Origin of the sequence: Thermus composti, assembly GCF_014647535.1 — a bacterium.
In the GTDB taxonomy this organism is placed as follows: Bacteria; Deinococcota; Deinococci; order Deinococcales; family Thermaceae; genus Thermus; species Thermus composti.
The window spans coordinates 53,880-95,605 of sequence record NZ_BMPJ01000005.1 but is presented as its reverse complement, the minus strand read 5'-3'; the positions used below and the strand labels follow the sequence as shown (position 1 = coordinate 95,605).

47 protein-coding genes and 1 pseudogene (1 of these 48 only partly in view) are annotated in these 41,726 nt (G+C 67.6%); 26 read left to right on the top strand and 22 right to left on the bottom strand.

The features are described 5' to 3' along the window. From IEX93_RS03235 to IEX93_RS03175, 13 genes and pseudogenes are all read left to right on the top strand, one after another. Positions 1 to 330 (top strand): annotated as a pseudogene (locus IEX93_RS03235) (vWA domain-containing protein); the annotation flags it as partial. Between the two features lie 7 nt (positions 331 to 337). Then, the gene (locus IEX93_RS03230; protein ID WP_188846395.1) at positions 338 to 763 is read left to right on the top strand and encodes a DUF1999 family protein; all 426 of its coding nucleotides are present in this window, start codon (positions 338 to 340) and stop codon (positions 761 to 763) included. Between the two features lie 7 nt (positions 764 to 770). Continuing rightward, positions 771 to 980, top strand: coding sequence for a heavy-metal-associated domain-containing protein (locus tag IEX93_RS03225; RefSeq protein ID WP_188846393.1), 210 nt, complete (start codon positions 771 to 773; stop codon positions 978 to 980). A gap of 82 nt (positions 981 to 1,062) precedes the next feature. Beyond that, the gene (locus IEX93_RS03220; RefSeq protein WP_188846391.1) at positions 1,063 to 2,220 is read left to right on the top strand and encodes an acyl-CoA dehydrogenase family protein; all 1,158 of its coding nucleotides are present in this window, start codon (positions 1,063 to 1,065) and stop codon (positions 2,218 to 2,220) included. Beyond that, positions 2,220 to 3,122, top strand: a complete 903-nt coding sequence (gene holA / locus IEX93_RS03215) for a DNA polymerase III subunit delta (protein WP_188846389.1) — start codon at positions 2,220 to 2,222, stop codon at positions 3,120 to 3,122. Before IEX93_RS03220 ends, holA begins: the two co-directional genes overlap by 1 nt. Positions 3,123 to 3,131: 9 nt before the next feature. Continuing rightward, on the top strand, positions 3,132 to 4,526 hold the full coding sequence (locus IEX93_RS03210; RefSeq protein WP_188846387.1) for a TldD/PmbA family protein: 1,395 nt from the start codon (positions 3,132 to 3,134) through the stop codon (positions 4,524 to 4,526). Beyond that, entirely contained in the window at positions 4,523 to 5,836 is a 1,314-nt protein-coding gene (locus IEX93_RS03205) for a TldD/PmbA family protein (protein ID WP_188846385.1), read from the top strand. The genes IEX93_RS03210 and IEX93_RS03205 overlap by 4 nt, the downstream gene beginning before the upstream one ends. Continuing rightward, on the top strand, positions 5,833 to 6,768 hold the full coding sequence (locus IEX93_RS03200; RefSeq protein WP_188846383.1) for a 2-hydroxyacid dehydrogenase: 936 nt from the start codon (positions 5,833 to 5,835) through the stop codon (positions 6,766 to 6,768). Before IEX93_RS03205 ends, IEX93_RS03200 begins: the two co-directional genes overlap by 4 nt. Positions 6,769 to 6,773: 5 nt before the next feature. Beyond that, positions 6,774 to 7,520 carry a sulfite exporter TauE/SafE family protein gene (locus IEX93_RS03195; RefSeq protein ID WP_188846381.1) on the top strand — a complete coding sequence of 249 codons (747 nt, stop codon included), beginning with the start codon at positions 6,774 to 6,776 and terminating at the stop codon, positions 7,518 to 7,520. Positions 7,521 to 7,584: 64 nt separating this feature from the next. Continuing rightward, positions 7,585 to 7,914, top strand: a complete 330-nt coding sequence (locus IEX93_RS03190) for an SPW repeat protein (protein ID WP_188846380.1) — start codon at positions 7,585 to 7,587, stop codon at positions 7,912 to 7,914. 193 nt (positions 7,915 to 8,107) lie between these two features. Further along, positions 8,108 to 8,653 (top strand): bifunctional pyr operon transcriptional regulator/uracil phosphoribosyltransferase PyrR, encoded by a 546-nt coding sequence (pyrR, locus tag IEX93_RS03185; protein ID WP_188846378.1) that lies wholly within the window; start codon positions 8,108 to 8,110, stop codon positions 8,651 to 8,653. After that, positions 8,650 to 9,558 (top strand): aspartate carbamoyltransferase catalytic subunit, encoded by a 909-nt coding sequence (locus IEX93_RS03180; protein ID WP_188846376.1) that lies wholly within the window; start codon positions 8,650 to 8,652, stop codon positions 9,556 to 9,558. The genes pyrR and IEX93_RS03180 overlap by 4 nt, the downstream gene beginning before the upstream one ends. Beyond that, on the top strand, positions 9,555 to 10,835 hold the full coding sequence (locus IEX93_RS03175) for a dihydroorotase (protein WP_188846374.1): 1,281 nt from the start codon (positions 9,555 to 9,557) through the stop codon (positions 10,833 to 10,835). Before IEX93_RS03180 ends, IEX93_RS03175 begins: the two co-directional genes overlap by 4 nt. A gap of 116 nt (positions 10,836 to 10,951) precedes the next feature. Here the strand turns inward: IEX93_RS03175 and IEX93_RS03170 are convergent, their stop codons facing one another. After that, a complete protein-coding gene (locus IEX93_RS03170; RefSeq protein ID WP_188846371.1) occupies positions 10,952 to 11,986 on the bottom strand; it encodes a quinone-dependent dihydroorotate dehydrogenase in 1,035 nt (344 codons plus the stop codon). A gap of 24 nt (positions 11,987 to 12,010) precedes the next feature. Here IEX93_RS03170 and IEX93_RS11435 point away from each other — a divergent pair, with 24 nt between their 5' ends. The 3 genes from IEX93_RS11435 (at position 12,011) to lon (ending at position 14,974) form a co-directional block, all read left to right on the top strand. Then, on the top strand, positions 12,011 to 12,190 hold the full coding sequence (locus IEX93_RS11435) for a hypothetical protein (RefSeq protein ID WP_229906085.1): 180 nt from the start codon (positions 12,011 to 12,013) through the stop codon (positions 12,188 to 12,190). Continuing rightward, positions 12,181 to 12,528 (top strand): hypothetical protein, encoded by a 348-nt coding sequence (locus tag IEX93_RS03165; RefSeq protein ID WP_229906084.1) that lies wholly within the window; start codon positions 12,181 to 12,183, stop codon positions 12,526 to 12,528. Before IEX93_RS11435 ends, IEX93_RS03165 begins: the two co-directional genes overlap by 10 nt. Before the next feature lie 61 nt (positions 12,529 to 12,589). Further along, positions 12,590 to 14,974, top strand: a complete 2,385-nt coding sequence (gene lon / locus IEX93_RS03160) for an endopeptidase La (RefSeq protein WP_188846367.1) — start codon at positions 12,590 to 12,592, stop codon at positions 14,972 to 14,974. On the opposite strand, the gene IEX93_RS03155 is transcribed toward lon, so the two are convergent. Genes IEX93_RS03155 through IEX93_RS03115 form a run of 9 tightly spaced genes read right to left on the bottom strand, consistent with a single transcriptional unit; the run spans position 14,971 to position 22,029 of the window. Continuing rightward, positions 14,971 to 15,528, bottom strand: a complete 558-nt coding sequence (locus IEX93_RS03155; protein WP_188846365.1) for a molybdenum cofactor guanylyltransferase — start codon at positions 15,526 to 15,528, stop codon at positions 14,971 to 14,973. The genes lon and IEX93_RS03155 overlap by 4 nt on opposite strands. A gap of 8 nt (positions 15,529 to 15,536) precedes the next feature. Beyond that, positions 15,537 to 16,409, bottom strand: a complete 873-nt coding sequence (locus IEX93_RS03150) for an FAD-dependent oxidoreductase (RefSeq protein ID WP_188846363.1) — start codon at positions 16,407 to 16,409, stop codon at positions 15,537 to 15,539. A gap of 3 nt (positions 16,410 to 16,412) precedes the next feature. Then, positions 16,413 to 16,745, bottom strand: coding sequence for a hypothetical protein (locus IEX93_RS03145; protein ID WP_188846361.1), 333 nt, complete (start codon positions 16,743 to 16,745; stop codon positions 16,413 to 16,415). A gap of 12 nt (positions 16,746 to 16,757) precedes the next feature. Next, positions 16,758 to 18,080, bottom strand: coding sequence for a tRNA (N6-isopentenyl adenosine(37)-C2)-methylthiotransferase MiaB (gene miaB, locus IEX93_RS03140; RefSeq protein WP_188846359.1), 1,323 nt, complete (start codon positions 18,078 to 18,080; stop codon positions 16,758 to 16,760). A 54-nt stretch (positions 18,081 to 18,134) separates the two neighbouring features. Further along, positions 18,135 to 18,536 carry a SaoD/DsrE family protein gene (locus tag IEX93_RS03135; protein ID WP_188846358.1) on the bottom strand — a complete coding sequence of 134 codons (402 nt, stop codon included), beginning with the start codon at positions 18,534 to 18,536 and terminating at the stop codon, positions 18,135 to 18,137. Next, entirely contained in the window at positions 18,536 to 19,285 is a 750-nt protein-coding gene (locus tag IEX93_RS03130) for an ABC transporter permease (RefSeq protein ID WP_188846357.1), read from the bottom strand. The genes IEX93_RS03135 and IEX93_RS03130 overlap by 1 nt, the downstream gene beginning before the upstream one ends. Then, a complete protein-coding gene (locus IEX93_RS03125) occupies positions 19,270 to 20,016 on the bottom strand; it encodes an ABC transporter ATP-binding protein (protein ID WP_188846356.1) in 747 nt (248 codons plus the stop codon). Before IEX93_RS03125 ends, IEX93_RS03130 begins: the two co-directional genes overlap by 16 nt. Continuing rightward, positions 20,009 to 20,998, bottom strand: coding sequence for an ABC transporter substrate-binding protein (locus IEX93_RS03120; protein WP_188846355.1), 990 nt, complete (start codon positions 20,996 to 20,998; stop codon positions 20,009 to 20,011). Before IEX93_RS03120 ends, IEX93_RS03125 begins: the two co-directional genes overlap by 8 nt. A 32-nt stretch (positions 20,999 to 21,030) precedes the next feature. Then, positions 21,031 to 22,029, bottom strand: coding sequence for a YpdA family putative bacillithiol disulfide reductase (locus IEX93_RS03115; protein ID WP_188846354.1), 999 nt, complete (start codon positions 22,027 to 22,029; stop codon positions 21,031 to 21,033). A 31-nt stretch (positions 22,030 to 22,060) separates the two neighbouring features. Here IEX93_RS03115 and IEX93_RS03110 point away from each other — a divergent pair, with 31 nt between their 5' ends. The 3 genes from IEX93_RS03110 to IEX93_RS03100 all read left to right on the top strand — a co-directional run bounded on the left by IEX93_RS03110 (position 22,061) and on the right by IEX93_RS03100 (position 24,915). Beyond that, entirely contained in the window at positions 22,061 to 22,804 is a 744-nt protein-coding gene (locus IEX93_RS03110; RefSeq protein WP_188846353.1) for a TerC family protein, read from the top strand. 20 nt (positions 22,805 to 22,824) lie between these two features. Further along, a complete protein-coding gene (gene fumC / locus IEX93_RS03105) occupies positions 22,825 to 24,225 on the top strand; it encodes a class II fumarate hydratase (RefSeq protein ID WP_188846352.1) in 1,401 nt (466 codons plus the stop codon). 75 nt (positions 24,226 to 24,300) lie between these two features. Next, positions 24,301 to 24,915, top strand: coding sequence for a superoxide dismutase (locus IEX93_RS03100; protein ID WP_188846351.1), 615 nt, complete (start codon positions 24,301 to 24,303; stop codon positions 24,913 to 24,915). Positions 24,916 to 24,927: 12 nt separating this feature from the next. On the opposite strand, the gene mqnB is transcribed toward IEX93_RS03100, so the two are convergent. The 6 genes from mqnB to infC all read right to left on the bottom strand — a co-directional run bounded on the left by mqnB (position 24,928) and on the right by infC (position 28,917). Beyond that, complete coding sequence (gene mqnB / locus IEX93_RS03095) at positions 24,928 to 25,581, bottom strand: futalosine hydrolase (RefSeq protein ID WP_188846350.1); 654 nt, start codon at positions 25,579 to 25,581, stop codon at positions 24,928 to 24,930. Continuing rightward, positions 25,581 to 27,242, bottom strand: a complete 1,662-nt coding sequence (locus tag IEX93_RS03090; protein WP_188846349.1) for a glycerol-3-phosphate acyltransferase — start codon at positions 27,240 to 27,242, stop codon at positions 25,581 to 25,583. Before IEX93_RS03090 ends, mqnB begins: the two co-directional genes overlap by 1 nt. After that, positions 27,239 to 27,703, bottom strand: coding sequence for a COG2426 family protein (locus IEX93_RS03085; RefSeq protein ID WP_188846348.1), 465 nt, complete (start codon positions 27,701 to 27,703; stop codon positions 27,239 to 27,241). The genes IEX93_RS03090 and IEX93_RS03085 overlap by 4 nt, the downstream gene beginning before the upstream one ends. A gap of 46 nt (positions 27,704 to 27,749) precedes the next feature. Further along, positions 27,750 to 28,112, bottom strand: coding sequence for a 50S ribosomal protein L20 (rplT, locus tag IEX93_RS03080; protein WP_188846347.1), 363 nt, complete (start codon positions 28,110 to 28,112; stop codon positions 27,750 to 27,752). Between the two features lie 11 nt (positions 28,113 to 28,123). Beyond that, positions 28,124 to 28,321 carry a 50S ribosomal protein L35 gene (gene rpmI, locus IEX93_RS03075; RefSeq protein WP_188846346.1) on the bottom strand — a complete coding sequence of 66 codons (198 nt, stop codon included), beginning with the start codon at positions 28,319 to 28,321 and terminating at the stop codon, positions 28,124 to 28,126. 80 nt (positions 28,322 to 28,401) lie between these two features. Then, on the bottom strand, positions 28,402 to 28,917 hold the full coding sequence (infC, locus tag IEX93_RS03070) for a translation initiation factor IF-3 (RefSeq protein ID WP_188846405.1): 516 nt from the start codon (positions 28,915 to 28,917) through the stop codon (positions 28,402 to 28,404). A gap of 94 nt (positions 28,918 to 29,011) precedes the next feature. Here infC and IEX93_RS03065 point away from each other — a divergent pair, with 94 nt between their 5' ends. Together IEX93_RS03065 and IEX93_RS03060 are read left to right on the top strand one after the other, a co-directional pair. Further along, positions 29,012 to 29,773: an enoyl-CoA hydratase/isomerase family protein gene (locus tag IEX93_RS03065; RefSeq protein ID WP_188846345.1), complete on the top strand. Its 762-nt coding sequence runs from the start codon at positions 29,012 to 29,014 to the stop codon at positions 29,771 to 29,773. Between the two features lie 10 nt (positions 29,774 to 29,783). Then, on the top strand, positions 29,784 to 31,430 hold the full coding sequence (locus IEX93_RS03060; protein WP_188846344.1) for a glutamine--tRNA ligase/YqeY domain fusion protein: 1,647 nt from the start codon (positions 29,784 to 29,786) through the stop codon (positions 31,428 to 31,430). Here the strand turns inward: IEX93_RS03060 and IEX93_RS03055 are convergent. Then, entirely contained in the window at positions 31,427 to 31,852 is a 426-nt protein-coding gene (locus IEX93_RS03055) for a hypothetical protein (protein WP_188846343.1), read from the bottom strand. The two genes, IEX93_RS03060 and IEX93_RS03055, sit on opposite strands and share 4 nt — an antisense overlap. After that, positions 31,845 to 32,156: a DUF3234 domain-containing protein gene (locus IEX93_RS03050; protein WP_188846342.1), complete on the bottom strand. Its 312-nt coding sequence runs from the start codon at positions 32,154 to 32,156 to the stop codon at positions 31,845 to 31,847. The genes IEX93_RS03055 and IEX93_RS03050 overlap by 8 nt, the downstream gene beginning before the upstream one ends. Before the next feature lie 17 nt (positions 32,157 to 32,173). Between IEX93_RS03050 and IEX93_RS03045 the strand changes: the two genes are divergently transcribed. Next, complete coding sequence (locus IEX93_RS03045; RefSeq protein ID WP_188846341.1) at positions 32,174 to 32,881, top strand: TlyA family RNA methyltransferase; 708 nt, start codon at positions 32,174 to 32,176, stop codon at positions 32,879 to 32,881. Here the strand turns inward: IEX93_RS03045 and IEX93_RS03040 are convergent. The 3 genes from IEX93_RS03040 to IEX93_RS03030 all read right to left on the bottom strand — a co-directional run bounded on the left by IEX93_RS03040 (position 32,868) and on the right by IEX93_RS03030 (position 35,792). Further along, a complete protein-coding gene (locus tag IEX93_RS03040; protein ID WP_188846340.1) occupies positions 32,868 to 33,863 on the bottom strand; it encodes an aspartate-semialdehyde dehydrogenase in 996 nt (331 codons plus the stop codon). The two genes, IEX93_RS03045 and IEX93_RS03040, sit on opposite strands and share 14 nt — an antisense overlap. Next, entirely contained in the window at positions 33,860 to 34,096 is a 237-nt protein-coding gene (locus IEX93_RS03035) for a hypothetical protein (protein WP_188846331.1), read from the bottom strand. Before IEX93_RS03035 ends, IEX93_RS03040 begins: the two co-directional genes overlap by 4 nt. Positions 34,097 to 34,271: 175 nt before the next feature. Next, positions 34,272 to 35,792, bottom strand: a complete 1,521-nt coding sequence (locus IEX93_RS03030) for a glycine--tRNA ligase (RefSeq protein WP_188846329.1) — start codon at positions 35,790 to 35,792, stop codon at positions 34,272 to 34,274. Between the two features lie 125 nt (positions 35,793 to 35,917). Here IEX93_RS03030 and IEX93_RS03025 point away from each other — a divergent pair, with 125 nt between their 5' ends. From IEX93_RS03025 to IEX93_RS03015, 3 genes are read left to right on the top strand one after another with little or no spacing between them, the layout of a single operon-like run. After that, positions 35,918 to 38,122: an ATP-dependent Clp protease ATP-binding subunit gene (locus IEX93_RS03025; protein ID WP_188846327.1), complete on the top strand. Its 2,205-nt coding sequence runs from the start codon at positions 35,918 to 35,920 to the stop codon at positions 38,120 to 38,122. Further along, entirely contained in the window at positions 38,123 to 39,370 is a 1,248-nt protein-coding gene (gene radA, locus IEX93_RS03020; RefSeq protein ID WP_188846325.1) for a DNA repair protein RadA, read from the top strand. Beyond that, the gene (locus IEX93_RS03015) at positions 39,367 to 40,374 is read left to right on the top strand and encodes a PIN/TRAM domain-containing protein (RefSeq protein ID WP_188846323.1); all 1,008 of its coding nucleotides are present in this window, start codon (positions 39,367 to 39,369) and stop codon (positions 40,372 to 40,374) included. Before radA ends, IEX93_RS03015 begins: the two co-directional genes overlap by 4 nt. Here IEX93_RS03015 and IEX93_RS03010 read toward each other — a convergent pair. Continuing rightward, positions 40,368 to 41,405 carry a bis-aminopropyl spermidine synthase family protein gene (locus IEX93_RS03010; protein WP_229906083.1) on the bottom strand — a complete coding sequence of 346 codons (1,038 nt, stop codon included), beginning with the start codon at positions 41,403 to 41,405 and terminating at the stop codon, positions 40,368 to 40,370. The genes IEX93_RS03015 and IEX93_RS03010 overlap by 7 nt on opposite strands. 37 nt (positions 41,406 to 41,442) lie before the next feature. Between IEX93_RS03010 and sucC the strand changes: the two genes are divergently transcribed. After that, positions 41,443 to 41,726, top strand: partial view of an ADP-forming succinate--CoA ligase subunit beta gene (gene sucC / locus IEX93_RS03005; protein WP_188846321.1) — the 5' end (the start) only. Its footprint extends 892 nt past the window's final position; only the first 284 of its 1,176 coding nucleotides appear in the window; it begins with the start codon at positions 41,443 to 41,445; its stop codon lies off the right edge, out of view.

Genomic DNA, 41,726 nt, shown 5'->3' with positions numbered 1-41,726 from the left:
CTCCCCCCGCCCCCACCCCCCCAGGGCCCCTGGCAGGCCCTGGCGGAGGGGGAAGGGGGGGTGGGGCTCCTTTTCGCCGCGGAAGGGGGGCTTTACCTGCCGCCCTTGGAAGCCATCCAGGATAAGCCCTTCTTTCCCCTCCTGGTCTACAACTTCCTCAAGCCCTACCGGGAGGTGCGCTCTGGCCTTCTGGCCCCGGAGGAGACCCTCCTCCCCACCCCCGAAAGGAGCTTCCTCCCCAAGGCCCAAGGGGGGGCGGGGCGCTTCCTCGCCCTTCTTGCGGCCTTGGTCCTCCTCCTCGAGGCCCTCCGCTTCCGCTTCCGGGCATAATGGGGCCATGCGCTTCCGCCCCTTCACCGAGGAAGACCTGGACCGGCTCAACCAGCTAGCGGGGAAAAGGCCCGTAAGCCTCGGCGCCCTCCGCTTCTTCGCCCGCACGGGCCACTCCTTCCTGGCGGAGGAGGGGGAGGAGCCCATGGGCTTCGCCCTAGCCCAGGCAGTGTGGCAGGGGGAGGCCACCACGGTCCTCATCACCCGGATAGAGGGGAAGGAGCCGAGGGTCTTGGAGGGCCTCCTGGCCGCCGTGGTGAAAAGCGCCTACGACGCCGGGGTCTACGAGGTGGCCCTCCACCTGGACCCAGAGCGCAAGGACCTGGAGGAGGCCCTAAGGGCCCAGGGCTTCGCCATCGGGCCCCTGGTCCTGGCGGTGCGGGTCCTGGGAAGCCGGGGCCTAAGGGGCGAGACCCGGGGCGTCCTAGAATAGGAAGGATATGAACCGCGTCCTTATCGGGATCCGGGGGGAGCCCACCCCTGAGGGGATGGAGCGGGTGGTGCGGGCCCTAAAGGCCCTGGAAGGCGTGCGGGAGGCCCAGGCCACGGGGCCCGCCCAGGTCCTGGTGGAGTACGACCCCCAAAGCCTCACGGTCATGGACCTGATCCGCACCGTCCGGGAGCAGGGCTTCCTGGCGGGAATGCTCTAAGGGCCCCTAAAGAGGGAATGCCCATGGCCTAAGGCGGGCCCCCATGTGGCAAGCCCAAGGGGTGGGCGCTTAGACTTAGGGCATGCTGGACTTCTACGCCCTGGAGGACCTCCTCACCCTCGAGGAGAAGGAGATTCAGAAGGCGGCCCGCCGCTTCCTGGAGAAGGAAGCCCTGCCCTATATCCGCGACTGGTGGGAGGAAGGGGTCTTCCCCACCCACCTCATCCCCAGATTCGCCGAGCTGGGCTTCCTAGGCCCCACCCTACCCCCCGAGTACGGGGGGGCGGGGGTTTCCAGCGCCGCCTACGGCCTCATCTGCTACGAGCTGGAGCGGGTGGACTCGGGGCTAAGGAGCTTCGTGAGCGTGCAAAGCTCCCTGGTGATGTACCCCATCTACACTTACGGGAGCGAGGCGCAAAAGCGGGAGTTCCTCCCTAAGCTTGCCCGGGGGGAGATGGTGGGGGCTTTCGGCCTCACCGAGCCCGACGGGGGCTCGGACCCCTACGGCAACATGAAGACCCGGGCGCGGCGCGATGGGGACACCTGGGTCCTGAACGGCACCAAGATGTGGATCACCAACGGCAACCTGGCCCACCTCGCCCTCATCTGGGCCAAGGACGAGGAGGGCCGGGTCCTGGGCTTCCTTGTCCCCACGGACACCAAGGGCTTCCAGGCCCGGGAGGTGAAGCGCAAGATGTCCCTCCGGGCCTCGGTGACCAGCGAGCTCGTCCTGGAGGACGTGCGGGTGCCCGAGTCCCTGCGCCTCCCCAAGGCGGAGGGCCTCAAGGCCCCCCTCTCCTGCCTCACCCAGGCCCGCTTCGGCATCGCCTGGGGGGTCTTAGGAGCTTTGGAAGCGGTCTACGAGGAGGCGGTGGCCTTCGCCAAGAACCGCACCACCTTCGGGGAGCCCATCGCTAAGAAGCAGCTGGTCCAGGCCAAGCTGGCGGACATGCTCGCCTGGCACACGGAAGGGCTCCTCCTCGCCTGGCGGCTTGCCCGGCTTAAGGACGAGGGGAAGCTCACCCCCGCCCAGGTCTCCCTGGCCAAGCGGCAGAACGTGGAAAAGGCCCTCAAGGCCGCCCGCATGGCCCGGGAGATCCTTGGGGGAAGCGGCATCACCCTGGAGTACCACGCCATCCGGCACATGCTCAACCTGGAGACCGTCTACACCTACGAGGGCACCCACGAGGTCCACACCCTGGTCCTGGGGCGGGAGGCCACGGGGCTTAACGCCTTCTGATGGTCATCGCCTTCACCGGCGACCCCTTTTTGGCCCGGGAGGCCCTTCTGCAGGAGGCGAGGCTTCGGGGCCTTGCCCGCTTCACCGAGCCCACCCCCGAGGCCCTGGCCCAGGCCCTCGCCCCGGGGCTTTTCGGGGGCGGGGGGGCGATGCTGGACCTGAGGGAGGTGGGGGAAGGAGAATGGAAAGCCCTAAAGCCCCTCCTGGAGGGCGTGCCCGAGGGGATCCCCGTCCTCCTCTTAGACCCCAAGCCAAGCCCTTCCCGGGCCGCCTTCTACCGGAACCGGGAAAGGCGGGACTTCCCCACCCCCAAGGGGAAGGACCTCCTGCGCCACATAGAAAACCGGGCCAAGCGCTTGGGGCTTAAGCTCCCCGCAGGGGTGGTCCAGTACCTGGCAAGCCTCCAGGCGGACCTCGAGGCCCTGGAAAGGGAGCTGGAAAAGCTTACCCTCCTCTCCCCTCCCCTCACCTTGGAGAAGGTGGAAAAGGTGGTGGCCCTAAGGCCCCCGGTCACGGGGTTTGACCTGGTGCGGGCCGCCCTCGAGGGCCACTCCAAGGAGGCCCTGAGGCGCCTTCGGGCCCTCAAGGAGGAGGGGGAAGAGCCTTTGAGGGTCCTTGGGGCCTTCTCCTGGCAGATCGCCCTTCTCGCCCGGGCGTGGATGCTCCTTCGGGAAAACCCTAGGCCCAAGGAGGAGGACCTCGCCCGCCTCGAGGCCCACCCCTTCGCCGCCCGGCGGGCTTTGGAGATGGCCAAAGGCCTATCCCGGGAAGCCCTCAAAGGGGCCTTGGACCTCCTGGTGGAGGCGGAGGCCAGGGCCAAGGGGGGAAAAGACCCCTGGCTCGCCTTGGAGGTCCTGGCCCTTTCCTTGGGGCGGTTGACCGGCGGGTCAGAAGCCGGGTAAACTCCTCCCATGCTCCCACCTGAAGCGGTGGAAACCGTGCTGCGAAGGGCCCTTAGGGGCGGGGCGGACTTCGCCGAGGTCTACGCCGAGCGCTCCCTAAGGCGCAGGATGAAGGTGCGCTCGGGCCAGCTGGAGGAGGCCCTTTCCGGCCTGGACCTAGGGGTGGGGATAAGGCTTTTCTTCGGAACCCAGGTGGTCTACGCCTACACCAACGACCTCTCCCGCCAAGGCCTCGAGGAAGCCCTGGAGACCCTCCTTAGGGCCAAGGGAGCCTTGGGCCAGGTGGACGAAAAAGGACAAGGGGGCCTGGACTTCCGCAAGGCGAGGCCCCAAGGCCTCCACGCCCCCAAGGTGCCCCTTTCCGCCAAGGACAAGCGCTACCGGCTGGAAAGGCTTTTGGAGGCGGAGGCCGGGGCCCGGATCGCCCCCGAGATCCGCCAGGTGGAGGCAAGCCTTTTAGAGTGGGAGCAGGAGGTCCTCGTGGCCAACACCGAAGGGACCTGGGCCGAGGAGAAGAGGGTGCGCACCCGACTCCACGTGCTGGCGGTGGCCCAGGAGGGCGCCGAGGTCCAGACCGGGGTAAGCGCCCCCGGGAAGAGCGTGGGCCTGGAGCTCTTTGACCTCTACCCCCCCAAGGCCATCGGGGAGAAGGCCGCCCGCCAGGCCCTCACCAACCTCAAGGCCAGGCCCGCCCCCGCGGGCACCTTTCCCGTGGTGGTGGGCAATGGCTTCGGCGGGGTCCTCTTCCACGAGGCGGTGGGCCACCTCCTGGAGACCACCAGCGTGGCCAAGAAGGCGAGCGTCCTCGCCGACAAGCTCGGGGAGGTGGTGGCAAACCCCGCCGTCACCTACATTGACGACGGCACCCTGCCCCACGCCTGGGGCTCCAGCGAGTGGGACGACGAGGGCCGCCCCACGGAGCGGACCGTTCTCATAGAAAAGGGCATCCTCAAGAGCTACATGGTGGACCGGCTGGGCCACCTCCTCACCGGCTACCCCCTAACGGGCTCGGGCCGCCGCCAGGACTACACCTTCGCCCCCACCTCCCGCATGCGCAACACCTTCCTGGCCCCAGGGGAGGCGGAGGTGGAGGACCTCTTCGCCGGGATAGACTTCGGCCTTTACGCCAAGGAGATGGGGGGCGGGCAGGTGAAGCCGGGAAGCGGGGAGTACAACTTCGCCGTGCAGGAGGCCTACATCATCCGCAACGGCCGCATAGAGGAGCCCGTGCGGGGGGCGATGCTGGTGGGCAAGGGCCCCGAGACCCTCATGCGGGTGGTGGCCGTGGCCCAGGACCTGGAAAACGCCCCGGGGATGTGCGGAAGCCTCTCGGGGGCCGTCCCCGTGGAGGTGGGCCAGCCCCACGTCCTGGTCTCGGAGATCGTGGTGGGAGGTCGGGCATGACCCTGGAGGAAGCGAAGCGCTACCTGCTCCGGCGGGCCAAGGAGCTGGGCCTCGAGGCCGAGGTCCTCTTCCGGGAGGAAAGGGAGCTCTCCCTAAGGGCCCGGGGGGGAACCCTGGAGGAGATCAAGGAGGCAAGGCAAGGGGGCCTCGGCCTCCGGGTGGTGGCCGAGGGAAGGGTGGGCTACGCCTACACCGAGGAGCTCTCCCCTGAGGCCCTGGACTGGGCCCTGGAGGAGGCCCGGGAAAACGCCCTCCTTTCGGGCAAAAGGGGGTTTCTGCCCCCGGGCAAGCCCTTAGGAAGCCACGACCTCCTGGGCGAGGGGCTTTCCGCCCCCCTCGAGGCCAAGAAGGAGGCCGCCTTGGCCCTGGAGCGCGCCCTGCGGGAAGACCCCCGGGTGCGGAGCGTCCTCTTCGGGGGGTACATGGAGCGGGAGGTGCGCCTGGGCTTAGGGAGCACCGAGGGGGCAGAGGGCGCCTACCGGACGGGGATCGCTGCCCTTTCGGGAAGCTTCGTCATGGCCCAAGGGGATGGCCGCAAGCAGGGGTGGGACCTTAGGCCCACAAAGGAGTTCCACGCCCTGGACCCGGGCCGCACCGCCCTCGAGTTCCGGGAAAGGACGGCCAGGCTCTTGGAGGCCAGGCCCCTGAAAACGGGCCGCTACCGGGCCTACCTGGAGCCCAGGGCCATGGCCCAGCTCCTCGCCGTCTTGGCCCAGGCCCTCTCGGGGAAAAACGCCCTGGAGGGAAAAAGCCGCCTCTTAGGGAGGCTTGGGGAGAGGATCGCAAGCCCCCTGGTGACCCTCGTGGACGACCCCACCCTCCCCCAGGGCCTCGCCTCCCGCCCCTTTGACGCCGAGGGCACCCCGGCCCGGCCCGTGGCGGTGGTAGCGGAAGGGATCTTCCAAACCTTCCTCCACAACGCCGAGACCGCCCAAGCCCTGGGCCAGGCCAACACCGGCCACGCCTACCGGAACTACGCCTCCCCCATGGGCGTGGCCCCCAGCAACCTCTACCTGAAGCCCCTGGGCAACCTGAGCCTGGAGGAAGGCGTCTTGATCACCGAGTTCATGGGCCTCCACGCCGGGGCCAATCCCGTGAGCCTGGACTTCTCCTTACAGGCCCTGGGGCTTTGGGTGGAGGAGGGGGAGGCCCGGCACGCCGTGGAGAACTTCGCCGTGAGCGGGAACCTCCTGGACCTCCTCCAGGCCATAGAGGGCCTGGGCAAGGAACTGGCCTGGGAGCCCATGGGCCCAAGCGCCTTCGGGAGCCCCCTGGTGGCCGTGGCCGAGCTCTCCTTCGCCGGGGCATGAAGGTCCTCGTCACCCGCACCCTGCCGGGCAAGGCCCTGGACCGCCTGAGGGCGAGGGGCCTCCAGGTAGAGGTCCACGAGGGGCTTTTCCTCCCCAGGGAGGAGCTTCTAAAGCGGGTGGAAGGGGCGGTGGGCCTCATCCCCACGGTGGAGGACCGCATAGACGCCCAGGTCATGGACCGGGCCGGAAGCCTCAAGGTCATCGCCTGCTACAGCGTGGGGGTGGACCACGTGGACCTGAAGGCGGCCAGGGAAAGGGGCATCCGGGTCACGAACACCCCGGACGTCCTCACCGAGGCCACCGCCGACCTCACCTTAGCCCTCCTCCTCGCCGTGGCGAGGCGGGTGGTGGAAGGGGTGGACTACGCCCGGGACGGGCTTTGGCGGGCCTGGCACCCTGAGCTCCTTTTGGGCCTGGACCTCCAGGGCCTCACCCTGGGCCTCGTGGGCATGGGGCGGATCGGCCAGGCGGTGGCCAAGCGGGCCGAGGCCTTCGGCTTAAGGATCGTCTACCATAGCCGCACGAGGAAACCCCTCCCCTACCCCTTCCTCCCCCTGGAGGAACTCCTCGCCACCGCCGACATCGTCTCCCTCCACACCCCCCTCACCCCGGAAACCCACAGGCTCCTCAACCGGGAAAGGCTCTTCGCCATGAAGCGGGGGGCCATCCTCCTCAACACCGCCCGGGGGGCCCTGGTGGACACCGAAGCCCTGGTGGAAGCCCTAAAGGGCCACCTCTTCGGGGCAGGCCTAGACGTGACCGACCCCGAGCCCCTCCCTCCAGGCCACCCCCTCTACCGCCTGCGAAACGCCGTCATCACCCCCCATATCGGCTCGGCGGGGCGGCGCACCCGGGAACGCATGGCGGAGGTGGCGGTGGAAAACCTCCTCGCCGTCCTGGAGGGGCGGGAGCCACCAAACCCGGTAGTATAGGCGTCATGGGCCTTCTCATCGGCTTCCTCGGCGGGGTCTTCGGCGGCCTCGTGGGCCTTGGCGGCGGCACGGTGATGATCCCCTTGATGGTGGGGCTTCTCAAGCTTCCCCAGCACAAAGCCCACGGCACAAGCCTCGTGGCGGTCTTCTTCACGGGGCTCGTGGGGGCCTTGACCTACGGGCTCCAGGGTTCCTTGGACCTGAAGGCGGCGTTTTTTTTGGCCCTCACCGCCATCCTCACCGCCCGCCTGGGCGCCCGCTTCGCCCACGGCCTCTCCGAGAGAAACCTCAAACGGTCCTTCGGCTGGTTCCTCATCGCCGTGAGCTTCCTCCTTCTCTTAAGGCCCTACCTGGCCCCCGTGGGCCTGGTGCGGGGTGAGGTCCTCCAGGACCTCGCCCTCCTCCTCGCCGGGGCCTTCACCGGCTTCCTCTCGGGGATGATGGGGGTGGGCGGGGGGACGATCATGGTTCCCGCCATGGTCCTCCTCCTGGGGATGCCCCAGCACACCGCCCAGGGGACGAGCCTCCTCGCCATGGTCCCGGCAAGCCTGGTGGGGGCCTACACCCACCTGCGCTTAGGCAACGTGGACCAAAACCTGGCCCCCGGCCTGGTGCCTGGGGTCCTGGCGGGCACCTTCCTCGGGGGGGAACTCGCCCACTTCCTCCCGGAGGGCACCTTGCGGCTCGGCTTCGCCGCCGTGCTCCTTTGGACGGGGTGGCGGTACGTCCGTCCCTCTCCCGGGAAAAAGTAACCTTTTACACTCTTCGCCAGGCTCAAGCGCTTTCACAATAAAAAGCGAAAGGAGGTGAGCAACCATGACGCGCTGGCAGGACTGGGCCAACCTCGTCCTGGGCGTTTGGCTCATCCTCTCCCCGTGGCTTTTGGGCTATAGCGGCACCCCGGCCGCCCTGTGGAACGCCGTCCTCATCGGGATAGTGGTGGGTTTCATGGCCCTTTTGCACCTAAGGGGCGGCCCCATGTGGGAGGAGTGGCTAAACGTCCTCCTGGGCGTCTGGCTCATCCTCTCCCCCTGGATCCTGGGCTTTAGCGGGATGGCCAACGCCACCTGGAACGCGGTGATCGTGGGCCTCCTGGTGGGCGCCTTGGCCCTGAGCGTCACCCGGGAGAAGCCCAAGGCGGCCTAACCCGTCCCCGGTACCCGCCCAAGGCACCTCCTGGGCGGGTGCTTGCGCTTCTTTAGGCCCCGGTGTAAGGTGGGGGTGGCCTTTAAACCGGTCCTGCGAGGCCGGAAAGGGGGATAGATGCGAGAAACAAGGGAGGCCCGAAAGGAAGGAAAAAGCGGAGGCTTTAGCCTCCGCTTTTTTTTGGGGGTGAGGTATGCGCTTTAAGGCGGAGCTTTTGAACGCCGAGGAGATGCGGCGGGCCCTTTACCGCATCGCCCACGAGATCGTGGAGGCCAACAAGGGGACGGAGGGCCTCCTCCTAGTGGGAATCCACACCCGGGGGATTCCCCTCGCCCAAAGGATCGCCCGCTTCATCGGGGAGTTTGAGGGGAAGGAGGTGCCCGTGGGGGCCCTGGACATCACCCTCTACCGGGACGACCTCACCGAGGTGGGCCTCAGGCCCCAGGTGCGGGAGACCCGGATCCCCTTTGACATCACCGGGAAGGCCATCGTCCTGGTGGACGACGTCCTCTACACGGGCCGCACCGCCCGGGCCGCCCTGGACGCCCTCATGGACCTGGGAAGGCCGAGGCGCATCTACCTGGCGGTCCTGGTGGACCGGGGGCACCGGGAGCTTCCCATCCGGGCGGACTTCGTGGGCAAGAACGTCCCCACCGCCAAAAGCGAGGTGGTGAAGGTGAAGGTGGCGGAGGTGGACGGGGAGGACCGGGTGGAGCTTTGGGAAAGGGAGGGGGCATGAGGCACCTCCTGGACTTCCAAGGGTGGACGCGGCAAGAGGTGGAAAGCCTCCTGGACACGGCCAAGGTGATGCGGGAGGTTCTAAAGCGCCCCATCAAGAAGGTCCCCGCCCTCCAGGGCTTCACCGTGGCCACGGTCTTCTTTGAACCTTCCACGAGGACGCGGATCTCCTTTGAGCTGGCGGCCCGGCGCATGTCCGCGGACGTGGTCTCCTTCGCCGCCCAGACCAGTAGCCTCCAGAAGGGGGAAAGCTACAAGGACACCCTCCTCACCCTCGAGGCCATGGGGGTGGACGCTTACGTGATCCGGGCCGACAGCGCCGGCGTGCCCCACCAGGCCACCCGCTGGGTCAAAGGCGCCGTCATCAACGGGGGGGATGGCCGCCGCGCCCACCCCACCCAGGCCCTCCTGGACGCCTACACCCTCCTGGAGGCCTTGGGAAGCCTCGAGGGCAAGAAGATCGCCATCGTGGGGGACATCCTCCACTCCCGGGTGGCCCGCTCCAACGCCGAGCTCCTCTCCCTCCTCGGAGCCCAGGTCTTCTGCGCCGGCCCCCCAAGCCTCTTGCCCCAGGCCCTTCCCGGGGCGAGGCTTACCCCGAGCCTCGAGGAGGCCTTGGAGGAGGCGGACGCGGTCATGGTCCTTAGGCTTCAGAAAGAGCGCATGGAAGCGGGGCTTATCCACCTGGAGGACTACATCGCCCGCTACCAGGTGACGGAAGCAAGGCTTAAGCGGGCAAAACCAGAAGCCCCCCTCCTCCACCCGGGGCCCATGAACCGGGACGTGGAGCTGGAGGGGGCCTTGGCGGACTCGGAAAGGAGCCTGGTGAACCGGCAGGTGCAAAACGGGGTGGCGGTGCGCATGGCGGTGCTCTACCACCTCCTGGTGGGAAAGGAGGGGGCATGATCCTAATCCGGAACGTGCGGCTGGTGGACGCCCTGGGGGAAAGGGGCCCCGCGGACGTCCTCATCGGCGAAGGAAGGATCCTCTCCCTGGAAGGTGGCGCGGCGCAACGGGTCATAGACGGCACGGCGTGCTTCCTCGCCCCCGGGTTTTTGGACCTCCACGCCCACCTGCGGGAGCCGGGGGAGGAGGTGAAGGAAGACCTCGCCACCGGGCTTTTGGCGGCGGTGCGGGGGGGGTACACGGACCTCGTCTCCATGCCCAACACCAAGCCCCCCGTGGACACCCCGGAGGCGGTGCGGGCCCTGAAGGAGAAGGCCAAGGCCCTGGGCCTCGCCCGGCTCCACCCGGCGGCCGCCCTCACGGAGGGGCAGGAGGGGAAGACCCTCACCCCGGCGGGGCTTCTCAAGGAGGCGGGGGCGGTCCTCCTCACCGACGACGGCCGCACCAACGAGGACGCCGGGGTCTTAGGGGCGGGGCTTCTCATGGCCGCTGCCTTAGGCCTTCCCGTGGCGGTGCACGCGGAGGACGCGGGCCTAAGGCGGGGCGGGGTGATGAACGACGGGGCCCTATCCGACCTCTTGGGCCTTCCCGGGAACCCCCCGGAGGCCGAGGCCGCCCGCATCGCCCGGGACCTGGAGGTCCTGCGCTACGCCCTAAGGCGCGCCCAGGGGAGGCCCCATCTCCACATCCAACACCTCTCCACGAAACGGGGTCTGGAGCTCGTCCGGGAGGCCAAGCGGGCGGGCCTCCCCATAACCGCCGAGGCCACCCCCCACCACCTCACCCTCACCGAGGAGGCCCTGAAGGCCTTTGACCCCCTTTTCAAGGTGGCCCCGCCCCTGCGGGGGGAAGAGGACCGGGAAGCCCTCCTGGAGGGGCTTCTTGACGGCACCCTAGACGCCATCGCCACCGACCACGCCCCCCACACCCTGGCGGAGAAGGAGATGGACCTCCTAAGGGCCCCCTTCGGGATCCCAAGCCTCGAGGTGGCCTTCCCCCTCCTCTACACCGAGCTCCACCTGAAGCGGGGCTTTCCCCTGGCGAGGCTCGTGGAGCTTTTCACCGACGGGCCGAGAAGGGTTCTGGGCCTTCTTTCTATCCACCTGGAGGAGGGGGCCGAGGCGAGCCTCGTCCTCCTCTCCCCCAAGGAGCGCCCCGTGGACCCCGGCCGCTTCGCCTCCAAGGCCCGCTACTCCCCCTGGGCGGGGTGGCGGCTTGGGGGCTGGCCCGTCCTCACCCTGGTGGAAGGACGCATCGTCCACGAGGCGCTGGAATAGGGTTGGAAGCGGACGCCACTGGCCTAAGGCCGAAGTGGGTGGGGGGCTTCCCCTCTGGGAGGCCCTCCCCCCTTACCGCCACCCAAAGGGGGTGGACCGGATCCACCCAAGGACCCTCACCGCCTAAGGTCCTCGAGGCGGGAAACCCCCTCGGCGGCCATCAGGGTAAGAAGCCCTTTTAGAAGCCTCCGGGGAAAGAGGGGCCCCCCGTAGACGAAGCCCGTGTAAACCTGGACCAGGCTCGCCCCCGCCTTAAGCCGCTCCCAGAGGTCAAGGGCCGTCTCCACCCCCCCCACGCTCACCAGGACGAGGCCCGGGATTTGGGCCAGGTGCTTGAGGACCTCCAAAGCCCTTCCCTTCAGGGGCCTTCCCGAAAGCCCCCCCTCCTCCCGGGCCCAGGGGCTCTTCAAGCCCTCCCGGGCCACGGTGGTGTTCACCGCCACCAGGCCCTGGAGGCGGTGCTTTAGGGCCAGGGCCGCCACCTCCTCCAAGGCCTCCCAGGAGAGGTCCGGGGCCACCTTGAGGAGGAGGGGCTTGGTGGTGGCCGGGCGGAGGCGGGCAAGGAGCTCGTCCAAAAAAGGGCCTTCCTGCAAGGCGCGAAGCCCCGGGGTGTTGGGAGAGCTCACGTTCAGGACGAAGTAGTCCCCGTGGGGCTCCAAAACCCGCAGGGCCTCGAGGTAGTCCTCGGCGGCCCTCGCCAGGGGGGTGTCCCGGTTCTTCCCTAGGTTCACCCCCACAGGGAAAGGAAGCCCCCTTTCCCGGAAGGCCTTCAGGCGCCCGGCCGCCGCCAGGGCCCCGGCGTTGTTGAAGCCCATGCGGTTGATGAGGGCGCGGTCCTCGGGAAGGCGGAAAAGCCTCGGCCTCGGGTTTCCCTCCTGGGGCCTTGGGGTGAGGGTCCCCACCTCGGCGAAGCCGAAGCCCAAGGCCCACCAGGCCCCTAGGGCCCTGGCGTCCTTATCCATCCCCGCCGCCAGGCCCAAGGGGTTGGGAAAGGAGACCCCAAAGGCCTCCACCCTAAGCCTCGGGTCCTCCACCCGAAGAAGCCTCGCGGGCACCTCCAGCAAGGGCCCCCTTTCCGACCAGAAGGCGAGAAGCCCCAAGGCGAGCCCGTGGGCCGTCTCGGGGTCCAGGGCGAAGAGGAGGCGGTGCATACCCCCCCATGATAGGCTTTGGGCATGCGGCGCCGGGCCTTCCTCCTAGCCCTTCTGCTTTCCGCCTGCAGCTACACCCTCACCGTGAACCTAGGCTCCTTGAGCCTGAACCTGACGGACCTCCCCCCCTCCCCTCCTTTCGGGGGGGACTACGTGGCCTTCCCCAAGGCCCCCATACCTTCTCCCCGCCTCCTGTGGACGTGATAAAGGCCATCCGGGTGGAAGGGCAGGCGGTGGCCAACGTCCCCCTAAGCCAAAACCTCACGGTCTACGGCCGCCTCGAGGACCCGGCCCAAAACCCCTCCTGCCAACCCCTGGGAAACCTCGTCCTCTGCCCCATGGAAGCCGCGGGAGAAGCCCTTGGGACCATCGCCTTCCAGAGCCAGGCCGAGACCTCCTTCACCCTCAGCGGGAACGTCCTGGTCCAGGGGGTGCGTCAGGGGAAGCTCTGGTTCGGCCTCCGGATAGAGGGCGCCCTGCCCCCAGGGCTTTCCCAGATTGAGCTTAAAAACCTCAAGGGGTACATCACCGTGGGCCTCTAGCCCCTAAGATTGTGCCCCCGGCCCGCCCCCGGGCCGGAAGGGGGCTTATCATGGAGGGTAGATGAAGGAGCTACGCCTAGAACTTCCCGTTCTTCCCCTTAGGAACACCGTCGTCCTCCCCCACACCACCACCGGGGTGGACGTGGGCCGCCCCAAGAGCAAAAGGGCGGTGGAAGAAGCCCTGGCCGCAGACCGCCTCCTCGTCCTGGTGACCCAGAAGGACCCCGAGGTGGACGACCCCGCCCCTGAGGACCTTTACGGGGTGGGCACCCTGGCCGTGGCCAAGCAGGCCCTGCGCCTCCCCGACGGCACCCTTCAGGTGATGGTGGAGGCAAGGAGCCGGGTGCGCCTCGAGGGCTACGTGGCCACCCCCTACCTGAGGGCGGTGGTGGAGGTCCTTCCTGAACCGCCCCTGGAGGACCCAAGCCTCGCCCGCGTCCTGGTGGGGGAGGTGCAGGAGGCCTTTGAGCGCTACCTGCAAAACCACAAGACCCTGCGCCTGGACCGCTACCAGCAGGAGGCCATCAAGAGCACCTTGGACCCCGCCATCCTGGCGGACCTCGTGGCCCACCACGCCACCTGGACCCTCCAGGAGAAGCAGGACCTCCTGGAGACCCTGGAGGTGGAGGAACGCCTGAAAAAGGTCCTGGCCCTCCTCCTCCGCGACCTGGAGCGGTTTGAGCTGGACAAGAAGATCGCCGCCCGGGTCAAGGAGCAGATGGACCAGAACCAACGGGAGTACTACCTCCGGGAGCAGATGAAGGCCATCCAGCGGGAGCTCGGGGGCGGGGAGGACTTCCTCACGGAGATTGAGGAGCTCCGCGAGCGCATTGAAAAGAAGGGTATGCCCGAGCCCGTGAAGGAAAAGGCCCTCAAGGAGCTCAAGCGCCTGGAGCGCATGCAACCCGGCTCCCCCGAGGCCACGGTGAGCCGCACCTACCTGGACTGGCTCCTGGAGGTCCCCTGGACCGAGGCCGACCCCGAGGTCCTGGACATCTCCGTGACCAAGCGGGTTCTGGACGAGGACCACTACGGCCTCAAGGAGGTGAAGGAAAGGATCCTGGAGTACCTGGCGGTGCGCCAGCTCACCCAGGGGAAGGAGGTCAAGGGCCACGCCCCCATCCTCTGCTTCGTGGGCCCTCCGGGGGTAGGTAAGACCTCCTTAGGCAAGAGCATCGCCCGGAGCATGAACCGCCGCTTCCACCGCATCTCCTTGGGGGGCGTGCGGGACGAGGCGGAGATCCGGGGCCACCGCCGCACCTACATCGGGGCCCTCCCCGGCAAGATCATCCAGGGGATGAAGCAGGTGGGGGTGGTGAACCCCGTCTTCCTCCTGGACGAGATTGACAAGCTCTCCTCCGACTGGCGGGGGGACCCGGCGGCGGCCCTCCTCGAGGTCTTGGACCCCGAGCAGAACCACGCCTTCACCGACCACTACCTGGACGTGCCCTACGACCTCTCCCGAGTCTTCTTCATCACCACCGCCAACACCCTCACCACCATCCCGAGGCCCCTTCTGGACCGGATGGAGGTCATTGAGATCCCCGGCTACACCCTCCCCGAGAAGCGGGCCATCGCCCGCCACTTCCGCTGGCCCTTCCAGGTGAAGGAGGCGGGGCTTGAGGGGAGGCTGGAGATCACCGACCGGGCCATTGACCGCATCGTCCAGGAGTACACCCGGGAGGCGGGGGTGCGCAACCTGGACCGGGAGCTTTCCAAGGTGGCCCGCAAGGCGGCCAAGGACTACCTGGAGGCCCCCTGGGAAGGGGTGCGGGTGGTGGACGCCCAGGACCTCGAGGCCTACCTGGGCGTCCCCAAGTACCGCCCCGACCGGGCGGAGAAGGAGCCCCAGGTGGGGGCGGCCCAGGGCCTGGCCTGGACCCCCTACGGGGGCACCCTCCTCACCATTGAGGCGGTGGCCGTCCCCGGCACGGGCAAGGTGAACCTCACCGGGAACCTGGGGGAGGTGATGAAGGAGTCGGCCCACGCCGCCCTCACCTACCTGAGGGCCCACCGGGAGGAGTGGGGGCTCCCGGAAGGCTTCCACAAGGACTACGATCTCCATATCCACGTCCCCGAGGGGGCCACGCCCAAGGACGGCCCCTCCGCCGGGATCACCATGGCCACCGCCCTGGCCAGCGCCCTCACGGGCCGCCCGGTGCGCATGGACATCGCCATGACCGGGGAGATCACCCTAAGGGGCAGGGTCCTCCCCATCGGCGGGGTCAAGGAAAAGCTTTTGGCCGCCCACCAGGCGGGGATCCACAAGGTGGTCCTCCCCAAGGAGAACGCCGCCGAGCTCAAGGAGGTGCCCGAGGAGATCCTCAAGGACCTGGAGATCACCCTCGTGGAGGAGGTGGGGGAGGTCCTAAGGCTCCTCCTCCTGCCCCCCGCCCCACCCCCCTTGGGCCAAGGGGAGCGGCCGCAACCGGGGGCCGGGGCCTAGGGCAGGGCCTCCTTGCGGTTGGCGTTCAGGAAAACCTCCCGGCCGAAGCGGGCCACCACCTCTTCTCCGGGAACCTGGGTGGCCCCCAAGGCCTCCACCACCCGCCGAAGGCGGAAATCCCCCTCCCGGATCTGCCGCTCCACCTGGGGCAGGCAGTCCCTGTGGTAAAAGGCCATGAGGGGCTCCAGGTGCCCCTCGGGGTTTTGGACCACCACCACGGGGTGGGGGGAGGCCTGGGCCTTCTCGTAGAGGAAGGCCCAGTAGGCCGGGCTCAGGAAGGGAAGGTCGCAGGCGGCCACGGCCACCCAGGGGTTTTTGGCGTGGGAAAGGGCGGAGTGGAGGCCGGAGAGGCTATCCGCCTCTGGAAGGAAGTCGGGATAGACGGGAACGCCAAAACCCTCGTAGGAGCGGTTCGCCACGATGAAGCGCTCGGAAGCCCCCGAAAGGCTTTCCAAGACCCAAAGGAGGAGGGGCTTTCCCCGGTAGGGGTAAAGGGCCTTGTCCTCCCCGAAGCGCCTCGAGGCCCCTCCCGCAAGGACCGCTCCCGAGTACACCCCCCAGTCTAAAACCTGGCGGCAAGCCTCTCGGCGAGGAGAGGAGCGTGGAGAAAGCCCGTGGAGCCAAACCCCGTGAGGGCCCACCCCCCCTCCACGGGAAAAAGGTGGGGGGCCCCAAGGCGGAAACGCACCCCCCGCCAGGCCGAGGCCACCTGGGGCCGGTAGCCCAAAAGGGCCTCGGCCCCCCTTAGAAGCCAGTCCACCTCCCCTTCCGTGGGGGGCGGGAGGCGGTAGCCCTTTTCCCCTGGGAGGTAGCTTCCCCCAAGGGCCGCCCCCGCCAGGTAGACCCGATAGCTTAGGGCCCGGGGAAAGTAGTCCAAAAGGGTGAGCACGAGCCCGGGGATGTGCCGCCCTTCCAGGGCCAAAAGGTGCGCCCCCCGCCCCCCTCCGGCGTAGACCAGCACCTCCCCTCTGACCCGCCCGCCGCCCTCGAGGCGGAGGTACGGCGGCTCCCAGGCCAAAACCCGCCCCCTTAGGAAGGGAAGCCCCTGGGCGAGGCGTTCCAGAAGGGGCCTTGGCTCCAGCCAGAAGGCCTCCTCCAAGACCACCCCACCTCCCTCCCAGCGGTGCTTCAGGGAAGCTAGCCTTTCCGCCACCTTGGGGCGGTCCTTCTCGGGCACGGGGCGGAAGACCCCGAGGTGGAGGGGGACGAAGCGGCTATAAAAGCCAAGGGCCGCCTCCAAAGCCCTTTCCCCCTCCTCCGCCAGGGTAAAGCGCCTTCCCCTAAGGGGGTTCACCAAGGCCACGGGCACCCGGCTCGCCTCCCCCAGGGCCTCGGCCACCACCAGGACCTTCCGGCCCCTTTTCCAAAGGAGGCGGGCCAGGGTGAGCCCCACCACCCCGGCCCCGAGGACCACGACCTCCGCTTCCCGAAGCATTCTCTAAAACCGGTACCCCTCCCCCTCCTTCCGGCAAAGCCCCCGGGCGGCAAGCCCTTGAAGAAGCCTTTCCGCCTCCTCCTCAGGCAAGAAGGCCGAGAGGTCTTTCGGGCGCAAGGCTCCGCCCCGCCGCCAGGCCTCCCGCATGGCCAGGCGCTCCCAAGCCGCCAAGGAAGGCCCCCGGGCAAGAAGCCCCCCCTGCCAGCGGGCAAGGCCCAGGTAGCCCAAAGCCCCGCCCCCCAGGGCCAGGAGAAACCCAAGCCCCGTGAAGCGGAAGGTGGCGAAGAGGAGGAGGAAGAGGGCCAAGGCCACACCCAGGGGGAGGATGGACCGCATCCCTCCACCCCCTTAGGCCACGGGCAAGGGGATGGGGGCAGGCTCCCTCGCCCCCACCACCTCCCCGAAGAGGAGGTGGGGCGTGGCCTGCTTGATCTCCACCTGGTAAAGCCCGGGCACGGGGGCCTGAGCGGCGGGGATGAGGACGGGGTGGTTCCCCCGGTCGTGCCCCTGGACGAAGCCCTCCTCCTTGGCCTCGCCCCGCACCAGGACCTCCACCGTCTTCCCCACCCACTCCAGGTTCCTGCGGTAGCTCCACTCCTTCTGCTTCTCAATGAGGCGCATCAGGCGCTCCACCTTCACCTCCCGGGGCAGGTCCTGGAAGTGCTTGTAGGCGGGGGTGCCGGGGCGGGGGGAGTAGATGAACATGTAGGCCTGGTCGTACCCCACCTCGTCGTAGAGGGAAAGGGTCTCCTGGAAGTCCTCCTCCGTCTCCCCGGGAAAGCCCACGATGATGTCGGTGGAGAGCACGGCGTCGGGGAGCATCTCGCGGATCTTGCGGATGCGGTCCAGGTAATGCGCCCGGCGGTACTCCCGGGCCATGCGCCTTAGAACCCGGTCCGAGCCCGACTGCACCGGCAGGTGGATGTAGCGGCAGATGGCGGGGGTCTCGGCGATGGCTTGGATGATGTCGTCGGTGAAGTTCACCGGGTGGCTCGTCAGGAAGCGGACCCGGGGGATGCCCATCCCCCCCACCATCCTTAGGAGCTCGGCGAAGCTGGGAAAGCCCGGCTGGTCCTTGCCGTAGGAGTTCACGTTCTGGCCGAGGAGGGTGACCTCCACCACCCCCGCCTGCTTTAAAAGCTCAATCTCCTTCAGGATGAGGTCGGGGTGGCGGGAAACCTCGGGGCCCCTCGTGGTGGGGACGATGCAGTAGGTGCAGTGGTGGTTGCACCCCCGGATGATGGTCACGTGGGCGGAAAGGGCCCCCTTGGGGGGCGGGGGGATGTAGTCCAGGACGTCCTCCCGGAAGGTGAGGTCCCAGAACCTGGCGTTTTGCTTCAGGGCCTCGGGCAAGGAGGTGAGGGCCCCGGGGCCTAGGAGGATATCCACCCCGAACTTCTTGGCCATCTGCTGGCCCTCATCCAGCTGGGCCAGGCAGCCCATCATCCCGATGAGGAGGCCCCGCCGCTCCTTCTCCTTGCGGAGCTGGCCCAAAAGGGAGCGCACCTTCTCCACGGGCTTGCCCCGCACGGCGCAGGTGTTCACCAGGACGAAGTCCGCCTCCTCCACCGAGTCCACCAGCTCCCACCCGAGGCTTACCAGCTCGCTTGCCACCAGGTGGGAATCGTACTCGTTCATCTGGCACCCGTAGGTGATGATGTGCGCGCGCATACGCCTCCTTGGGGTTCCCGGGGGGATCCCGGACCCCGTACCCACCAGTTTAGCCTAGAGGGTGATCACCTGGTCCACCCGGCCCGCAAGGGCCCGGTAGAGGTCGGGGAAGCACCCCACCTCCACCCCCTCCACCACGTGGGGGGCCACCCGGCAGACCCCTGGGGTCTTCCGCCCCTCCCCTTCCCGCGTGCACCACCGGGGCTCCCCCTCGGCCAGGCCCCTTTCCAGGGCGCAGAGGTCGCACATCATGAGGAGGATCCCCTTTTCCCGGGCCAGGCGGGAAAGCCTTTCCCCGATGGGGTTCCCCCGCTGGAGGACGAGGCAGTTATCGTCAAAGAAGAAGATCCCCACCACCTCCGCCCCGTGGACCCCCGCCTCCAGCTGGGGCAGGATCATCTGGGCCAGCTTGTGGCTCGCCGCTCTGGGACTGGAAAGCACGTAGGCCACCCGCATCAGAAGCCTCCTTGCGCCTTGGGCCGCCAGCGGAGAAGGCGGGCCTCGAGGCGGCCGAAAAGGTGGAAGAGGAGGAGCACGAAGAGGACCACCAGGGCCACGAGGGCCAAGGAAAGCCGGGCGTTGTAGGTGCTTTGGGCGAAGGAGAGGAGGTAGCCGAGGCCCCGGCTCGCCGCCACGAACTCCCCCACCACCGCCCCCGTGAAGGCGAAGCCCACCGCCACCTTTAATGAGGAGAGCACCCAGGCGGTGAGGGAGGGGAGGTAGACCTCCCTTAGAAGCCAGTACCGCCCCCCGCCCAGGGTGCGCACCCGCTCAAGAAGCCTAGGGTCCACCTCCTTGACCCCGCCGTAGACGGCGAAGAAGATGAGGACCACCACCAAAACGAGGCTTAGGGCCACCTTGGAGGCCAGGCCGATCCCCAGCCAGATGACGAAGAGGGGGGCGAGGATTACCCGGGGGATGGCGTTCAAAAGGAGCATGACGGGCTCCAAAAGGTCGGAGAAGAAGGGGCTAAAGGCGGCAAGAAGCCCGAGGGCGCCTCCCAGGAGAATGCCCCAGAAAAGGCCCAGAAGGGCGGCGGTGAAGGTGGCCTGGAGGTGGGGCCAGACCTCGCCCGTGGCGAAGAGGTCCCAAAGGGTCAGGAGGACCTGGTGGGGCGGGGGGGCGTAGAGGGGGTTCACAAGCCCCAGGGCGGCCAGGGCCTCCCAGAGGAGGAGAAGGGCGAAAAGGCTTAGGGCGCGGCGCATAGGGACACTTCCTCGAGGTCCTGCCAAAGCCTCCGGAAAAGGGGCCCGAACCTGGGGTCGGCCTTCACCGCCACGGGGTCCCGGGGCCTGGGGAAGGGGACGGGGTAGACCTGGGCGATCCGGGCCCTGGGGCCTTTGGAGAGGAGGTAGACCCGGTCGGAAAGGGCGAGGGCCTCCTCCAGGTCGTGGGTGACCAGGAGAACCGCGATCCCCTCCCCTTCCACCTGGGCCAAAAGGTCGCGGGTGATCTGGGTCCTGAGGATGGCGTCCAGGCTGGAAAAGGGCTCGTCCATGAGGAGGAGCCTGGGCCTTAGGGCCAGGACCTGGGCCAGGGCCACCCGCTTCCGCTGCCCCCCGGAAAGCTGGTGGGGGTACCGGTCCCCAAGCCCCGAAAGGCCGAGCCGCCCAAGCCAGGCCTCGGCCTCCTCCAAGGCCTTCCCCTTGGGCATCCCCCGGATCCTTAGGCCCAGGGCCACGTTCTCCCGGGCGGTGCGCCAGGGAAGGAGGGCGTCCTCCTGGAAGAGGAAGCCCAGGGCTTCCATGGGGAACTCCCGCCGGATCTCCCCTCCAAGGGGCCGAAGGAGGCCCGCCACCGCCCTAAGCAGGGTGCTCTTGCCGCTCCCCGAAGGGCCCACCAGGCTCACGAACTCCCCTTCCCCCACCTTAAGGTCCACCCCCTCTAAAACGGGGGTGGCCCCGTAGCCTAGGGCGAGGCCCAGGACCTCAAGCACCCAAGACCTCCCGGTCCAAAAGCCCCTCGAGGCGGAAGCCCGGGGGCAGAAGCCCCGCCTCCTGCTGGCTTTCCACCACCCGGCGGGCGGCCTCGAGGTCAATGCGCACGTCCTCCGGGTAGAGGTCCTTGCGGTAGCGCTGGATCACCGCCCTAAGCCTTTCCTCGTCCCCCCCAGCGATGAGGGCCTTGGGAAGGGTGTCGGCGATGAGGCGGGCGTCGGCGGCGTGGAGGAAGCGGAGGGCCTTGGCCAGGGCCCGGGCAAGGGCCCGCATCTCCTCCAGGCGCTCCTGGCGTTCTTCCCGCCGCACCGCCACACCCATAAACTCGTAGGGCCCGCCCAGGTAGGCCCGGGCCTGCTTCAGGTCCATGAGGTTGACGAGCTCCCGCCCCCCGGCCTCCTTGAGGAGGGTGAGGGCGGGCTCCTGGACCATCCCCACCTCCACATGCCCCGCCTTAAGGGCCTCGTAGAGGTTGGGGCCCAGGGTGGCGTACTGAACACGCCTGGGGTCCACCCCCGCCTTCTTCAGGAGGTAGACCAAAAGCACGTGGTCGGCGTTCCCCAGGGCCGAAACCCCCACGGTCCTCCCCTCCAGGTCCCGCACGCCCTTCACCGGGCTTTTGGGGGCCGCCGCCAGGGCGAAGAGGGGGAGCCTCCCGGTGGAGCAGAAGCGCAGGATGGGGGCCCCCCGGTGGTAGGCCTGGAGGGCGGCGTCCAGGCTGGTGGCGGCGTAATCCACCGCCTTGCCCACCAGAAACTGGAGGGCCTGGCTTCCCCCGCGGGCGTAGACCAGCTCCACCTCGAGGCCCTCCTCGGCGAAGTAGCCCCGCCTTTGGGCCACCTCGTAGGGGAGGATGCAGAGGAGCTGGGAGCAGAAGGCCAGGCGCAGCTTCCTCCTGCCCCGCTGCCCCAAAGCCACGCCGCCCAGGGCGAGCCCCGCGATCCCTTGGACCACCGAACGCCGGTCCACGCAGCAGCTCATGCCCCTATCCTCCCCTGCTAAGCTTCACACTGTCAAGGGTATGATCCCGGGGGCCGGCGGAAGCCCAACCCCCGCACCCGGGCGGCGATGGCGGCGAGGGCCTTTTGGGCGTGCTCCCGCCCGTTTTCTATGAAGACCGAGCGGGTCTCGGGCCCGTAGGCGCAGGAGCCCACGGCGAAAAGGCCGGGGACTGAGGTCTCCCACTCCGGGGAAAGCCGGGGCTTTTCCCCCTCGTAGACCACCCCCGCCTCCTTGAGGAGGCGGTCTTCCGCCCGGTAGCCGATCTGGACCAGGACGAAGTCCGCGGGAAGGAACGCCCGGCCCGAAGGGCGCCTAAGCCAAAGGCCCTCCTCGGTGATGGCCTCCACCTCCGCCTCCATCACCGCCTTGATGCTTCCTTCCTTCACCCGGTTCTCAAAGTCGGGAAGGAGCCAGTACTTCACCGAGGGCCGGACCCACCTCCCCCGGTGGACGAGGGTGACCTTCGCCCCGCCCCGGTAAAGCTCCAAGGCCGCCTCCACCGCCGAGTTGGACCCCCCCACCACCGCCACCTCCCGCCCGAAGAAATAGGCCGCCTCCTCGTAGCGGTGGAAGACGTGGGTTAGTTCCTCCCCGGGGACCCCCAGGCGGTTAGGGTTCCCGAAGTAGCCCGTGGCCACCACCACGTAGCGGGCGGCGAAGGCCTTCTCCCCCAGGCGGTCCCTGGCTAAGACCTGGAAGGCCCCCTCCCGCCCCCGGATAGCCAGGACCTCGGTGTGGGTGCGGATCGCTAGCCCTTCCCTTTCCGCCACCTTCTGGTAGTAGAGGAGGGCCTCCTTGCGGGTGGGCTTGGGGCCTTGGGAGACCAAAGGGTGCCCCCCGATCTCTATGTTTTTGCCCTCCGAGAAGAAGACCATGTCCCGGGGGAAGCGGTAGATGGTCTCCGCCACCGTGCCCCGCTCCAGCACCAGGTGGGAAAGGCCAAACCGCTTGGCCCAAAGGGCGGCGCAAAGCCCCACGGGCCCCGCCCCCACCACCAGGACGTCCACCATGCCCCCCAGTCTACCTTGTAGACTCCACCTCATGGAATGGCTCACCAACCCCGAGGTCTGGGTGGCCCTTCTCACCCTCACCCTCCTGGAAGTGGTCCTGGGGGTGGACAACGTGATCTTCATCAGCATCCTGGCCTCCAAGCTCCCCAAAGAGGAGCAGGACCGGGCGCGGGTCTTGGGCCTAAGCCTCGCCGCCTTGACCCGCATCCTCTTCCTCCTTTCCATCGCCTGGATCATGGCCCTGAAGAAGCCCCTTTTCACCCTCCTGGACCTCGAGGTCACGGGCAAGGACCTGGTCCTCATGGCCGGGGGGCTTTTCCTCATCTACAAGGCGGTGAAGGAGATCCACGAGAAGCTGGAGGGGGAGCCGGGCCACGCCGGCAAGCGGGTGGCCCCAAGCTTCGCCAGCGTCATCGCCCAGGTCCTCCTTCTGGACATCGTCTTCTCCATAGACTCGGTGATCACCGCCGTGGGCCTCACCCGCTTCGTCCCCGTGATGGTGGCCGCCATCCTCCTCTCGGTGGGGATCATGCTCCTGGCCTCCAAGGGCATCTACGCCTTCGTGAACCACCACCCCACGGTGAAGATGCTGGCCCTAAGCTTCCTCCTCCTCATCGGCTTCACCCTGGTGGCGGAGGGCACGGGGGTGCACATCCCCAAGGGCTACATTTACTTCGCCATGGGCTTCGCCGTCTTCGTGGAGTGGCTGAACCTCCGGGCGGGCCTTAGGGGGAGGCCGGTGAAGCTCCACGAGCCCTACGAGGAAGAGGGGTAAAATCGGGCGGGAGGTGCCTTATGGAATACCGGATTGAGCGGGACACCATGGGCGAGGTGAAGGTGCCGGCGGACCGCTACTGGGGAGCCCAGACCCAGCGCTCTTTGGAGCACTTTAGAATCGGGGCCTGGCGCTTCCGCATGCCCCTGGAGATCATCCGGGCCTATGGGATGCTGAAGAAGGCGGCCGCCAGAGCCAACCTGGAGCTCGGGGAGCTTCCCGAGGAGATCGCCAAGGCCATCATCCAGGCCGCCGAGGAGGTCATCCAGGGGAAGCTGGACGACCACTTCCCCCTGGTGGTCTTCCAGACGGGAAGCGGCACCCAGACCAACATGAACGTGAACGAGGTCATCGCCAACCGGGCCTCGGAGATCCTGGGAAAGCCCCTGGGCTCCAAGTACGTCCACCCCAACGACCACGTGAACCGGGGCCAAAGCTCCAACGACACCTTCCCCACCGCCATGTACGTGGCCGTGGCCCTGGCGCTCCACCAAAGGCTCTACCCGGCGGCACAGGCCCTGATCGGGACCTTTGAGGAAAAGGCCAAGGCCTTTGACCACATCGTAAAGATCGGGCGCACCCACCTCATGGACGCCGTGCCCATCACCCTGGGCCAGGAGGTGGGAAGCTGGGCCGCCCAGCTCAAGAACACCCTGGCCATGGTGAAGGAGGCGGAAAAGGGCCTCTACAACCTCGCCATCGGGGGCACCGCCGTGGGCACGGGGCTCAACGCCCACCCCCGCTTCGGGGAGCGGGTAGCCCAGTACCTGGCCGAGGAGACGGGACTTCCCTTCCGGGTGGCGGAAAACCGCTTCGCCGCCTTGGCCGCCCACGACGAGCTGGTCCATGTCATGGGGGCCATCCGCACCCTGGCCGGGGCTTTGATGAAGATCGGCAACGATATCCGCTGGCTGGCCTCGGGGCCTTACGGGGGGATCGGGGAGATCTTCATCCCCGCCAACGAGCCCGGCTCCTCCATCATGCCAGGGAAGGTGAACCCCACCCAGGTGGAGGCCCTCACCATGGTGGTGGTCCGGGTCTTTGGCAACGACCACACGGTGGCCTTCGCGGGGAGCCAGGGGAACTTCCAGCTCAACGTCTACAAGCCGGTGATGGCCGACGCCGCCCTCGAGTCCATCAAGCTCCTGGCCGACGCCATGGAGTCCTTCAACGAGCACCTGGCCAAGGGGATTGAGCCCAACCTGGAGCGGATTGAAGAGCACCTCCAGAAAAACCCCATGCTGGCCACCGCCCTCAACAAGGCCATCGGCTACGATAAGGCGGCGGAGATCGTGAAGAAGGCCATCAAGGAGAAGAAGACCCTCAAGCAGGCGGCCCTGGAACTCGGCTACCTCACCGAGGAGGAGTTTGACCGGATCGTGGTGCCCTTAAAGCTCGCCAAGCCCCACGAGGGGGCGTAGGCGGGGCGAGGCTTTGTGAGAAAGGCCACCCCCTAGGGGGTGGCCTCCTTTATAGTGGGCTTTGGGAGGTGAAGTATGCCGTACCCGTTCAAGCTTCCGGAGCTAGGCTACCCCTACGAGGCCCTCGAGCCCCACATTGACGCCAAGACCATGGAGATCCACCACCAGAAGCACCACGGGGCCTACGTGACGAACCTCAACGCCGCCCTGGAGAAGTACCCCTACCTCCACGGGGTGGAGGTGGAGGTCCTCCTGAGGCACCTCGCCGCCCTTCCCCAAGACATCCAGACCGCCGTGCGCAACAACGGGGGCGGCCACCTGAACCATAGCCTCTTCTGGCGGCTCCTCACGCCCGGGGGGGCCAAGGAGCCCGTGGGGGAGCTGAAGAAGGCCATTGACGAGCAGTTTGGCGGGTTCGCTGCCCTCAAGGAGAAGCTCACCCAGGCGGCCATGGGCCGGTTCGGCTCGGGCTGGGCCTGGCTCGTCAAGGACCCCTTCGGCAAGCTCCACGTCCTCTCCACCCCCAACCAGGACAACCCCGTGATGGAGGGCTTCACCCCCATCGTGGGCATTGACGTCTGGGAGCACGCCTACTACCTCAAGTACCAGAACCGCCGGGCCGATTACCTCCAGGCCATCTGGAACGTCCTCAACTGGGACGTGGCCGAGGAGTTCTTCAAGAAGGCCTAAACCCGGTGGGTCCTACGGGGCGGCGAGAAGCCGCCCCGTTATGTCTTCTAAGGCCCCAAGGGCCTCCCTAAGCCGCCAGGCCCCCTTGTCCCGCACCCCGGCGGGGTTGGAGATGGCCCTTAGCTCCACCCCTCTAACCCCTAAGGCCAGGCAGGCCCGGGCGAAGGCCGCCCCCTCCATGTTTTCCAGGGAAGCCCCCCACCTCCGGGCCAAGTCCAGGGCTTCCTCTGGGGTCTCCGAGACCAGGTCCCGGGTAAGGCCCACCGCCACCTTCAGGCCAAGGGCTTGGGCGAGCCCTTGGGTGAGGCCAGGGTCTAAGGGAAAGCGGTTGAAGTAGCGCCTTTCCCCCAGGGCCAAGGCGGGGAAGCCCAAAGGCGCAAGCCCCTCCTTAAGGCCCAGATCCGCCTCCACCTCCTCCCCCACCAAGACCGCCTCGCCCAAAGCGGGCCCCCCAGGGTAGGCCCCGGCGAGGCCGAAGAGGAGGGCCTTTTCCACGGGGTTCTTGGCGGCGTAGGCCGCAAGGGCCATGGCGGCGTTCACCTTGCCGATCCCCGTCTCCAGGTAGACGAAGCCTTCCCCCTTAAGGCCCTTCCAGGCCAGGAAGGCGAAGGGCTTCCCCTTGAGGAAGGGGGCCTCGAGGCGGGTGGGGGAAAGGAGGAGCCACACTAGTCCACCACCCGAAACCCCAAGGCCTCGGCCCGCTCCACGAAGAACTGGATGTTTTCCGAGCGGACCTCCCCCCCGAGGCTTTTCCGATCAAAGGCCTCCTCCGCCGCCAGGATCATGGTCTCGGCGAGGCAGGCGGGAACCTGATTGGGGGCGCCGAAGTGGAGGTCCAGGGTGGCCCTCGCCTCCCCGGGAAGCCGCACCACCCCCCCGGGGATGACCCGCACCCCCGGCACCTCCTTCACCGAGGGGTGGACGTCGGGGGGCACGCCCTCGTCGTAGATCCAGGCCCCGGGCTTCACGTGCTCCGGGTAGATGACGGGGTTGGGGTCGCTGGTGGCGGTGAAGACCAGGTCCGCCTCCCGGATGGCGGTGATCTCCGTGGTGGCCAGGATCTCGGGGGCCTCCCCCTTGCGCTCCAGGTTCTTCCGAAGGCTTTCCGCCGCCCGCTTGAGCCTCTCCAGGTCCCGTCCCACCAGGATGAGGCGCCCCACCAGGGGGGCGATCTGGCGGGCGATGCCGAAGGCCACCACCCCGTTCGCCCCCACCACCGCCGCCGTGGTCTTCTTCAAGTCCCGGCCGTTTTGGGCGAAGTGGGTGAGGATCCCGGGGATGGCCGCCCGAACGGTGCCCGCCGTGTAGGCGCCCCCGTTCGTCACCTCAATGCCCGGCACCGCCTCCTGCACCTTTTTCCCCTTCTCCCCCACCACGCTCCAGAAGGCCCCGAGGCCCACCACCGTGGCCCCAAGCTCCTGAGCGAGCCTCGCCCCCTGGATGGCCCGCCGCACGGCGAGTTCCGGCTTGGCCTTGATCTGGTGGGGCAGAAGGGGGGCGGAGATGAGGTGGCAGAGGACCTCCCGCCCGTCCGCCGTCCGCACCCCCCGCACCTCCCCCACCTTCATGGGGCGGAAGCGCTCGGCCAGGCGCTCTATCCACTCCTGCCTGAGAAGGCCCAGGCGCACCAGGGGCTTAAGCCAGCGGAAGCGGGGGCTTTGCCAGAAGTCCTCGAGGGTCAAAGGGTGGATCAGGAAGGCGCAGACCACCTGCCTCTCCGAGGGAAGAGGCAAGGGGTTTCCCAGCTTGGGCTCGGTGCCCTCGAGGATGCGGCCCAGGTTCTCCTTGTAGCGCCAGAGGGCGAGGAGAAAGAGGGCGAGGGCGAAAAGCCTTTCCCCAAGGCCGAACCCACCGAAAAGCATCACCCCCAAAAGCCCCAGGGGAAGCCCCAAGGCGGCCAAGGAGGCGTAGCCCGTGAGGGCGTAGAGAAGAAAGGCCAGGGCCACGGGCACCATCCCCAAGGCGGGGGGCAAAGGAAGCCCCGCCAGAACCCCTAAAAGCACCCCTGCCCCCTTGGCCCTTAGAGGCCAGGGGTCCCGGAAGAAAAGGGGGTAAAGGTGCCCCAGGTAGGCGAAAACCCCCAAGGCCAAAAGCCCCGCCAGATCCAGCCCCAAGGCCCGCCCCAAGAGAAGGGGGAGGTAGCCCTTTAGGAAGTCCAGGAGGAAGGAAAGGAGGGCAAGGCCAAAGCCCAGGCGCTTCAGGGCGTTTTCCAGGCCCAGGGTGTAGGGGCTTGCCGTGCGCAGGTCCACCCCGCGCCGCTTGGCGAGCCAGTACCCCAAAGGCAACGCCCCCACGAGGTAGGCGAGGGGAAGAAGAAGCGCGGTCATCGCAGGTAGTTTAGCCCGGCCACCGCCCCTCCGGTAAGGAGGAGGACGATAAACCCCGCCGCCAGAACCCCCAAGGATAGGGCCCAGAAGGCGTAGCGCCGCCTAAGGCCCAGGACCACCGCCAAAACCGCCCCGCTCCAGGCCCCCGTGCCCGGGAGGGGCACGGCCACGAAGAGGAAAAGCCCCAAGGCTCCCAGGCGCTGGATCTTTTCCTCCCCTTTCAAGCGCACCCGGGCCTCGAGGGCCCGCCACGCCCGGGCGAGGAGGGGTACCCGGGTGGCGAGCCCCACCGCCCAGGGGAGAAGCCCCAGGGCCAGGGGCACCACGAGGAGGTTCCCCAAAAGGGCCCAAAGGAAGCTTTCCCAAGGGGAAAGGCCCAGGGCCACCCCCAAGGGAATCGCCCCCCTGAGCTCCACCACAGGCAGGAGGGCCACCAGGATCACGTAAAGCTCAGGCGGCATAAGAAAACGCCCCGCCAGAACCCCGGCGGGGCCCGCACCCCATGCCCTAGGCGGTGGCCCGGGCGGCCTTGGCCCGCTCCACCAGCTCGGCGAAGACCTGGGGCTCCCGCACCGCGAGGTCCGCCAGGTTCTTCCGGTCCACCTCAATCCCCGCCTTCTTAAGCCCGTGGATAAAGGTGGAGTAGTTCAGCCCGTGCTGGCGGCAGGCGGCGTTGATGCGGGCGATCCAGAGCCTGCGGAAGTCCCGCTTCTTGCGCTTGCGGTGGGCGTAGGCGTAGTTCCCGGCAGCGAAAAGGGTCTCCCGGGCCTTGCGGAAGCTTTTGGAGCGGAGGCCCCAGTAGCCCTTGGCCAGCTTGAGGATCTTCTTGTGCTTCCTGCGGCGGACAACACCAGTCTTGGCGCGCGGCATCCTCTACCCCCTTACTCGTAAGGGAGGAGGAGCTTGATCCGCTCCGCCTCCGGCTTGGCCAGGGTGAACTTCCTGCCCTTCCGGCGGATCTCCTTGCCCGACTTCTTCCAGTTGAGGTGCCGCTTGCCGGTCTTCATGGCCACCACCTTGCCCGAAGCGGTCACCTTCACCCGCTTCTTGGCGCCCTTGTGGGTCTTCATCTTCGGCATCTTCGCCTCCTTGCCTGGCAAGGCGCCCCTTAAGGGGTCTTGGATGCCCCCAGGCCAACCCACTATACCAAAAGGGATGCCTAAGCGGAAACCTTAGCGGGGGCGAGAAGCATGTTCATATCCCGGCCCAGCATCTCGGGCTTCATCTCCACCACCGCCAGGTCCTTCAGGTCCTCGGCCACGCGGTTTAGGAGCTTCTCTCCAAGCTCGGGGTGGCTCATCTCCCGCCCCCGGAACATGATGGTGACCTTGACCTTGTGGCCCTCCTGGAGGAAGCGCTTGATATGCCCCAGCTTGGTCTGATAATCGTGCTCGTCGATCTTCACCCGGAACTTGATGGACTTCACCTCGGTGCGCTTGGCCTTCTTCCGGGCCTCCTTCTCCGCCAGTTGCTGCTCGTAGCGCCACTTGGAGTAGTCCATGATCCGGGCCACGGGCGGGTCGGCGTTGGGGCCCACCAGGACCAGGTCCAGGTCCTGCTCCTGGGCCAAGCGGAGGGCCTCCCGGGTGTCCATGATGCCGAGCTGCTTGCCGTCGGGACCGATCACCCTCACCTGTTTGACGCGTATGCGTTCGTTGGTCAGGTACTCCTTTATTTACATCACCTCCCAGCCCGCTCCGTTCCTCGGTAAAAGGGTTTGCGGGCTAAGGTGAAGTCTAGCAAGAAACCCCCTCGGCTACAATGGGGCCATGGTTCAAGTGGAAAAGGGCCGGATCTATAGGGTCTTTCTCAACGACCCCGAGCGCCGCAACCCCCTCTCCCTCGCCCTGGTGGAGGGTCTTCTCAAGGCCCTGGACCAGGCCGAGGAAGACCCCGAGGCCAAGGCGGTGGTCCTCACGGGAAGGGGCAAGGCCTTTAGCGCCGGGGCGGACCTCGCCTTTCTGGAAAGGGTCACGGAGCTCGGCGCCGAGGAGAACTACCGCCACTCCCTCTCCCTCATGCACCTTTTTCACCGGGTCTACACCTTCCCCAAGCCCACCGTTGCGGCGGTGAACGGCCCGGCGGTGGCCGGGGGGGCGGGGCTCGCCACCGCCTGCGACCTGGTGGTCATGGACGAGGAGGCCAAGCTGGGCTACACCGAGGTGAAGATCGGCTTCGTGGCCGCCTTGGTCTCGGTGATCCTGGTGCGAGCCGTGGGGGAGAAGGCCGCCAAAGACCTTCTCCTCACGGGAAGGCTCGTAGACGCCAAGGAGGCCAAGGCCCTAGGGCTCGTCAACCGCATCGCCCCACCGGGGAAGGCCCTGGAGGAGGCGGTGGCCCTGGCGGAGGAGGTGGCCAAGAACGCCCCCACCTCCCTTCGCCTCACCAAGGAGCTCCTTCTGGCCTTGCCGGGGATGGGCCTCGAGGACGGCTTCCGCTTGGCCGCCCTCGCCAACGCCTGGGTGCGGGAGACGGGGGATTTAAAGGAGGGGATCCGGGCCTTCTTTGAAAAGCGGCCGCCCCGCTTTTAGACTCTACCCTATGGGCCTCGTTCCCGAGTGCTTCATCACCGAGATCGTAGAGCGGGACCTCAAGGAGGGGAGGTACGCCAAGCTCATCACCCGCTTTCCCCCCGAGCCCAACGGTTACCTCCACATCGGCCACGCCCGGAGCATCCTCCTCAACTTCGGCCTGGCCCAGGACTATGGCGGGGAGTGCAACCTGCGTTTTGACGACACCAACCCCGAAACCGAGAAGGAAGAGTACGCCCGGGCCATTGAGGAGGACGTGCGCTGGCTGGGCTTTCGGCCCACCCGGGTCCTCTACGCCTCCGACTACTTTGAGACCATGTACCAGTGCGCCCTCACCTTGATCCGGGAGGGCAAGGCCTACGTGGACGACCTCCCCGAGGAGGAGATGAGCGCCTTAAGGGCCCAGGGGAAGCCGAGCCCCTACCGGAATCGGAGCGTGGAGGAGAACCTCGAGCTCTTTGAAAGGATGCGCCGGGGGGAGTTCCCCACGGGAAGCCGGGTCTTGAGGGCCAAGATTGACCCCGCCCACCCCAACTTCAAGCTCCGCGACCCCGTCCTCTACCGCATCGTCCACGCCCCCCACTACCACGTTGGGGACCGGTGGGTCATCTACCCCATGTACGATTTCGCCCACCCCTTGGAGGACTTCATTGAAGGGGTCACCCACTCCCTCTGCACCCTGGAGTTTGAGAACAACCGGGCCATTTACGACTGGGTCATTGAAAACCTCAAGGGGAAGTGCGGCCTGCCCCTTTCCCCCAGGCCCCACCAGTACGAGTTCGCCCGGCTGGACCTGAGCCACACCGTGCTTTCCAAGCGCAAGCTCATCAAGCTGGTGGAAGGGGGGTACGTCTCCGGCTGGGACGACCCCAGGCTCCCCACCCTGAGGGCCCTGAGGCGGCGGGGGGTGCGGCCCGAAGCCATCTTGGAGTTCGTACGCAAGACGGGGATCTCCCGAAACGAGGCCCAGATAGAGATAGACCTCTTTGAGGAGGTGGTGCGGGACGACCTGAACCCCATCGCCCCCAGGGTCTTGGGGGTGGTGGACCCCCTCAAGGTGGTCCTCACCAACTACGAGGGGGAGGAGTGGCTTCAGGCCCCCTACTGGCCCCGGGACATCCCCAAGGAGGGCACGAGGCCCCTCCCCTTTTCCCAGGAGCTTTACATAGAGCGCGCGGACTTCAGCCTAAACCCCCCCAAGGGCTGGAAGCGCCTGGCCCCGGGGCAGAGGGTGCGCCTAAGGCACGCCTACGTTTTGGAGCTCGAGGACGTGGTGGAAGAGGGGGGCGAGGTGAAGCTCTTAAAGGCCCGCATCGTCCCCGGCACCCTGGGGGCGAACCCCGAAGAAGGCCCCAAGCCCAAGGGGGTGATCCACTGGGTCTCCGCCCGCCACGCCCTTCCCGTGGAGTTTAGGCTTTACAACCGGCTCTTCCTCACCAAGGACCCCGAGGAGGGCGGGGACTTCCTCAAGAACCTGAACCCCGAGGCCCTGGTGGTGAAGCGGGGGTTCATTGAGCCCAGCGTGGCCCAAGACCCCAAGGACACCCGCTACCAGCTGGAGCGCCTGGGCTACTTCTGGCAGGACCCCGTGGACTCGAGGCCCGAAGCCTTGGTGATGAACCGCATCGTCCCCTTAAAGGAGGGCTATAAGGCCTAAAGCCCCACGCTCACGCCCAAGGCCCCGCCCACCCCGAAGGCGCCCGGGCCGGGGTAGTAGACGGGCTGGAGCTCCAGGTAGACCCCAAGGAGGGGCAGGGGCAGGTTGAGCCAGGTGCCGAGGACCGCCCGCACCCCCCACTGCCCCCGCCCCTCCTGGGGGTAGGTGAGGCCGGGGCCCGTGCCGTAGAAGCCGCCAAGGCCCACGTAAAGGTCGGTGAGGGGCACCTTGAGGAGGAGGTCCACCCCGCCCCCCCTGGCCTCGAGGCCCACCCCCCCGTAGGCCCGCCCGTCCAAGAGGAGGGGAAGGAGGGGGAAGCGCACGCCCGCCTGCACCCCGAAGGGGCTTCCCACGCTAAGGTCGGCCCGTTGGGCCAAGCCGAAGGCCAAGACCAGCAAAAGCGCCGCCAAAACCCTAGGCACGCCGCACCTCCTCTAAAAGGTCCTTTACTCTAGCTACCTGCGCCCGGTGAGCCCCGGGGCGGTAGTCCACCATGACCGCCTCCACCTGGAGCATCCCGAGGGCCCGAAGAAAGGCCTCCTTCAAGGCCCGGCTCTCCAAGGAGGCCACCCGCATCCCCAGGTGGGGGTGGTGGGCCAGGAAGGCCTCGGCCCCTTCCCGGCTCGTCCAGACCCCGGAAAGCCGCTCTCCCAGGGCCTCCACCACCAGGTGCTCCCCCGGGTCTCCCTCCAAAACGTACCAGGTCCCGGAAAGGTCGGGTCCCACCCGCTCATAATACCCTTGTGCGCCTGGACCGGTACCTGGTGGAACGGGGCCTGGCGGAAAGTCGGGAGAAGGCCAAGCGCCTGATCCAGGAGGGCAAGGTGCGGGTGGGAGGAAGGGTGGTGCAAAAGCCTGCCTACCCCGTCCCCGAAGGCGCCGCCGTGGAGCTTCTAGAGGAGGAGCGCTACGTGGGCCGGGGGGCCTACAAGCTCCTCGGGGCTTTGGCGGCCTTCCCCGTGGAGCCCAGGGGCAAGGTCGCCACCGACCTCGGGGCGAGCACCGGGGGGTTCACCCAGGTGCTTTTGGAAAGGGGTGCCAGGCGGGTCTACGCCGTGGACGTGGGCAAAGGCCAGCTCCACCCCCGCCTCCGGGAAGACCCCCGGGTGGTGAGCCTGGAGGAAGTTGACGCCCGCACCCTCTTCCTGCCGGAGCCCGTGGACCTCGTGGTCATGGACGTGTCCTTCATCTCCTCCACCCTCCTCCTTCCCAAGGTCCTGGAGCTTTTGAAGCCCAAAGGAGAGGCCCTGGTCCTGGTGAAGCCCCAGTTTGAGCTGGGCCCCAAGGCCCACAAGGGGGTGGTGCGGGAAGAGGCCCAAAGGCAAGAGGCCCTGAGGCGGGTTCGGGAAAAGGCCCTAGCGCTTGGCTTCCAGGTCCTGGGGGAAAAGGAAAGCCCCCTCCCGGGGAAGGAGGGGAACCTGGAGTACTGGCTTTGGCTTAGGCGCCCTTAAGCCACTCCTCGGCGATCTGCACGGCGTTTAGGGCCGCCCCCTTCAAAAGCTGGTCCCCCACCACGAAGAAGTCCAGGCCGTTTTCAAAGGCGAGGCTTTTTCGGATCCTCCCCACCTCCACGTCCCACTTGCCGCTTGCGGTGAGGGGCATGGGGTAGCGCTTGGCCTCGGGCTCGTCCACCACCTCCACCCCGGGGGCCTCCCTCAGGACCTCCCGGGCCGCCTCGGGGGTCACGGGGCGGGCGAACTCCACGCTCACCGCCTCGGCGTGGGCCCTCAGGGTGGGGACCCGTACCGCCGTGGCGCTGATCCGGATGGAGTCATCCCCGAAGATCTTGTGGGTCTCCCAGACCACCTTCATCTCCTCGCGGGTGTAGCCGTTTTCCTGGAAGGCGTCTATATGGGGGATGACGTTGAAGGGCAGGGGGTGGGCGAAGGCCTCGGCCTTAGGGGTCTCCCCGTGGAGGAAGCGGTGGGTCTCGGTGAGGAGCTCCTCCATGGCCCTGGCCCCGGCCCCGGAGGCCGCCTGGTAGGTGGCCACGATGACCCTCTTGACCCCGAAGGCCCGGTGCAAGGGCCAAAGGGCCATGGCCAGGATGGCCGTGGTGCAGTTGGGGTTGGCGATGATGCCCCGGTGGGTGAAGATCTTCTCCCGGTTCACCTCGGGGACCACCAAGGGCACCCAGGGCTCGTAGCGCCAGGCGCTGGAGTTGTCCACCACCAAAGCCCCCCCTTCCGCCCAAACAGGAGCCAGGGCCTTGGAAAGCGCCCCCCCGGCGCTCGCCAGAACCAGGTCCACGGGCAAAGGGCCTTCGGGAAGGGGCTCCACGGGGATCTCCTCCCCCCTAAAGGAAAGCCGCTTCCCGGCGGAGCGGGGGGAGGCGTAAAGCTTAAGCTCGCTTAGAGGGAAGTTGCGGGCCTCGAGGACCTTGAGAATCTCCTGCCCCACGGCCCCCGTGGCCCCCACCACGGCTACCCTCATGCGTCCTCCTCCAAAAACTCGGCCTCTTCCCACATGGCGCTCACGTGGCCTACCAGGTGGGTCAAAGCGCCGAAGAGTTCTCGCTCCCGCTCGCGGGAAGGGGCCACCCGCATCTCCTCGTAAAGTACCCGTGCCCGCTCCACCTCTTCCCAAAGCTCCCGCCAGATCGGCTCGGGGATGCCTAGGACCTCCTGCCTAGGCGCCGTAAGATGCGTTCCCTTCTTCTTTCCCATGCCCGGATCTCCCGTTCCCAGTGAGCTATGACGCCCCAGTTAGGTTGGGGTTTCGCTTCTTCTCGGATCTTCCGCCAGTGCTCCTCTATGCGCGCCTCCAGCTAAACCAGAACCTCCTTCCAGTGCTTCCGGTTTTGCGCCACTTCTGGCCCCTCAAAGGGATCGTTCTTCTAGCCTACCACCTAAGCTTCTCCCTGAGGAAGCCCTCCAGCTCGTCCACGTGGAGCCTGATCTGCTCCATGGTGTCCCGGTCCCGCACCGTCACCGTGTCCTTGAGCTTGGTGGTCCCGTCCTTGCTCTGGCCGATGGTGTCGTAGTCCACAGTGATGGCGAAGGGGGTCCCCACCTCGTCGTGGCGGCGGTAGGCCTTGCCGATGTTGCCGGTGTCCTCGTAAACCACCCGCCCTAGGCCCAAACCGAGGAGCCTGGCCTTGAGGCGCTTAGCGTACTCCGTGATCTCCGGCCGGTTCTTCACCAGGGGAATCACCGCCACCTTGATGGGGGCAAGCTGGGGCTTGAGCTTGAGGACGATGCGCTCTTCCCCACTCGGAAGCTCCTCCCGGGTGAAGGCCTCGGCGAGAAGCGCCAAGACCCCCCGGTCCACCCCAGCGGAGGGCTCAATCACGTAGGGGACGAACCACTTCCCCGTCTCGGGGTCGCGGTAGGCCAGGCGCTGGGTGGAGTGCTCGTTCTTGAGGACCTTGGCGGTGATGCCCAAGGCCTCCTGGTCCTTGGTGTGGCTTCCCAGGTCAAAGTCCGTGCGGTTGGCGATGCCCTCGAGCTCCTCGAGGCCATGGGGAAAGCGGTAGAGGATGTCCACGGTGGCCTTGGCGTAGTGGGCGAGCTCCTCGGGGGGCTGCTGGTAGGGGACCAGGTTCTCCCGGCTTAGGCCCATCTCCTGCCACCACTTGAGGCGCTCCTCCACCCAGTAGCGGTGCCAGTACTCGTCCTCCCCGGGGCGGACGAAGTACTCAATCTCCATCTGCTCAAACTCCCGCACCCGGAAGATGAAGTTCCGGGGGGTGATCTCGTTACGGAAGGCCTTGCCGATCTGGGCGATACCGAAGGGGAGCTTGCGGCTCGTGGCGTCCAGGACGTTTTTGAAGTTGATGAAGATGCCCTGGGCGGTCTCGGGGCGGAGGTAGGCCAGGGCGGCCTCCTCCTCCACGGGCCCCACGTAGGTCTTGAACATCATGTTGAAGTAGCGGGGCGGGGTCCAGTCCCCGGGCTCCCCGCTTGCGGGGTCCAGGACCTGGGCGGCGGTCATGGCCCCCCCGGCCCTTTCCGGCGAGGCCATCATGGCCTGGACCAGGGCGTGGAAGTTCCCCTCCTCCACCTCCATGGCCCGGTAGAGCCGCCTCAGAACCTCCTCGGGCTGGTCCTTGAGGAGGTGGTCCAGGCGGTAGCGCTTCTTGGTGATGCGGTTGTCCACCATGGGGTCGGCGAAGGTGGCCTCGTGCCCGGAGTAGTGGAGGACCAGGCGGTGGGTGAGGATGCTGGCGTCCAGGCCCTCCATGTCGTCCCGCTCGTAGACATTGCGTCGCCACCAGGCCTGCTTCAGGTTGTTCTTGAGTTCCACCCCCAAGGGCCCGTAATCGTAGGTGCCCTGGAGGCCCCCGTAGATCTCCGAGCCGGGGAAGATAAACCCGCGCCGCTTGCAAAGCGCCACCAGTTCGTCCAGGGTCTCCGCAGGCATCGTCCCTCCCTGGGGCCCGAAGGCCCCGATTACTGGGCATCTTATCAGGGGAAGGGCCAAGGTGAGCCGGGGCGCAAACCCCTCGGGGGGTGGGCCTTAGGCTAGAATACGAGGTAGAGGAGAGCATGAACAGGTACGACGACCGCGCCAGGCTGGTTTTCCACTACGCCAGGGAGGAGGGTAGCCGCTTAGGCCACTCCATGATCGGCCCCGAGCACCTCCTCCTGGGCCTCATGCGGGAGGGGGGGACGGCGGCCCGGATCCTCCAGGAGTACGGGGCGAGCCTCGAGGCCATGCGCCGCATGGTGGAGGAGCTGGTGGGCCGGGGGGAGGGGAGCCGCACCGGGGAGCCTCCCGCCATCACCCCGCGGGCGAGGCGGGTGATGGAACTGGCCAGCGCCGAGGCCCGCAACATGGGGGCCTCAGTCATCGGCACGGAGCACATCCTCCTGGGCATCATCCGGGAGGGGGACGGGATCGCCTACCGCATCCTGAGCCACTTCGCCAAGGACGTGGACGCCATCCGCTGGCGCATCCTGGCCATGGCGGAGGGCCGGGAGCGGGAGAAGCCCGTGAACACCCCCTTCCTGGACGAGTACGGCCGTGACCTCACCAAGGAGGCCCGGGAGGGGAAGCTGGACCCGGTGATCGGCCGCCAGGAGGAGATCAACCGGGTGATCCAGATCCTGGCCCGGCGCACCAAGAACAACCCCGTGCTCATCGGGGACCCCGGGGTGGGCAAGACCGCCATCGTGGAGGGGCTGGCCCAGGCCATCGTGGAAGGCCGGGTCCCCCCCATCCTCAAGGGGGCCCGGGTGGTGGCCATTGACCTGGCCGCCGTGGTGGCGGGGACCAAGTACCGGGGGGAGTTTGAGGAGCGCCTGCGCCAGATCATTGAGGAGCTTAAAAACGCCAAGGTCATCGCCTTCATTGACGAGCTCCACACCCTGATCGGGGCGGGCGGGGCCGAGGGCACCCTGGACGCCGCCAACATCCTCAAGCCCGCCCTGGCCCGGGGGGAGATCCAGGTGATCGGGGCCACCACCACCGGGGAGTACCACCGCTACATAGAAAAGGACCCCGCCCTGGAGCGGCGTTTCCAACCCGTCATCGTCCTCGAGCCCTCCCCCGAGGAGACCCTGGAGATCCTCAAGGGCCTCCGTCCCCGCTACGAGGCCCACCACGGGGTCATCATCCCTGACGAGATCCTGGAGCTCGCCGTCAAGATCGGGATCCGCTCGCTTCCCGGGCGCAACTTCCCCGACAAGGCCATTGACCTCATTGACGAAGCGGCCTCGAGGGTGCGCCTCAACGCCTCCTTGGGCCTCCCCGTGGCGGAGGAAGAGGACGGCACCCCCATCGTCACCCGGGAGGACGTGGAGGCGGTGGTGGACTCCTGGGGCGGGGTCTACGTGGACGACAAGGACGACGAGAAGCTCATGCGCCTGGAGGAGGAACTCAGCAAGAGGGTGGTGGGCCAGGAGGAGGCCATCCGCGCCCTGGCAAGCGCCCTAAGAAGGGCCCGGGTGGGCCTTGGGGGGAGGACCCGGGTGGCGGCCAGCTTCCTCTTCGTGGGGCAAAGCGGCGTGGGCAAGACCCAGCTCGCCAAGGCCCTGGCCGAGGTTCTCTTCGGCTCGGAAAGGGCCCTCATCCGCTTTGACATGTCCGAGTTCCAGGAGCCCCACTCCATCTCCAAGCTCATCGGGGCCCCGCCGGGCTACGTGGGCTACGAGCAAGGGGGGCGCCTCACCGAGGCCGTGCGCCGCCAGCCCTTCAGCGTGGTCCTCCTGGACGAGATAGAGAAGGCCCACCCCGACATCTACAACACCTTCCTCCAGGTCCTGGACGAGGGCCGCCTCACGGACGGGATGGGGCGCACCGTGGACTTCCGCCGGGTGATCCTCATCATGACCTCCAACACCGGCTACAACGTGGGCCCGGCCATCGGCTTCACCACCAAGGAGGTGGACACCGAGTCCCCCCTGAAGGCCCTCTTCACCCCCGAGTTTTTGGATCGGCTGGACGAGGTGATCCGCTTCCGGCCCCTCACGGAGGAGGAGCTGGTGCGGGTGGCGGAGCTCATGCTCCAGGACATCCAAAAGGAGCTCAAGAGCCGGGACATCGAGGTCCACTTCGCCCCCGAGGTGGCCCGGTACCTGGTGGCCCAGGCCCCCAAAACGGGGAGCGCCCGGGCCCTCAGGGGGGTGATCCGGGAGCAGATTGAGGACCCTCTCTCCCTGTTCCTCCTGCGGAAGCCCGCAGGCAGCCTCCATATCACCGTGCAGGAAGGCCGGATCGCCTTCCACGAGGTGGAGGAGTTCTTGGTCTAGATGAGGGGCGCCCATGTCTGCGCGGCGTGCGGCTACCGCACCCCTAAGCCCTTGGGGCGCTGCCCTTCCTGCGGGGCCTGGGGAAGCTTCCAAGAGGTAAAGGAAGCGGAAGAGCTTCCCCCTCTCCTCCGCCTCTCCCAGGTGCGGGAGGGGGAGGAGAGGCGGTTTTCCTCGGGGCTTGGCGAGGTGGACCGGGTCTTGGGGGGCGGGTTCGTCCCCGGGGAGGTGGTCCTCCTCGGGGGGGAGCCCGGGGTGGGCAAGAGCACCCTCCTCCTGGAGATGGCCAAGCGAATGCCCCAAAGGGTCTACTACGTGGCCGGGGAGGAGTCCCCCGCCCAGATCAAGCTTAGGGCCAAGCGGCTGGGCCTAAAGGAACTCCTCCTCCTGCGGGAGACCCGCCTCGAGGCCCTCCTGGCCCTCCTCCAGAAGGATCCCCCCGAGGTCCTCTTCGTGGACTCGGTGCAGACCCTCGAGGCCAAGGCCACCCCGGGAAGCCTGGTGGCGGTGCGGGAGGCCACCCAGGCCCTGGTGCGCTTCGCCAAGGAAAGGGGCGTGGCCACGGTCCTGGTGGGCCACGTGACCAAGGAAGGGATCGTGGCGGGGCCCAAAAGCGTGGAGCACGCCGTGGACGCCACCCTCTACCTGGAGACCGCCGGGGTCTACCGGGTCTTGAGGAGCGCCAAGAACCGCTTCGGCCCCGTGGGAGAGCTGGGGGTTTTCCGCATGGAGGAGGCGGGCCTTCTGGAGGTGGGGAATCCCTCGGAGGCCTTCCTCCAGGAAAGGCCCTTAGGGGTGCCGGGAAGCGCCGTCGCCTTGGCCCTTGCGGGGGAGCGGGCCTTGGCCCTGGAGGTGCAAGCCCTGGCGGCCAAGACCCCCTTCCCCGCCCCCAGGCGGGTGGTCCAGGGCCTGGACGGAAGGCGGGTGGACATGGTGCTGGCGGTCCTGGAAAGGCGGCTTGGGCTTCCCCTGGGCAACCTGGACATCTACGTCAACCTGGCGGGCGGGCTCAAGGTGCAAGACCCCGGGCTGGACCTGGCCGTGGCCCTGGCGGTGTACTCTGCGGTGGTGGGCAGGCCCCTTCCCCAGGACCTGGCGGTGGTGGGCGAGGTGGGGCTTCTAGGGGAGGTGCGGAGCGTCATGGGCCTGGAAAGGCGGCTTAGGGAGGGGGAGCGGGCGGGGTTTTCCCGTATCCTCCACCCCGGCAACCTCAAGGGGCTGAAGGAGGCCATCGCCCAATACCTGGAATGAACCTCGGGTTTTTTCTCCAACTCCTCTTCGCCCTCCTGGGCTACCAGCTGGCGGTGGGCCTGGAGGAGCTCGGCCTCCTCGGGGGGGCTGCGGGCCTCCTCTCCCTAAACCGCCTCTACCTAACCCTGGCGGGCTTCCTCACGGGCCTCCTCCTGGCCCCAAGGCTCGAGGCCGCCCTCAGGAAAGGGCTCCAGCGCCTGCAAAGCCTCCCCCCCGAGCTCCCGGTGGCCCTCACCCTGGGGGCCACGTTGGGGCTCCTTTTGGCCGTCCTCCTCACCACCCTCCTTTCCCAGGTCCCGGGCTTCTCCCCCTACCATAGCCTCCTCCTAGCCCTTCTTTTGGTGGGCTTTTTCAGCTACCTGGCCCTGGGCTATAGGGACTACCTCCGCTTAAGCCCCCCAAGGCCCAGGCCCCAAGGGGGCAAGGTCCTGGACACCAGCGTCCTGGTGGACGGCAGGCTCGCCGAGGTGGCGGCCACGGGGTTCCTGGAAGGCCCCCTTTACGTGCCCCACTTCGTCCTGAAGGAACTCCAGCACTTCGCCGACAGCCAAGACCCCCTCAGGCGGGCCAAGGGGAGGCGGGGCCTCGAGGCCCTGGAGAAGCTCAAAGCGCACCTCCCCCTGGAGGTTCTGGAGGAGACCCCCAAGGGGGATGGGGTGGACGAGAAACTCCTCTTTCTGGCCCGGGAGCTGGGGGCGGCCTTGGTCACCAACGACCACGCCCTCTTGCAGATGGCGCGGATCTACGGGGTGAAGGCCCTTTCCGTCCAGACCCTGGCCCAGGCCCTAAGGCCCCAGCTCCAGGTGGGGGATACCTTAAGGCTCCTCATCCTCAAGGAGGGGAAGGAGCCCCACCAGGGGGTGGGCTACCTGGAGGACGGCTCCATGGTGGTGGTGGACGGGGGGATCCACTACCGGGGGCAGGAGATCCAGGTGGTGGTCACCCAGGCCATCCAGACCCAGGTGGGCCGCCTCTTCTTCGCCCGCCCCGCCGAGGATCAGTAGGTGGTGGCCTCCTCGTCCTGGAGGTCCCCTTGGATGGGCTCGTTGGGAAGGCTGGGCGTTCCCAGAAGCTCTAAGCGGATGAGGGCGGAGGTGTACCAGGGCTTCTCCGGAAGGCGCTTCACGGGAAGCCAGGGCCAGGCCCGCATGCTGGGGATGTAGTCCCAGTTCTCGTAGAGATGGAAGCCGTCCCGAAGCTCGGTGATCACCGCCTGGTTCTCCAAGAGGAAGCGCTGGAACTGGGCCCACTTGGCGAGGCTCGCCTCCACGTGGGTGAGGCCCACGTACCCGGCGCACCCCTCTCCCTTAAGGGCCAAAAGCCCGCGGCCCACGAAGGCCTGCAGGCCTAAAGGCCCTTCCACCGGGTCGGTGAAGAAGGTATGGAAGGCGTGGACCCAGGTTTCGGGCAGAGGCTCCCGCAGGTCGTGGACGTGGGCCTCGAGGGGAAGCCCCTCTGCCCGGGCCGCCTCCTCCAGGAAGCGGACGATCCTGGGATCGGCGTCCAGGACCACCACCCGCTTGGGAAGCCCCGTGAGGGCGGCGGCGAGGCCCGTGAGGTCGTCGTCCCCCAGGACCAGGATTTCCTTGGCCTCGAGGTCGCCCCAGGCCCAGGCCAAGGCCACCCGGGCCAGGGTGGACTCCGGGGTCACGTAGCCCTGATCGTAGTCCTGGATGGCGGGGGGGCGCCTCTGGGTCCAGGCCAGGAAGCGCTCCCGGGCCCTCCCGGGAAGCCTCGCCCCCAAAACCCCCCGCCCTTCGCAGGCGGGGCAGAAGGCCTCCCCAGGGAGGGGCGCTTCCTGGGCCAGGGCCCGGCCCGCCTCGGTGAGGGCGAGGCCTTCCTCCACCCGCAAAAGCCCCTTTTCCTGGAGAACCCGCCAAAGCTCCACCAAAACCCGCAAGGGCACCCGGCTTAGGCGGATGTTCTCCCAAAGGTCCTCCGTGGCCTTAAGGGCGCCCAAAGCCCTTTCCACGTCCCGCCGGCTTACGGGAAGTCCTGTGGTCTCCTGCAGAGTTTGGACCAGATCCTCCCACACGCTCTCACCTCCAGGGCCAAGGCCCAAGGACTATATAATGCCCTTGGCCGGTGCCCTCCGGCAAGGGAGGTGGAGCTTGAACCTGCACGAGTATCAGGCCAAGGAGATCCTGGCCCGCTACGGGGTGCCGGTGCCGCCCGGCAAGGTGGCCTACACCCCGGAAGAGGCCAAAAGGATCGCCCAGGAGTTCGGCAAGCGGGTGGTGATCAAAGCCCAGGTGCACGTGGGGGGGAGAGGCAAGGCAGGCGGGGTTAAGCTCGCCGACACCCCCGAGGAGGCCTACGAGAAGGCCCGGGCCATCCTGGGCATGAACATCAAGGG

What these genes read in the sequence shown, in the direction of transcription:
- IEX93_RS03230 (WP_188846395.1), top strand. Translation starts at nt 338, where the DNA reads ATGCGCTTCCGCCCCTTCACCGAGGAAGACCTGGACCGGCTCAACCAG.
- IEX93_RS03225 (WP_188846393.1), top strand. Translation starts at nt 771, where the DNA reads ATGAACCGCGTCCTTATCGGGATCCGGGGGGAGCCCACCCCTGAGGGG.
- IEX93_RS03220 (WP_188846391.1), top strand. Translation starts at nt 1,063, where the DNA reads ATGCTGGACTTCTACGCCCTGGAGGACCTCCTCACCCTCGAGGAGAAG.
- holA (WP_188846389.1), top strand. Translation starts at nt 2,220, where the DNA reads ATGGTCATCGCCTTCACCGGCGACCCCTTTTTGGCCCGGGAGGCCCTT.
- IEX93_RS03210 (WP_188846387.1), top strand. Translation starts at nt 3,132, where the DNA reads ATGCTCCCACCTGAAGCGGTGGAAACCGTGCTGCGAAGGGCCCTTAGG.
- IEX93_RS03205 (WP_188846385.1), top strand. Translation starts at nt 4,523, where the DNA reads ATGACCCTGGAGGAAGCGAAGCGCTACCTGCTCCGGCGGGCCAAGGAG.
- IEX93_RS03200 (WP_188846383.1), top strand. Translation starts at nt 5,833, where the DNA reads ATGAAGGTCCTCGTCACCCGCACCCTGCCGGGCAAGGCCCTGGACCGC.
- IEX93_RS03195 (WP_188846381.1), top strand. Translation starts at nt 6,774, where the DNA reads ATGGGCCTTCTCATCGGCTTCCTCGGCGGGGTCTTCGGCGGCCTCGTG.
- IEX93_RS03190 (WP_188846380.1), top strand. Translation starts at nt 7,585, where the DNA reads ATGACGCGCTGGCAGGACTGGGCCAACCTCGTCCTGGGCGTTTGGCTC.
- pyrR (WP_188846378.1), top strand. Translation starts at nt 8,108, where the DNA reads ATGCGCTTTAAGGCGGAGCTTTTGAACGCCGAGGAGATGCGGCGGGCC.
- IEX93_RS03180 (WP_188846376.1), top strand. Translation starts at nt 8,650, where the DNA reads ATGAGGCACCTCCTGGACTTCCAAGGGTGGACGCGGCAAGAGGTGGAA.
- IEX93_RS03175 (WP_188846374.1), top strand. Translation starts at nt 9,555, where the DNA reads ATGATCCTAATCCGGAACGTGCGGCTGGTGGACGCCCTGGGGGAAAGG.
- IEX93_RS03170 (WP_188846371.1), bottom strand. Translation starts at nt 11,986, where the DNA reads ATGCACCGCCTCCTCTTCGCCCTGGACCCCGAGACGGCCCACGGGCTC.
- IEX93_RS11435 (WP_229906085.1), top strand. Translation starts at nt 12,011, where the DNA reads ATGCGGCGCCGGGCCTTCCTCCTAGCCCTTCTGCTTTCCGCCTGCAGC.
- lon (WP_188846367.1), top strand. Translation starts at nt 12,590, where the DNA reads ATGAAGGAGCTACGCCTAGAACTTCCCGTTCTTCCCCTTAGGAACACC.
- IEX93_RS03150 (WP_188846363.1), bottom strand. Translation starts at nt 16,409, where the DNA reads ATGCTTCGGGAAGCGGAGGTCGTGGTCCTCGGGGCCGGGGTGGTGGGG.
- IEX93_RS03145 (WP_188846361.1), bottom strand. Translation starts at nt 16,745, where the DNA reads ATGCGGTCCATCCTCCCCCTGGGTGTGGCCTTGGCCCTCTTCCTCCTC.
- miaB (WP_188846359.1), bottom strand. Translation starts at nt 18,080, where the DNA reads ATGCGCGCGCACATCATCACCTACGGGTGCCAGATGAACGAGTACGAT.
- IEX93_RS03135 (WP_188846358.1), bottom strand. Translation starts at nt 18,536, where the DNA reads ATGCGGGTGGCCTACGTGCTTTCCAGTCCCAGAGCGGCGAGCCACAAG.
- IEX93_RS03130 (WP_188846357.1), bottom strand. Translation starts at nt 19,285, where the DNA reads ATGCGCCGCGCCCTAAGCCTTTTCGCCCTTCTCCTCCTCTGGGAGGCC.
- IEX93_RS03120 (WP_188846355.1), bottom strand. Translation starts at nt 20,998, where the DNA reads ATGAGCTGCTGCGTGGACCGGCGTTCGGTGGTCCAAGGGATCGCGGGG.
- IEX93_RS03115 (WP_188846354.1), bottom strand. Translation starts at nt 22,029, where the DNA reads ATGGTGGACGTCCTGGTGGTGGGGGCGGGGCCCGTGGGGCTTTGCGCC.
- IEX93_RS03110 (WP_188846353.1), top strand. Translation starts at nt 22,061, where the DNA reads ATGGAATGGCTCACCAACCCCGAGGTCTGGGTGGCCCTTCTCACCCTC.
- fumC (WP_188846352.1), top strand. Translation starts at nt 22,825, where the DNA reads ATGGAATACCGGATTGAGCGGGACACCATGGGCGAGGTGAAGGTGCCG.
- IEX93_RS03100 (WP_188846351.1), top strand. Translation starts at nt 24,301, where the DNA reads ATGCCGTACCCGTTCAAGCTTCCGGAGCTAGGCTACCCCTACGAGGCC.
- IEX93_RS03090 (WP_188846349.1), bottom strand. Translation starts at nt 27,242, where the DNA reads ATGACCGCGCTTCTTCTTCCCCTCGCCTACCTCGTGGGGGCGTTGCCT.
- IEX93_RS03085 (WP_188846348.1), bottom strand. Translation starts at nt 27,703, where the DNA reads ATGCCGCCTGAGCTTTACGTGATCCTGGTGGCCCTCCTGCCTGTGGTG.
- rplT (WP_188846347.1), bottom strand. Translation starts at nt 28,112, where the DNA reads ATGCCGCGCGCCAAGACTGGTGTTGTCCGCCGCAGGAAGCACAAGAAG.
- rpmI (WP_188846346.1), bottom strand. Translation starts at nt 28,321, where the DNA reads ATGCCGAAGATGAAGACCCACAAGGGCGCCAAGAAGCGGGTGAAGGTG.
- IEX93_RS03065 (WP_188846345.1), top strand. Translation starts at nt 29,012, where the DNA reads ATGGTTCAAGTGGAAAAGGGCCGGATCTATAGGGTCTTTCTCAACGAC.
- IEX93_RS03060 (WP_188846344.1), top strand. Translation starts at nt 29,784, where the DNA reads ATGGGCCTCGTTCCCGAGTGCTTCATCACCGAGATCGTAGAGCGGGAC.
- IEX93_RS03040 (WP_188846340.1), bottom strand. Translation starts at nt 33,863, where the DNA reads ATGAGGGTAGCCGTGGTGGGGGCCACGGGGGCCGTGGGGCAGGAGATT.
- IEX93_RS03035 (WP_188846331.1), bottom strand. Translation starts at nt 34,096, where the DNA reads ATGGGAAAGAAGAAGGGAACGCATCTTACGGCGCCTAGGCAGGAGGTC.
- IEX93_RS03030 (WP_188846329.1), bottom strand. Translation starts at nt 35,792, where the DNA reads ATGCCTGCGGAGACCCTGGACGAACTGGTGGCGCTTTGCAAGCGGCGC.
- IEX93_RS03025 (WP_188846327.1), top strand. Translation starts at nt 35,918, where the DNA reads ATGAACAGGTACGACGACCGCGCCAGGCTGGTTTTCCACTACGCCAGG.
- radA (WP_188846325.1), top strand. Translation starts at nt 38,123, where the DNA reads ATGAGGGGCGCCCATGTCTGCGCGGCGTGCGGCTACCGCACCCCTAAG.
- IEX93_RS03015 (WP_188846323.1), top strand. Translation starts at nt 39,367, where the DNA reads ATGAACCTCGGGTTTTTTCTCCAACTCCTCTTCGCCCTCCTGGGCTAC.